The 57671-nt window shown below is 38.8% G+C and carries 45 protein-coding genes, 1 tRNA gene, 1 pseudogene, 1 CRISPR repeat array and 1 riboswitch (2 of these 49 cut by a window edge); of the genes and pseudogenes, 27 read left to right on the top strand and 20 right to left on the bottom strand.

Translation table 11 applies throughout. The annotated features are described in order from the left end of the window. From DYE54_RS07515 to DYE54_RS07530, 4 genes are all read left to right on the top strand, one after another. Positions 1 to 43 carry the 3' portion of a CidA/LrgA family protein gene (locus DYE54_RS07515; protein WP_115310655.1) on the top strand. 335 nt of this gene lie to the left of the window's left edge, so the window shows 43 of its 378 coding nt (coding positions 336-378); the start codon falls outside the window, past its left edge; the stop codon is at positions 41 to 43. After that, positions 37 to 756 (top strand): LrgB family protein, encoded by a 720-nt coding sequence (locus DYE54_RS07520; RefSeq protein WP_115310656.1) that lies wholly within the window; start codon positions 37 to 39, stop codon positions 754 to 756. Before DYE54_RS07515 ends, DYE54_RS07520 begins: the two co-directional genes overlap by 7 nt. Positions 757 to 1201: 445 nt before the next feature. Further along, a complete protein-coding gene (locus DYE54_RS07525; protein WP_115310657.1) occupies positions 1202 to 2017 on the top strand; it encodes a sulfite exporter TauE/SafE family protein in 816 nt (271 codons plus the stop codon). A 235-nt stretch (positions 2018 to 2252) separates the two neighbouring features. Then, on the top strand, positions 2253 to 2615 hold the full coding sequence (locus DYE54_RS07530) for a hypothetical protein (protein ID WP_115310658.1): 363 nt from the start codon (positions 2253 to 2255) through the stop codon (positions 2613 to 2615). A gap of 260 nt (positions 2616 to 2875) precedes the next feature. Further along, a CRISPR array of direct repeats spans positions 2876 to 7150; the repeat unit is 33 nt; unit sequence GTCGCTCCTCATTCGGGGAGCGTGGATTGAAGT. A gap of 780 nt (positions 7151 to 7930) precedes the next feature. Here the strand turns inward: DYE54_RS07530 and DYE54_RS07535 are convergent. The 3 genes from DYE54_RS07535 to DYE54_RS07545 form a co-directional block, all read right to left on the bottom strand. Next, complete coding sequence (locus DYE54_RS07535) at positions 7931 to 9679, bottom strand: ABC transporter ATP-binding protein (protein WP_115310659.1); 1749 nt, start codon at positions 9677 to 9679, stop codon at positions 7931 to 7933. Then, positions 9676 to 11448: an ABC transporter ATP-binding protein gene (locus DYE54_RS07540; protein WP_115310660.1), complete on the bottom strand. Its 1773-nt coding sequence runs from the start codon at positions 11446 to 11448 to the stop codon at positions 9676 to 9678. Before DYE54_RS07540 ends, DYE54_RS07535 begins: the two co-directional genes overlap by 4 nt. 150 nt (positions 11449 to 11598) lie before the next feature. Beyond that, positions 11599 to 12816: a hypothetical protein gene (locus DYE54_RS07545; protein ID WP_147285268.1), complete on the bottom strand. Its 1218-nt coding sequence runs from the start codon at positions 12814 to 12816 to the stop codon at positions 11599 to 11601. 491 nt (positions 12817 to 13307) lie between these two features. On the opposite strand from DYE54_RS07545, the gene DYE54_RS07550 reads away from it, so the two are divergent. After that, positions 13308 to 15959 carry a YadA-like family protein gene (locus DYE54_RS07550; protein WP_115310662.1) on the top strand — a complete coding sequence of 884 codons (2652 nt, stop codon included), beginning with the start codon at positions 13308 to 13310 and terminating at the stop codon, positions 15957 to 15959. 146 nt (positions 15960 to 16105) lie between these two features. On the opposite strand, the gene DYE54_RS07555 is transcribed toward DYE54_RS07550, so the two are convergent. Continuing rightward, positions 16106 to 16387, bottom strand: a complete 282-nt coding sequence (locus tag DYE54_RS07555) for a helix-turn-helix domain-containing protein (RefSeq protein WP_245935705.1) — start codon at positions 16385 to 16387, stop codon at positions 16106 to 16108. Between the two features lie 177 nt (positions 16388 to 16564). Between DYE54_RS07555 and DYE54_RS07560 the strand changes: the two genes are divergently transcribed. After that, positions 16565 to 16653: transfer RNA gene (locus tag DYE54_RS07560), tRNA-Ser, on the top strand. A gap of 385 nt (positions 16654 to 17038) precedes the next feature. Here DYE54_RS07560 and DYE54_RS07565 read toward each other — a convergent pair. Then, positions 17039 to 17893 carry an Abi family protein gene (locus tag DYE54_RS07565; RefSeq protein ID WP_245935706.1) on the bottom strand — a complete coding sequence of 285 codons (855 nt, stop codon included), beginning with the start codon at positions 17891 to 17893 and terminating at the stop codon, positions 17039 to 17041. 316 nt (positions 17894 to 18209) lie between these two features. Between DYE54_RS07565 and DYE54_RS07570 the strand changes: the two genes are divergently transcribed. Together DYE54_RS07570 and DYE54_RS07575 are read left to right on the top strand one after the other, a co-directional pair. After that, the gene (locus DYE54_RS07570; protein ID WP_115310663.1) at positions 18210 to 20057 is read left to right on the top strand and encodes a DUF262 domain-containing protein; all 1848 of its coding nucleotides are present in this window, start codon (positions 18210 to 18212) and stop codon (positions 20055 to 20057) included. A 132-nt stretch (positions 20058 to 20189) separates the two neighbouring features. After that, positions 20190 to 21377, top strand: coding sequence for a PTS transporter subunit EIIC (locus DYE54_RS07575; protein WP_115310664.1), 1188 nt, complete (start codon positions 20190 to 20192; stop codon positions 21375 to 21377). A 91-nt stretch (positions 21378 to 21468) separates the two neighbouring features. Here DYE54_RS07575 and DYE54_RS07580 read toward each other — a convergent pair whose 3' ends face one another. Next, positions 21469 to 22836, bottom strand: a complete 1368-nt coding sequence (locus tag DYE54_RS07580; protein WP_115310665.1) for an NCS2 family permease — start codon at positions 22834 to 22836, stop codon at positions 21469 to 21471. Between the two features lie 188 nt (positions 22837 to 23024). Here DYE54_RS07580 and DYE54_RS07585 point away from each other — a divergent pair. The 5 genes and pseudogenes from DYE54_RS07585 to DYE54_RS07605 all read left to right on the top strand — a co-directional run. Further along, positions 23025 to 23438, top strand: a pseudogene (locus DYE54_RS07585) (RrF2 family transcriptional regulator); the annotation flags it as partial. Between the two features lie 272 nt (positions 23439 to 23710). Beyond that, on the top strand, positions 23711 to 24166 hold the full coding sequence (locus DYE54_RS07590) for a MarR family winged helix-turn-helix transcriptional regulator (protein ID WP_115310667.1): 456 nt from the start codon (positions 23711 to 23713) through the stop codon (positions 24164 to 24166). Between the two features lie 114 nt (positions 24167 to 24280). Beyond that, complete coding sequence (locus DYE54_RS07595; protein WP_172460577.1) at positions 24281 to 25483, top strand: MFS transporter; 1203 nt, start codon at positions 24281 to 24283, stop codon at positions 25481 to 25483. A 258-nt stretch (positions 25484 to 25741) separates the two neighbouring features. Then, positions 25742 to 26725, top strand: coding sequence for a peptide-methionine (S)-S-oxide reductase MsrA (msrA, locus tag DYE54_RS07600; RefSeq protein ID WP_115310668.1), 984 nt, complete (start codon positions 25742 to 25744; stop codon positions 26723 to 26725). Positions 26726 to 26992: 267 nt separating this feature from the next. Further along, a complete protein-coding gene (locus tag DYE54_RS07605) occupies positions 26993 to 28486 on the top strand; it encodes an aldehyde dehydrogenase family protein (protein WP_115310669.1) in 1494 nt (497 codons plus the stop codon). Between the two features lie 141 nt (positions 28487 to 28627). Here the strand turns inward: DYE54_RS07605 and DYE54_RS07610 are convergent, their stop codons facing one another. The 6 genes from DYE54_RS07610 to DYE54_RS07635 form a co-directional block, all read right to left on the bottom strand. Next, the gene (locus DYE54_RS07610; RefSeq protein ID WP_115310670.1) at positions 28628 to 29287 is read right to left on the bottom strand and encodes a radical SAM protein; all 660 of its coding nucleotides are present in this window, start codon (positions 29285 to 29287) and stop codon (positions 28628 to 28630) included. Continuing rightward, complete coding sequence (gene queD, locus DYE54_RS07615) at positions 29274 to 29612, bottom strand: 6-carboxytetrahydropterin synthase QueD (RefSeq protein WP_115310671.1); 339 nt, start codon at positions 29610 to 29612, stop codon at positions 29274 to 29276. The genes DYE54_RS07610 and queD overlap by 14 nt, the downstream gene beginning before the upstream one ends. Before the next feature lie 120 nt (positions 29613 to 29732). Beyond that, complete coding sequence (locus tag DYE54_RS07620) at positions 29733 to 30962, bottom strand: LL-diaminopimelate aminotransferase (protein WP_115310672.1); 1230 nt, start codon at positions 30960 to 30962, stop codon at positions 29733 to 29735. Positions 30963 to 31456: 494 nt separating this feature from the next. After that, a complete protein-coding gene (locus DYE54_RS07625; RefSeq protein ID WP_115310673.1) occupies positions 31457 to 32179 on the bottom strand; it encodes a hypothetical protein in 723 nt (240 codons plus the stop codon). Next, on the bottom strand, positions 32176 to 33636 hold the full coding sequence (locus tag DYE54_RS07630) for a sensor histidine kinase (protein ID WP_115310674.1): 1461 nt from the start codon (positions 33634 to 33636) through the stop codon (positions 32176 to 32178). The genes DYE54_RS07625 and DYE54_RS07630 overlap by 4 nt, the downstream gene beginning before the upstream one ends. Then, positions 33614 to 34288 carry a response regulator transcription factor gene (locus tag DYE54_RS07635; protein WP_115310675.1) on the bottom strand — a complete coding sequence of 225 codons (675 nt, stop codon included), beginning with the start codon at positions 34286 to 34288 and terminating at the stop codon, positions 33614 to 33616. The genes DYE54_RS07630 and DYE54_RS07635 overlap by 23 nt, the downstream gene beginning before the upstream one ends. A gap of 607 nt (positions 34289 to 34895) precedes the next feature. On the opposite strand from DYE54_RS07635, the gene DYE54_RS07640 reads away from it, so the two are divergent. From DYE54_RS07640 to DYE54_RS07650, 3 genes are read left to right on the top strand one after another with little or no spacing between them, the layout of a single operon-like run. After that, positions 34896 to 36614 carry an FAD-binding protein gene (locus tag DYE54_RS07640; protein ID WP_115310676.1) on the top strand — a complete coding sequence of 573 codons (1719 nt, stop codon included), beginning with the start codon at positions 34896 to 34898 and terminating at the stop codon, positions 36612 to 36614. Position 36615: 1 nt separating this feature from the next. Beyond that, complete coding sequence (locus DYE54_RS07645; RefSeq protein WP_115310677.1) at positions 36616 to 37572, top strand: succinate dehydrogenase/fumarate reductase iron-sulfur subunit; 957 nt, start codon at positions 36616 to 36618, stop codon at positions 37570 to 37572. Then, positions 37572 to 38450 (top strand): CoB--CoM heterodisulfide reductase iron-sulfur subunit B family protein, encoded by an 879-nt coding sequence (locus DYE54_RS07650; RefSeq protein ID WP_115310678.1) that lies wholly within the window; start codon positions 37572 to 37574, stop codon positions 38448 to 38450. The genes DYE54_RS07645 and DYE54_RS07650 overlap by 1 nt, the downstream gene beginning before the upstream one ends. A 142-nt stretch (positions 38451 to 38592) precedes the next feature. Here DYE54_RS07650 and DYE54_RS07655 read toward each other — a convergent pair whose 3' ends face one another. Next, positions 38593 to 39270: a lactate utilization protein gene (locus tag DYE54_RS07655; RefSeq protein WP_115310679.1), complete on the bottom strand. Its 678-nt coding sequence runs from the start codon at positions 39268 to 39270 to the stop codon at positions 38593 to 38595. A 194-nt stretch (positions 39271 to 39464) separates the two neighbouring features. Here DYE54_RS07655 and DYE54_RS07660 point away from each other — a divergent pair, with 194 nt between their 5' ends. The 5 genes from DYE54_RS07660 (at position 39465) to hydE (ending at position 44334) form a co-directional block, all read left to right on the top strand. Further along, a complete protein-coding gene (locus DYE54_RS07660) occupies positions 39465 to 40199 on the top strand; it encodes a hypothetical protein (protein WP_115310680.1) in 735 nt (244 codons plus the stop codon). 120 nt (positions 40200 to 40319) lie between these two features. Then, a complete protein-coding gene (locus DYE54_RS07665) occupies positions 40320 to 41579 on the top strand; it encodes an Nramp family divalent metal transporter (RefSeq protein WP_218564764.1) in 1260 nt (419 codons plus the stop codon). Between the two features lie 207 nt (positions 41580 to 41786). Beyond that, positions 41787 to 42389 (top strand): hypothetical protein, encoded by a 603-nt coding sequence (locus DYE54_RS07670; protein ID WP_115310681.1) that lies wholly within the window; start codon positions 41787 to 41789, stop codon positions 42387 to 42389. Beyond that, positions 42367 to 43119 (top strand): YaaA family protein, encoded by a 753-nt coding sequence (locus DYE54_RS07675; protein WP_172460578.1) that lies wholly within the window; start codon positions 42367 to 42369, stop codon positions 43117 to 43119. Before DYE54_RS07670 ends, DYE54_RS07675 begins: the two co-directional genes overlap by 23 nt. 96 nt (positions 43120 to 43215) lie before the next feature. Beyond that, on the top strand, positions 43216 to 44334 hold the full coding sequence (gene hydE / locus DYE54_RS07680) for a [FeFe] hydrogenase H-cluster radical SAM maturase HydE (protein ID WP_115310683.1): 1119 nt from the start codon (positions 43216 to 43218) through the stop codon (positions 44332 to 44334). Between the two features lie 206 nt (positions 44335 to 44540). Here hydE and mscL read toward each other — a convergent pair whose 3' ends face one another. The 3 genes from mscL to thiW form a co-directional block, all read right to left on the bottom strand. Further along, positions 44541 to 44999 (bottom strand): large conductance mechanosensitive channel protein MscL, encoded by a 459-nt coding sequence (mscL, locus tag DYE54_RS07685; protein ID WP_115310684.1) that lies wholly within the window; start codon positions 44997 to 44999, stop codon positions 44541 to 44543. Positions 45000 to 45276: 277 nt separating this feature from the next. Further along, positions 45277 to 46485: a putative hydroxymethylpyrimidine transporter CytX gene (gene cytX, locus DYE54_RS07690; RefSeq protein WP_115310685.1), complete on the bottom strand. Its 1209-nt coding sequence runs from the start codon at positions 46483 to 46485 to the stop codon at positions 45277 to 45279. A 58-nt stretch (positions 46486 to 46543) separates the two neighbouring features. Beyond that, on the bottom strand, positions 46544 to 47065 hold the full coding sequence (gene thiW, locus DYE54_RS07695; RefSeq protein WP_115310686.1) for an energy coupling factor transporter S component ThiW: 522 nt from the start codon (positions 47063 to 47065) through the stop codon (positions 46544 to 46546). Positions 47066 to 47225: 160 nt separating this feature from the next. Then, positions 47226 to 47334, bottom strand: a riboswitch (TPP riboswitch). Positions 47335 to 47553: 219 nt separating this feature from the next. Between thiW and DYE54_RS07700 the strand changes: the two genes are divergently transcribed. Continuing rightward, positions 47554 to 48099 carry a GNAT family N-acetyltransferase gene (locus DYE54_RS07700; protein ID WP_115310687.1) on the top strand — a complete coding sequence of 182 codons (546 nt, stop codon included), beginning with the start codon at positions 47554 to 47556 and terminating at the stop codon, positions 48097 to 48099. Positions 48100 to 48196: 97 nt separating this feature from the next. Here DYE54_RS07700 and DYE54_RS07705 read toward each other — a convergent pair whose 3' ends face one another. Genes DYE54_RS07705 through DYE54_RS07715 form a run of 3 tightly spaced genes read right to left on the bottom strand, consistent with a single transcriptional unit; the run spans position 48197 to position 51808 of the window. Continuing rightward, positions 48197 to 50158, bottom strand: a complete 1962-nt coding sequence (locus DYE54_RS07705; protein ID WP_115310688.1) for a PTS fructose transporter subunit IIABC — start codon at positions 50156 to 50158, stop codon at positions 48197 to 48199. A gap of 10 nt (positions 50159 to 50168) precedes the next feature. After that, positions 50169 to 51065: a 1-phosphofructokinase gene (pfkB, locus tag DYE54_RS07710; RefSeq protein WP_115310689.1), complete on the bottom strand. Its 897-nt coding sequence runs from the start codon at positions 51063 to 51065 to the stop codon at positions 50169 to 50171. Further along, positions 51062 to 51808: a DeoR/GlpR family DNA-binding transcription regulator gene (locus DYE54_RS07715; protein WP_115310690.1), complete on the bottom strand. Its 747-nt coding sequence runs from the start codon at positions 51806 to 51808 to the stop codon at positions 51062 to 51064. Before DYE54_RS07715 ends, pfkB begins: the two co-directional genes overlap by 4 nt. Positions 51809 to 52174: 366 nt before the next feature. Here DYE54_RS07715 and bioD point away from each other — a divergent pair, with 366 nt between their 5' ends. The 5 genes from bioD to DYE54_RS07740 all read left to right on the top strand — a co-directional run bounded on the left by bioD (position 52175) and on the right by DYE54_RS07740 (position 56801). Next, on the top strand, positions 52175 to 52864 hold the full coding sequence (gene bioD / locus DYE54_RS07720) for a dethiobiotin synthase (RefSeq protein WP_115310691.1): 690 nt from the start codon (positions 52175 to 52177) through the stop codon (positions 52862 to 52864). A gap of 93 nt (positions 52865 to 52957) precedes the next feature. Continuing rightward, the gene (bioA, locus tag DYE54_RS07725; protein WP_115310692.1) at positions 52958 to 54307 is read left to right on the top strand and encodes an adenosylmethionine--8-amino-7-oxononanoate transaminase; all 1350 of its coding nucleotides are present in this window, start codon (positions 52958 to 52960) and stop codon (positions 54305 to 54307) included. A gap of 155 nt (positions 54308 to 54462) precedes the next feature. Beyond that, positions 54463 to 55287 carry a class I SAM-dependent methyltransferase gene (locus DYE54_RS07730; protein ID WP_115310693.1) on the top strand — a complete coding sequence of 275 codons (825 nt, stop codon included), beginning with the start codon at positions 54463 to 54465 and terminating at the stop codon, positions 55285 to 55287. Positions 55288 to 55447: 160 nt separating this feature from the next. Beyond that, positions 55448 to 55840 carry a hypothetical protein gene (locus DYE54_RS07735; RefSeq protein WP_115310694.1) on the top strand — a complete coding sequence of 131 codons (393 nt, stop codon included), beginning with the start codon at positions 55448 to 55450 and terminating at the stop codon, positions 55838 to 55840. A gap of 4 nt (positions 55841 to 55844) precedes the next feature. Further along, a complete protein-coding gene (locus DYE54_RS07740; RefSeq protein WP_115310695.1) occupies positions 55845 to 56801 on the top strand; it encodes an AEC family transporter in 957 nt (318 codons plus the stop codon). A 156-nt stretch (positions 56802 to 56957) separates the two neighbouring features. On the opposite strand, the gene DYE54_RS07745 is transcribed toward DYE54_RS07740, so the two are convergent. Next, a protein-coding gene (locus DYE54_RS07745; RefSeq protein ID WP_115310696.1) for a sodium/glutamate symporter crosses the window boundary here: on the bottom strand, positions 56958 to 57671 show its 3' portion. Its footprint extends 540 nt past the window's final position; the window shows 714 of its 1254 coding nt (coding positions 541-1254); its start codon lies off the right edge, out of view; its stop codon occupies positions 56958 to 56960.

Raw genomic sequence — 57671 nt, forward strand, 5'->3', positions numbered from 1 at the left:
AAGTATTATGAAATTACGTAGAAAGGGGTACAGATTATGGTAAACTACACATTGTTTCAGATGATTAGTATTCATATCATCGAATCCTTAGTAGGTACTGTAGTGCTGTACTTCATTTTTAAAAAATTGTATGAACGTTCAGGGAAGAAGTTATTTCTTACCCCGTTATTGGCTGTTCCAGTAGTGATTGGTTTATTCTTAGTGACAATGAATATTCCCTATGATGTATATCAGGAGGGCAGTCAATACATTACAATGATGTTGCAGCCAGCGACGGTAGCCTTTGCCGTACCTTTATATAAATTCCGTAGTGTTGTAAAAGAATATTTTATCCCTTTACTTGTAGTCATTGGGATGGGCTGTTCGATTGCATTCCTTGGTTCTATGGGGTTAGCGGAGTTAATCGGCTTAAGCCCTGAATTAGTTCATAGTGTAGCACCACGATCTGTAACAACACCATTAGCATTAGCTGCATCGGATACGATGGGTGGGGACCCAACAATTACGGCGATTTTAGTTATTGCTACAGGTTTAATTGGTATGATTATGACAACGATGATGATTAAACGAGCTCATATTCATAACCGTTTATTAAAAGGCATGTTGTATGGTATATCAGCTCATGGCACGGGGACGGCTAAAGCGTATGAAGATGGGCCTAAAACGGGCGCTATTGCTTCGTTAGCTATGATTTTCATGGGTATTATGACTACCGTAATTGCACCAATTGTGACGGCTGTATCAGCCGTATTGTAAGGGATATAATAGATTAAGAGACTCATCTCGACTTTAAGTTTACTATGTGATTAGTCAATAGTTAGTCAGTAATTTGGCTAATCACTTATTTGAAAATTCGACGTTAGCTAATTTGCTAATTATATCTATCCTAAAAGAGGTAGTTCTTTGATTGGCGTAGGCCAGTCAGTTAACTATATACGTATTTACACAAACTTACACAAACTTACTTAAACGGGAACGCCATTGTTGCTTAGTAGCAGTTAATTTGATTAACTATGACTAGGAAACGATGGCGTTTCTGTTTATTTTACGATATACTAAGTGCAATAATACGCATTATTATAAATTGGTATGTTGGTTTACTATATAATTACTCAACTGTTTTGCGGTTAAACGTGGTATTAAGAATACGGCATGAATATAAAATAGTTTAGTAAAGTTTATGAATTAGGAGTCTATAAATATGGATGGTGCGAATGGTTTAATTTTAGGAATGTCTGTAGGCATGTTGCTACAATTTATTGTACTCGGTATTGGTGTTGGTGCGTTTGGTACACTCATTGGCGCTGGCGGAGGACTAGTTTTTGTACCTGTTTTTTTGTATACCTTTACAGACTGGTCGCCGGCTATGGTCGTGGGAACTTCGCTCACTATTGTTATGTTTAATGCTATGTCTGCATCGACAGCGTTTATTAAACAAAAGAAAATCCTCTATAGTGCAGCCCTTTGGTTTACCTTGGCTACGATTCCGGGCTCGTATTTAGGAGCGGTAGCTTCTGAAAGTTTTGACATTGCTATGTTGAAATTCTGGTTTGGTTTATTTTTATTATGTATGTCTACTTTTATTGGTTATAAGAATTGGACTAAAGGGCAACGTAAAGAAGAATCGTTACAGCTTCATGAATTAACGTATAGTAAAACAATTGGCTGTTTAATTAGTGTAGTTGTAGGTTTCATTTCAAGTGTATTTGGTATTGGTGGTGGTCTTATTCATGTGGCTGCTTTAGTATATTTACTAGGGTTTCCAACACATATAGCAACAGCTACGAGTCAGTTTATTTTATTTTTATCCACTATTAGTGGTGTGGCTACACATTTCTATTTGGGGCATATTCAATGGAATATTGCGATTGCCTGTGGTATTGGAGCTGTTATAGGGGCTCAATTAGGGGCCGCCATTGCGAAACGATTAAAGGCTACCAGTATATTGATGGTCTTTTCGCTGGGTGTAGGATTATTAGCGCTACAGTTGATTTGGTCTTCTGGTAAGTTATGGTGATAAAAAAGATATCCTCTCGTCAACCGGCGAACTTCGTTCAATGGTTGACGAGAGGATATCTTTTTTATTTGTGAGAAGGAGAAGCAAGAAAACGAAAGAGGTTTTGAGAATATGGTTTCATAAAGTTCATATATTAGCTATTTAAGTGTGCTAGTATAGATAATAGTCATATTGCATGAAAAATAGTGTTGTATGTGGTAATATGAGTATATAGGTACTCGGATTGGAGGTTCCCATGAATAGGATATTGTTAAGTGTTATGCTATTAACATTGGTTTCGGCAACGGCAGCTGCTGAACTACAAACGGCAGTGATTCGTCATCCAGATGGAAGTGCGACCATTACTCAGTGGGATCCAACTGATGGCTATTCGTATTCGGAAGATGTGCCTGCCTCTAAGCCTATTATTATTCCTATGAAAAAGATTATTATGACGCCTGCGGAGGCGAATGAACTACGAGATGCTAGTGTAAATGAAGCGGTACAAGCTTGGCAGGATAAAAATGTTAGTATTGATACTGAAAAGAAAGAAGAGAATTCTGAGTCATCAAAACAAAAAAATTCAGATGATGTGGATGGATTCTTCAGTTGGTTTTAGTTATTAGTATTCAGTTTTAAATACTTGTTGTTTTTAGGGTATTTGTAATAATAGTTTTTAATTATTTTATATAGTGATTTAGTGCTATTTTGTAATTTATTTGTGCGAATATGTAGCATATTGTGAAACTTAGAACCTTTCGCACTAGAATTTGTTTAAATTAATTTGCTAGATTTATATATACTAGTAAATTAATTGTCTGAGCTTATGAAAAAGCTCAGTTTGCTGGATATAGTGGATCCTATCTACTATATGTAGCTGTCGCTCCTCATTCGGGGAGCGTGGATTGAAGTACCTATCTTTTCTTGCAATTGTAATCGTTTACAAGTCGCTCCTCATTCGGGGAGCGTGGATTGAAGTTCTTCGGGGTATAAACTCAATGCCAAAGTTGCTGTCGCTCCTCATTCGGGGAGCGTGGATTGAAGTATCAATATAATAATAAGATTGGAGCATATTAACTGTCGCTCCTCATTCGGGGAGCGTGGATTGAAGTATTATTCCATCCGAGTAGATACGCTAAAATTGGCGTCGCTCCTCATTCGGGGAGCGTGGATTGAAGTATCAATATAATAATAAGATTGGAGCATATTAACTGTCGCTCCTCATTCGGGGAGCGTGGATTGAAGTATTTCTTTCGATACTCCACTTTTTGGCATAGTAAGTCGCTCCTCATTCGGGGAGCGTGGATTGAAGTAATTATATCCATAGTTTTTCCGTTAAATCTATAGGTCGCTCCTCATTCGGGGAGCGTGGATTGAAGTTTTTCGATACAGATACAAATCCATATCTTCTAGGCGTCGCTCCTCATTCGGGGAGCGTGGATTGAAGTAATTACTTCTTTCATTCTTTTTAAATCTACATAAGTCGCTCCTCATTCGGGGAGCGTGGATTGAAGTTTGATAGTTTGCAATAAATCTTTTACATCTCGGAGTCGCTCCTCATTCGGGGAGCGTGGATTGAAGTTTCTTCCATGGTTACATCAACTTCGATGTTATCGGTCGCTCCTCATTCGGGGAGCGTGGATTGAAGTTTTTCAGCCATAAAATTACCTATAAATTATTAAAGTCGCTCCTCATTCGGGGAGCGTGGATTGAAGTTGCTAATCCACCCCATGACCCACTCGACGCTAAATGTCGCTCCTCATTCGGGGAGCGTGGATTGAAGTTTCTTAATGTGCGTGAAATCATATACCATTCCATGTCGCTCCTCATTCGGGGAGCGTGGATTGAAGTCTTTTTAATTTATTAAAAAACTCTACATTCATATGTCGCTCCTCATTCGGGGAGCGTGGATTGAAGTATTCTATATCACATATGTTCTAGCAAATGAGCCAAGTCGCTCCTCATTCGGGGAGCGTGGATTGAAGTATTTCTTTCGATACTCCACTTTTTGGCATAGTAGTCGCTCCTCATTCGGGGAGCGTGGATTGAAGTAATTATATCCATAGTTTTTCCGTTAAATCTATAGGTCGCTCCTCATTCGGGGAGCGTGGATTGAAGTTTTTTCTAAAGTTTGCCCATAGAAAACGCTTACTGGTCGCTCCTCATTCGGGGAGCGTGGATTGAAGTACTTAAACACTTTAACCAAATCAGCTCTATACTTGTCGCTCCTCATTCGGGGAGCGTGGATTGAAGTATTTTTTTGTACCCCCTGAAAGGACTGATTTTATGTCGCTCCTCATTCGGGGAGCGTGGATTGAAGTTCCCTCATGACAAAAAAGCACAAAACTCAATAAGGTCGCTCCTCATTCGGGGAGCGTGGATTGAAGTTCCACGATAATCACTGTCAATAACACCAATACTATGTCGCTCCTCATTCGGGGAGCGTGGATTGAAGTTTTTTGCCCTAAATACACCTTACCCAAAAAGATTGTCGCTCCTCATTCGGGGAGCGTGGATTGAAGTTTTATCAATTCCGCTTCTTCACGAAGCAAATCAAGTCGCTCCTCATTCGGGGAGCGTGGATTGAAGTCGTTACAATAGGGGGTAACGCATGGATAAAGTAAGTCGCTCCTCATTCGGGGAGCGTGGATTGAAGTTATTACATCGTCGATGTCAATTTCTGCTTCAAAAGTCGCTCCTCATTCGGGGAGCGTGGATTGAAGTTGACCTTGCCAGGGGTATTTATTTTTTCGTATATGTCGCTCCTCATTCGGGGAGCGTGGATTGAAGTTATTTTTGATAGGTGGTGCAAAATGAATACAACGGTCGCTCCTCATTCGGGGAGCGTGGATTGAAGTATTTTCAAAACTTTGAACTATCCAAACATATTGCCGTCGCTCCTCATTCGGGGAGCGTGGATTGAAGTAAATTACGCTTTTCCTCTTGTTATGTCAACTCAAGTCGCTCCTCATTCGGGGAGCGTGGATTGAAGTTTTAAACGAACGTTTCAAATATATCTCATCAGTTGTCGCTCCTCATTCGGGGAGCGTGGATTGAAGTTTCCGTTGATGCGGTCAACTGCCGCATCAACGTCGTCGCTCCTCATTCGGGGAGCGTGGATTGAAGTATAACATCAATGTTATACAACTCGCGCCCGTCAACGTCGCTCCTCATTCGGGGAGCGTGGATTGAAGTATTTATGAGTGCAAATACGTATAATTGGTGGATTGTCGCTCCTCATTCGGGGAGCGTGGATTGAAGTTTACGTCACCGGTGTTCATGGGGTAACCGTGGACGTCGCTCCTCATTCGGGGAGCGTGGATTGAAGTATTTATGAGTGCAAATACGTATAATTGGTGGATTGTCGCTCCTCATTCGGGGAGCGTGGATTGAAGTAAAAGTTACTTCACCATCGTTTAAAAATTTTTCAAGTCGCTCCTCATTCGGGGAGCGTGGATTGAAGTTAATAAAGTCTTTCAACAGTTCTTTTTCTTCTTTGTCGCTCCTCATTCGGGGAGCGTGGATTGAAGTATCACCTCTTGGAGCGCGTCGTCGATGATGCCCTTGTCGCTCCTCATTCGGGGAGCGTGGATTGAAGTCACCTTGGCTCGTTAAGCGCCTCGCCCTATTGCAGTCGCTCCTCATTCGGGGAGCGTGGATTGAAGTTTGGCTATCTAAAATTGCCTTGCGATACACGTCCTGTCGCTCCTCATTCGGGGAGCGTGGATTGAAGTCATAATGGTAATATTTTTACTTGGCCAACGCCAGCGTCGCTCCTCATTCGGGGAGCGTGGATTGAAGTATCAAAGATAGTTAATAGCAAACCTTGCTCTGCGAGTCGCTCCTCATTCGGGGAGCGTGGATTGAAGTTTGGCTATCTAAAATTGCCTTGCGATACACGTCCTGTCGCTCCTCATTCGGGGAGCGTGGATTGAAGTCTGTGCCACCTATCGTAATATAATTTGACATACAGTCGCTCCTCATTCGGGGAGCGTGGATTGAAGTCACACGCTTAGCACCCGCTTCCATGATTTTACGAGTCGCTCCTCATTCGGGGAGCGTGGATTGAAGTTCCCTCATCACACTCCTCGTTAAATACCGGCACAGGTCGCTCCTCATTCGGGGAGCGTGGATTGAAGTTGCGCCTTGTACGCCAACAGCGATTTCATAGCTTGTCGCTCCTCATTCGGGGAGCGTGGATTGAAGTTATAAAATTAAAACCGTCAAAAACGCTTCTAGCATGTCGCTCCTCATTCGGGGAGCGTGGATTGAAGTCTCGAGCGGGTGTGCAAGGAGAACGGCCTATGCGTGTCGCTCCTCATTCGGGGAGCGTGGATTGAAGTAATTTTATAATTAGAAAAATATTTAAAAACTAAAGTCGCTCCTCATTCGGGGAGCGTGGATTGAAGTATTGATAATTGCAAATGTATAAAGCTGATGGATTGTCGCTCCTCATTCGGGGAGCGTGGATTGAAGTAATAATGCGCTCGGGCCTACCAATCAAGCCTGTTTGTCGCTCCTCATTCGGGGAGCGTGGATTGAAGTTTTTATTCCTAATTCTTTTGCCGATTTTGTTCTTGTCGCTCCTCATTCGGGGAGCGTGGATTGAAGTAATAATTGAGTTGCTTTTATGTAATTTTTACCTATGTCGCTCCTCATTCGGGGAGCGTGGATTGAAGTTCTCATACATTGATATTGTAGAGTTTTCTAAGTTGTCGCTCCTCATTCGGGGAGCGTGGATTGAAGTCAGTAAATCCAGTAATTTGTCGTCTGATAGGGTGCGTCGCTCCTCATTCGGGGAGCGTGGATTGAAGTTCGTATAAATCAGCTAATAACTCTAATAAAGTAGCGTCGCTCCTCATTCGGGGAGCGTGGATTGAAGTTATTTAATTATACCATACAATAAACTTAGACCTAGTCGTTCCTCATTCGGGGAGCGTGGATTGAAGTATGTGCTAAACATTGAGCGTAGCGGGCAGGTTAGGGTCGCTCCTCATTCGGGGAGCGTGGATTGAAGTTCTCTTTTGACCCTCAATTTTGGGGCAAAAAATAGGTCGCTCCTCATTCGGGGAGCGTGGATTGAAGTCGCGCTTTGGCGTAATCCCTTGTACGATTATCGCAGTCGCTCCTCATTCGGGGAGCGTGGATTGAAGTCCTGATGTACCAGCGATCATTGGGCTAAAGAAGCATCGCTCCTCTACTTGAAAAGTATATAGTTTTAGCCTTATATTTTTATGATATTTTGAAGGTAAAAGTATTGCCTGTTCTCTATCTTTACTTTTTTATCTTGGTTTGTTATATTTAAATTACTAGATGGGTGGAGCTGAGTATCCAGTGTTGAACCCCTATCACTAGAGGGCGGACGGCGATACTGCGACAGGCCGCCTCTTAATTCATTTCTAATACTATACTATTGCTGACGTATATAATTGCGTCAGCTTTTTTGTCGTATAACCCTCTAATCTCAGATTTTGTAATAGCGGTTAATAATAAAAATAGCAGAATATAAAATAGTTTCAGGTTATATAAAGAATATTTTCAAGTATATTGTTTATTAGCACAGTCCTTAAATTTTAAGTATAAAAAGAAACCACTGGAAGGACGCAATCTATGAAAAACATGGCACTCTTCATATTAAGGCAGCCAATGTGATTTTCTGTTGTCAGTGGTTTCTTTTTAAGGATACTACATATTCCTGTACAGAGTTAATGTTATTGTTATTTTCTGTTACATATCGTTTTCAAGCCATATAAAAATATCGGGTTATAGGACAAAATATCCTCAAGCTATCAGTTAGAATCAGTTTACCAATCTGATGAGCAAGAGGATATTTTTTGTTTATTTTTGTCCTATAGCCCTTATATTTGTCCTATAATTTTTATATTTAAAAGACTTCTTTTATACACTCTTGCCTTTATAGTTAAATCACTCCTTTCACACACTCATGCCTTTAGCGTAGTTTTCGTACAAGGTTGTATAGTAACCACCTTTGGCAAGGAGTTCTTGATGTGTGCCTTGTTCTACAATTTGACCTTGATTTATAACAAGGAGTAAATCAGCATCACGGATTGTTGAGAGGCGATGAGCGATGACAATTCCGGTACGGCCATGCAATAATTGTTGCATGGCTTTTTGTACTTCCACTTCTGTTCGTGTATCTACATTAGCGGTAGCTTCATCGAGAACGAGAATTCGTGGATTAGCTAAGAAAGCTCTTGCAATTGTTAATAATTGGCGTTGGCCTTGGGATAAATCGTCAGCCCCATTTTTAAGAATGGTATCATAGCCTTGTGGTAATGTGCGGATAAAATGATCGGCCATAGCGAGTTTAGCAACGGCGATAATGTCTTCTCGTGTCGCATCTGGTTTACCATAGGCAATATTATCAGCAATAGTGCCGGTAAAAATCCAAGTATCTTGAAGTACCATGCCTACTAGTTGGTGAAGGGTTTTACGACTAAGGTCACGAATATCAAGACCGTCAATGGTAATGGAGCCACTATTGATTTCATAGAAGCGCATGAGTAAATTAACAATGGTTGTTTTTCCAGCGCCTGTAGGGCCTACAATAGCCACTACATGACCGCCAGGAATTTTGAAATTTACCGCATCCATTAATAGTTTGTCAGGCGTATAGCCGAAACTTACATTGTTAAACTCAATAGTCCCATTATTTTCAAGATACATTGTGTGTCCCGTATCTTCTTCTGGTGTTTGATCAAGAATTTCGTAAATTCGCCCTAAGGCAGCTTGTGTTTCTTGAAACTTTGTTAATATGTAGGAACTACGGGAGATAGGATCAGATACTTGCGTTACATAGAGGAAAAAGGCTTGAATATCACCAAGTGAAATTTGACCTCGTAATACTAAAAGCCCGCCTTGGATGGCGACTAATACGTAGCCTATTTGATTAATAAAGTTGACCAGAGGCATAATAATTTGCCCCATAAAGCCAGAACGACGTTCGTGGATAAATAAATTGTGATTTAACTGATTTAGATTGTTTGAAGTGACAGTTTCTAAGTTAAAGGCTTGTACAATTTGTTTTCCTGAAATAAGCTCTTCAATGCCACTATTTACAGCACCGAGAGCTTCTTGGTTACGTAAATAGATGGTACGAGCTTTTTTAGAGGTAATGACTAAGCCAATGACACCCAGTATAATGACACCAAGAATGATACTTGCTAATAAAGGACTAATCCAAAGCATCATAGCAATAGCGCCGATAATGCCGATAAAAGATGAAATAAGGCCAGGAATGCCTTCGCGGAGCGTTTCACTAATAGAATCTAGGTCGCTTGTAATACGGCTGAGCAAATCACCACGATTATGTGTATTGAAGTACGACATGGGGAGTCGATATAGATACTGACTTACGCGATTACGTAAATCTAATACCATATTTTCAGCCACACCAGCAATAATGTATTCACTAATATAGGTAAATATGGCATGACCTGTGTATAGGATAATTAGCATGAGTATCGTATCTGTTGTATTATCAATAATGCGTGCAATATCCTGATTATTGCGGAGTCCTTGCACGATAGCATCGACAATTTGGCCCAGTAGGCGAGGGGCCATAATTTCAAAACAAGCGGCTAGAATAAGAGCAAAGAAAATGCCAACTAACCAGCCCCATTGTGATTTTGATTCATAAAGAAAACGTTTGAATACTTTCATTGAGACACCTCCTGAGAGGCTACAATTTGTTGGTAAATGGAACAATGAGTGCTTAATTCATCATGAGTGCCAAACCCAACAGCTTGTCCTTGATTAATAATAAGGATTTTGTCAGCTTTACGTGCAGCGCTTACTTTTTGTTCAATTGAAATGAATGCTCGGTGTGGGGCGTTGGCGATTTCATGAGTAACAGCTTGGCGCACCTGTTGTTCTGTAATACCATCTAGCGCAGAGAAACTATCGTCAAAAATGAGCAGTTTAGGTTCTCTAATTAATGCTCTTGCCATAGCTAGTCGTTGTCGTTGGCCACCAGACAGATTAGTACCACCTTGTGATAATTGATGTTGATAGCCATCTTTGAAACGGCTAATAAATTCATGAGCACCGGCTAATTGAGCGGCTTGTTTCATAGCGTCTAGCGAAGGCGTTGAATCTATGCTAGGCTGAGATGAATAAGAACCTTGTACGCCATAGGCCAAATTCATAGCGATAGATCCGGTAAATAAATAGGCTTTTTGGGGAACATAGCCTATTTGAGCACGTACTTGTTCGATAGGTTGTTGAAAAATGGATTGTCCTTGAAACAGAATATCGCCCGATTCAATAGGATATAAGCCAAGGATGAGTTTGGCAATCGTACTTTTACCAGATCCAATGTCGCCCATAATAGCTAGCGTTTCACCAGCCTGTAAAGTGAAGGAAATATTGTATAAGGCTGGTTCTTCGGCATTATCGTAACGAAATGTAACATTATGGAATTCTAAGATTGGTGTAGTGGTAGTTGTATGAGGGGACGTGGTTTCGTTTGCTCCTTTGGTATAGGCTGTAATAGGATGAGTGAATAATTCTTGTACTCGATGGTAACAAATGATGGCTTCAGGCACATCTAATAATACAAAAACGGCCATGAGTAGGTTGAGCAGAATGAGCGTAGCATATTCAATGATAGCCATAATGTCACCAATTTGAATGTGTCCTGCGCTGATTTGATAGCCCCCGAGCCAAAGAATAACAACAGTGCTCATATTAAAAATAATTAGAATACTGGGCAAGCCGATAGCATATGTGCGTGAAAGGCGAGTCGCAGAGCGCGCAATGTGGCTAAATGCAGACGTTTCACGGGCTTGTTCGTCGTTACTGCGATTAAAGGCTCGAATGACGGCCATGCCAATCATATGATCGCGGATTAAATCGGTAATATAGTCTAATTGTTTCTGTACTGATTGGACAATGGGGAGGGCCTTTTTTTGTAAAATAGCCATAATAGCGACCATGATAATCATGAGCGACAGAATGACGAGCCCCATTTCAAAACTTTTGTAAAAGGTTAGGCCAAGACCTACCAGAATCATGAGTGGCATGGGGAGAATCAAATTAATTCCTTCTGAAAGGACGGATTGAATTTTCTCTACATCGCGGGTAGCGCGCATAAGAAGTGTACCGGTGCCGTATTTTGAAAAGTCAGTGAGCGAGAAGTCTTGCAAGGCTTGCACTAATTGTTGTCGTAGCTGCAAGCTAACACGAGCTGCAATGTGAGAACTCATGTAGACGGCACTTACGGCTGCTATAACCGTTAATAAGGAGGCACTTAGCATAGCTAGGCTCAGTGAACTAATCGCATCTAAATCTCCTTGAAGTACCCCTTGGTTGATAATGTCGGCGGTTAAGGTAGGGACTATGAGGGCGCTCACTACATGTATAAGTGATAACAGACAGGCTGTAAAAAAAGCCCATTTTACTGGGCTTATATATGTATTAATGAATTTCATATGTAAATTGTTCCTTTCCCATGTATTACTATTGGCATTATAGCATATAAATAGAAAAGTTTAAATGAATCGATGAATATAATGGCTCCTATGGTTGAGGTTTAGTGATACCTAGTATGAGGCTCTCTGGTGATATCGAATATAGAGCTCTTACTTTTTTACCATATGGACGGTGTAACCATTGGTGTGGATATTGCTATTTGAACTATCTTCATTGTTCAGTTCTGTTAAATAGGAATCGGCCGTTACATTCCAAATGGAATTTTTGCTGAGGGTGAGGCTTGCCTTTTTCGCTGTATTATTAGGGTTAATTGCTCCCGTCAATGTAGAACCCTGATTTAGCTTAATCGTTACAGAGCTGATACTATCAGCTTTAATATGACCGTTGAGAGTTTGTTTATTAGCTAAAAGTTTAACTTGGCCACCATTTTTTCCATTGCGTCCCCATTCACTAGCTTTGGCCTCTAAAATAGTGGTGCTATGTGGCGCTTGTAACTCTACTTGTTGGAGCTTAATTTCTCCTTTTGTGTTGGCTACGGTGAAAAAGGGTGTTCGTCCAGTGTTTCTAAGCTGGCTATTTTGTATGGTGAGCTGTGTTGTGCCCTCATCGGCGGTATTAAGGTCACTAAAGTATAAGGTGAAACCATCGGTACCTGAGAGATTAGCATTAGTAAGGTGCACATTGGTAGTGCCTTCTAGCTGACCTAGGGCACTGTGACGGGCTTCCCCGGTTACAGTGATTAATTTCATAGTTCCTGTAGCTGACATAAGAGGGCTATTAAAACCGTCTGTAGTAAGTTGGAGATTGGTGGCGGTTAACTCGCTTTTTGTCTGACTGCCTATTACTATGGCAGGACTACGGTCGCCTTGAGTACTAATCGCACTTTGTTTTAACGTCGCTTGTGCGCCATAAGTAAGGGAGAGTCCTGGTGAAACGGCGCCATTTGTTCTTAACGTCACACCATTAGCCTGCACAGCTACACCTTTACCACTACCTACTAACGCAGCGGCACCTCGGCCTTGCGTGCGTATCGTGCTGTTAGTCAATGTGGCTTTGCTATACGGTGCTACTAGAAGGGCCGCATTTTGACCACGCCAGAGGGCGAGGCCTTCACTATCTGCGTTACCCGTTTTAGAAAGGTTGGCATTTTTTAATTTAGCATGGCCTGTTTTTTGTACGAGAATGACATTTTCATTATCTTTCGTATTGGTTAGGCTCTTTTTAAAAGTTTTCGTGTCGTTGACTATTTTAGTTGCTTTAAATTTATAGTTCTTGTCAATTTTTTTGCCTTTTTTAAAATCATCATCGGAATCACTGACGAGGCCTAAGAGCTTGCCTGCTACTTTAATTGGATTAATCGTAGGCATATCGGGCAAGACCTTGGAGGCTACATAGGCTGTGACTGGATCGGCTGCCTGGGCAGGGGCCGTAGTATATATGGTGAACGTAGTGCCAAGAAGGGCACTCGCTAGAAGACGGGTGAGGGCCTTGTGGTTCATAAAAACTCCTTTGTAGGTAAAACGAAAATAAAAATTAAAAAATCTTAGTCAAATTAATTATATCTGTTTACTAACAACTTGAATCTTGAATATATGATTTATGAATCTAAAATTAATGGAGATAGTAAGTTGTAATACTTACTATCTTTATTATAACGTAAAAAGCTATCAGAAAAAACGAAGATTAGATGAAGTTAAAAGTTGCTAGTAATCAGGCGACTATTGCTTATTTGTCTTGCTAGGGGGGACGTTTGTGTTACGATAAAGTTGATTAATGAAACATCAGTGAAGTGTTAGGATTGATGTTTCACTGCTGAGTAGGTTAGTAGAATCAACATGTTTTGGAAGGAGCGTTACATATGGAATGGAAACACAAACGTCAAAGCAAGATTGTGAAAGCTACATTGGGGGCTGCTGTATTCGGGGTTTTGTTAGGTGGCTATAGTAGTGTGTGGGCTGCAGATAATATTATAGTAGATGGTACACAAGACGGTAGTAAAAATACCGTGACAGTAGATAAGACCGCTCGTGTTGTAGGTACAGGAAATACCATAGATGATAAGAGCGAGGAAGTTAAGATTGTTGGGGATAGAAATAAGGTAACGAATAGTGACCGTCAGTTAGTTTTTGGCGATGATAATGAGATTATTAATCGTGAAATGGGGATTGTTGATAATTCAGTAAGAACGACTATATCTGATGTGGTGATAGGTAAGGGCAATAAAATAACCGACAATGAAATATATAGAAAACCTTATAAGGCTGTAACTATTATTGGTAATAATAATGAGTTGAAAAAAGCAGCTAATACAATAGTTATTGGAGATAATCAGACTTTTGGTACAAGTGCTCCAGATAGTTCTATTATTATTGGTTCATTGACTCCAGAAGATGTGGAAAATGGGGTAATAAATTGGGCTGCTGCCAACATAGCGATCGGACATGGAGCTTTAAACCGTGCAGAAGAAAGTATTGCTGTGGGGAATAGAGCAAGAACAGGATATTCAAATCAACTTATTATGGGAAATAGTTCATCATTTGATGAAAAGACAGGAACGTTTGGTTCTATTTATGGACATATGAATAGGGTTGAAAATTCTGAAAAAATAAATACTTTTACATCAGCTAAAGGGGCCTCGATACAAGTTACAGGTTCTTACAACGCAGTAAAAGATTCGACAACCTCTTTAGTTTATGGGAGTGGTAATAAAATTACTAATTCACAAGGTTATTCATATGAGCTAGTAAATGGGAAATCATTCTTGCCTAATAAGAAAGATGTGGCAGCTAATTTACTCATGTCGTTACAATTATATTCTTCTGATGTTGATGGTGGAAGACCTGGTTCTATAGAATTTACAAAAGCAGTTGATTTAATGCATGATTTTACACAGAATATGGGTGGAAATATAACTGTGTTCGGGAATGGTAATATCGCTGATTATACTAATCGTTCTCAAATTTGGGGTAATGGCAACACACTTACAGGGAATACAGATAAATATAGTGTTAATAACACAATAGGTGGGTTTTCAAATATTGGAGAAAGTATTAGTCAGAGTACTATTATAGGGGCAGGTAATATAGTTAAAAATAGTGAAGATAATCTTGTATTAGGGGATTATCATGCAGTAGAAAATGGTAAGCATAATATTATTATTGGTTCTAGAAGCTATATAGAAAAAGAAGTAGAAAAAGATTTTGGTGTTCCTGCAAAGGAAGTTGGATTTGATTCTACTTATAAAATTACTGAACGTACTGCAGAAAAACCGCATACTGCGAATATCTCCAATGCCGTAATGCTTGGCTACAACACAGATGTTTCACAAAATGGTGGGGTAGCATTAGGCAGTGACTCTGTAGGTTCTGTAGGTGCAAATAATCAGGGTGGCTATAATGTAGGAAACAATATAAATACATTTAATTTAGGGACAGACACTACTTGGAATTCTAATTTAGCAGCTATTTCAGTAGGGGATAGTTCTGATGCATCAAATGTTAAAACACGTCAAATTACTAACCTGGCAGCTGGTAAAAATGATACTGATGCGGTTAATGTAGCGCAATTGAAATCAGCTCGTGTAGAGTTGAGTGGTTCTGGTAATATAAAAGTGAATACAGTTGTTGATACAGATGGTCATTTAAAATATACTATTTCTAGTACTGGTGGTAGCTCTGAAGGTGGTTCTAGCATTACATATACTGCTGGCGATAATATTTCTATTACAGATGGTATTATTTCAGCAACTGACACTCGTAATACGCTCGAAGCAGGCAGTCATATAGGACTTGGTGAGACTAAGCTGGCTGATGGTAGCATAAAATACACAGTTAATGTAAAAGCCGATGGTAAAGTGGAATCTGGCAATACCGGACTTGTAACAGGTGGTGCTGTTTATAATGAAACGCACGTTTCAAAAGATGGTAACTATGTAAAACAGAGTTATACAGCTGGTCAAAACTTAGTAGCCTTAGATAGTCAGGTGAAAACGAATACAGACAGTATTAATTCGATTAACAATCAGATTACGGATATGAATAGTAGTGTGACGAACTTAGGTAACCAAGTAAATCGTTTAGATAATCGAATTGAGCGTGTTGGGGCTGGTGCAGCTGCGTTAGCAGCATTACATCCACAGGATTTTGATCCAGAGGCTAAATGGGATATTGCTGCTGGTTATGGCAATTACCGTTCAGCGAATGCTGTGGCAATTGGTGCGTTTTATCGTCCATCTGCTGACAAGATGTTCTCCATTGGCACTAGTCTTGGTGGCGGTGAAAATATGATTAACGTAGGGGTAAGTTTGAAACTTGGCAGTAGCAGTCCATATACTGGTTATTCTAAGGCAGCACTTGCCAATGTAGTTGCTGAACAATCAGAACAATTGCAGGCTCAGAACTCTACTATTTCAGCGTTGCAAGAAAAAGTGGCGTTACAGGCTCAAGAAAATGAAGTATTACGTACGCAGGTACAAGATATTATGCGCCAGTTAGCTGAGATAAAAAAATAAATAAACAATAAGCAATGAGAAATAAGTAATACATGCTCAGTGTTAAGTGCTAAGTATTAAGTATTAAGTGCTAAGAGTTAAGTAGAACGTATTTCAGTGGTTGAGCAAAAGAAAAACGTAGCATTCGTAAATGAGTGCTACGTTTTTTAATCTTGCAAAGACTCTAAACATATTTGTTGATCTTTTCCATCGAGGTTTAACAGCATACCAATTTCAATTTGCAAGCCCGTGGCGATATGAACGAGCATAGCAATAGACACATTACCATTGTATTTGCCCCGCTCGATACGACCTAGGGCGCCAGAGCTAATTGAGGCTCTTTTAGCAAGCTCGTCTTGTGTTAAACCACGCAAGGTTCGATAGTAGGCAATACGGGCGCCAATTTGTTTAATGACGGCCTGCTTTTTTAAATCTATGTCTTTGTCCACCAAGGTCACCTCACAATAATTTTAATTGTATACATAAATTATGTCATAAAATGCTTGTCGGTAAGGCACCTAAATATGGCGTATTTATGACTAAATAGTTTTCTTTTGTATTTTGTGGCTTCGGGGCTTGATTTGTTGGCAAAAACAAGGTAATATAGTAGGGTAATAATTAAATATGGAGAGGTGTCCGAGTGGTTTAAGGAGCTGGTCTTGAAAACCAGTGACTCCGCAAGGGGCCGTGGGTTCGAATCCCACCCTCTCCGCCATTAAAAAGCGACTTTTCGGTATTTTGAAAAGTCGCTTTTGATTAGTAAAAATAATTATAAGTTTGTTATAAAACTAGTAGAAATAGTATTTGTACATACATAGGATGTTATAAAATTATGAATATCTAATTTTATAGAAAAGTATAAAAAATATTAAAAATGCCCCCTTTTTGCCCCTAAGATGCCCCTTTGATAAAAATAAAAAATTGTAACGATAAGTGTTTTTGGTTAAAAAATAGAGCGATATCTTTCGATACCGCTCTCGCAAAACATTTCTGTTTTTCTCTGTAAATGTATCTTATATTAGATTGTACCAATTGTCAATGACTTTTATGAATAAATCAAAAGTAGAACGAATAATATCGTTTCTTTTATAGGCTCTATCTCAATATAATCTGTTTTTGAACTCAGTTAAATCATTACATATTTTATTATGGACTCCTGTACTGGATACAATTAGATTATGTGCATAAAATGTTGTTATGATTTGATAAAAAGGAGCACGATATAAATGCTTTCTTCTGATTCCCTTTGATAATCCGATTTTAGATAATGCGTTTATAATTTCTAAGTTGGGTCGTAAACTTGGAGGCAATTTAGCACGTAAATCATTAATTATACAATTATTATGTGCACAAGCATTGCGTAAATCTTTTACAGTACGCATAAGATACATTCTGAGTTTTAGCTCTTTTGAATTAGTTTGGGAGGCACAAAAATTGTAGAAATGGAGATATTGTCCAAAAGAAATAATTTCGATAAAAACCCAGACTGGACAATGAATAGGATTATTCACCATATATTTATTATATAAGTTTCCACAATAGACGCTCCCTTTATTTTTATTTAAGTCAGATTTTAGTCGTTGTAGGTTGTCTGGTGATAATTGTGCAAAATAGTCAGAAATTATTTCATATGCATCAAATTTATTTTCTTGGAGTATTTTTAATAGATGGACTTTAGAAAAGTGTTCTAAATTTAGCGACATTTCTAATAAAATTTTTCTAAGCCTATTATCTATAATTGCTAAATCTATTAGGTCTGCAAAGTCAAGATTAATATATTTATCTTGATGTAGATCTTTTGTAAAGTTTTTACGAAAGGAACGAAGTTTAAAATAATTATTATTTGATTCTAAATAGTGTATGGCTTTATTTTTGGAAATATCATTAAATTGAATTCCCTTCGCTTCGCAATGTTTTATCTGCTCTTTAGGTGTTAAAAAGTTTCCTCCAGACAAGAAAATCATATCCTTTCTTTATTTAATGTTTAAGTACATAGTTATGGAATTAAAAATGCCTACTCCATTGAGTAGACACTTAGTTGTATTATTATGTAGTACTTTGCATATTGTTTGCTAACTTTCGTTATTTTATAGTTACATTATAGTAAATCAAGTATACAATATCAATGAGAAAAGCATTTTAAAAGTATTTTACATTTATATTGTTAATTTCAATATTTTATAGGTAGAGGTGCATTTAAAATAATCTTGTGCATTTCAAAAATATATGATCTAATAAATATATATTCTTTAAATATTAGGGAGAAATGATATGGCAGAAATAACATCAACTATGAAAACATTGAAAGAGATTTTGTATAATGAAGATATTTTTACTATTCCCGATTTTCAGAGAAGTTTTGTATGGGGAGCTAATGAGGTAAATGTATTATTTAATGATTTTGATGAAGATACAAATGGATTTAAATGTAATAAAAAAGATTTAAATAATTTGCCTGGATATTTACTAGGGAATATAGTACTTGTTCAAGATGAAGAAAATAAAAAACAGTATGAAGTAATAGATGGACAGCAGCGATTAACGACTTTAACATTATTATTTTGTGCTTTATATTATAAATTCTCTGAACTTAGAGAGACAGAAAATGATGTTAAATGGGGGAAACATGCAGCTCAACTTTGTGATTACTATTCTATTCTCGACGGTGAGTTTCAATTTGAAAGTGTAAAAGTTTTACATAATGACAGTTTAGAATTTAAAAATACTTATCAAGATATTATAAAATCAGGAGAATTTAATAATACTGATAATCAAAGTTCTAATAATATAATTGAAGTTTATGAAGCGATAGAAGACAATCTTAATAAAATAGCTAATGAGGATATTGAATTACTAGTGACGTTTAAGTCGTATTTAACTGAAAAAGTGAAATTAATAGTAACAACAGCTCCATCTATTGAAAGAGCATTTCAATTATTTGAAGTTCTTAATGATAGAGGTCAAACCTTAGAGCCTATGGATTTATTAAAAAATCATTTTTTAAAAGAATTATCAAATAATTTAAGTATAAATCAAATTAACGAATTTGTAGTTAATTGGAATACATTTTTAAAAAATTTAAAAGTTGGGAAAAAAGTTATTACTGCATCGACATTTATGAAACATTTTATTTTATCTGATAGAGGGGATAATATTAAAAAAAATAGTCTGCTATCTTATTTTAAAGAAATTTATTTAGATCCGATAAAAGAGGCAGATAGACCTAATTATATACTTAAATTATCTGCAAAATTAAAAGAAATGAGTCGTATATATTCTAGTATTGAAAAGAATTCTTTAGAAAATGATTATTTAAAAAATAATAAATCTTTATTTTGTATATTTAAATTATTATCAGTTACACAAATGCATCCAATATTAATGAATTTTTATCATTCAGATGAAAAAATAAAAAGTGAAGCAGCTAATATATGTGTACAATATGGTGCAGCTGTAATTTTTTCTTTTACTCAAACAAATCATATTGAAAAAGAGCTGCCTTCTATCATAAGAAAGTTAAAAGATTCTTCTAATGATAATGATAAGATTAAAATACTTAAAGAGGAAATTAGAAAAAAAATAAAACCTTATATAGAAGATTTAAATCAATTATTACCTACAAAAGATCTAGCAGGAGCTAATAAACATCAATCTTCAAAAGCATTACAATTATTAAAATTTATTGAGTTATATTTTTGCGAAAATGATAATATTATGTCTGTTGCAGGTTCTAAAATACAGCTTGAACATATTATGCCATATGATTCAGATTATAAGGAATATAATTATGATACGGAAGAAAATCGAATTAATTTTTTAAATCGTATAGGTAATTTAACATTACTTATGAAGAATGCTAATTCTTCTGCTAGCAATAAGAAATTTGAGGAAAAATCTGCTTATTATGAAGCTTCAGAATTTAAAATAACCTCTACATTAGTTAAAGAAGCACAAACACCTGTAGCTAAAGGACAACATAGAACTTTGATTGATAATATAAATAATTATTTGTTTATGAAAGATACAAAGCAAATTAAATTATGGAGTGCAGAGGAGATTAATCAGCGTGGTCTTCAAATTACTAAATTGATGGATAATTTACTTACTGGTCAAATATAAAATAAATTTTATATTTCCTTCCCTGGGATACCCTCATTGTCTGAGGGTATCCCTTTTGTTATACTTATAGAGCAATCATATGCCATGTTATTGTATAACTATAATTATTTTTCACATAGTTAAGGAGTCTTTATGTCGTCCACATATTCTTTTTACAATCGAGTCAAATTAGTAGCTAATGGAACGATTGATTTATTATCGTCGTTATTTCTGCCTATTATAGCTTTATTGGTATCTACCGGGATTTTAAAGGGCTTATTCATTCTGCTTACGGTGAATGAGTTTGTAGTACCTAATACGAGTACCTACGCTATTTTAAATGCTATGAGTGACGCCTTTTTCTATTTTATCCCTGTCTTTTTAGCCTATACGGCAGCGAAACGATTTCAAGTTGATCCGTTCACAGCGATGTTATTGGCTTGTGTTTTGGTATATCCCGAAGTGACACAGCTTATGAAAGCTCCTGCGGCGGGTGGTATGGAGTCGGCAGAAGCGTTAGTAAAGGGAATGACGGGCCAGACAAACTGGGTTGGCCCTGATTTATTTGGTCTACCTGTGGGGCAGGTTATGTATCCTTCGTCAGTGATTCCTATTTTACTGGCCGTATACTGTATGAAATATGTTCAGAATTTTGGTGAAAAAGTATTTCCTGAAGCGGTGCAAGGTTTATTTACGCCACCGCTATGTATTGTTGTAATGACGCCGTTCACGCTTGTAATTTTAGGCCCCATCGGCACTTGGTTAGGGGCTTTATTAGGCAATGGGTATGAGTTAATTTATAGTTTAAGCCCTTTACTAGCTGGATTAGTAGTAGGTACAGTACAACCGTTTCTTGGTATGCTTGGTTTGCAATGGGGCTTTTTCCCAATTGCTATTAATAATGTAGCCGTATATGGTTTCGATACATTAATGCCTTTGTTTGGGTCGGCTATGTTTGCGCAAGCCGGTGCTGCATTAGCGGTAGCGGTACGAACTCGTAATACATTGTTTAAGTCAGAAGCTTTTTCTGCAGGTATTATTGCTTTATTAGGCGTAACCGAGCCCGCTGTATTTGGAGTGACACTTAGGTTGAAACGACCTATGGTTTGCGCTTGTATAGCGGGTGGTCTTGGCGGTGCTGTGGCTGGCTTTTTTAAGGTTAGTGCTGCTTCTTTTGCTATTCCTGCAGTTACCACTTTGCCTGTATTTATGGGACCGTCCTTCATGTGGTACCTATTAGCATTAGGAATTGCTTTTGGTTTAAGCTTTGTATTGACGTTAGTGGTTGGTTTTACAGATGTTGTAGAAATAACGAATAATAAGCTTAATGAAAATAAATAAAAGGTTGTAACAGCTATATTAATTCATAGTTGTTACAACCTTTTTTGTTACTAATTTTTGTTACTAATTTTTGTTTAAATGTCGTTTCAGATTAATACCAAATATAGCGAATCAATACGATGATAGCTAATGGGTACATAATCCAGTGTACTTCTTTAGTACGACCAGCAATAATTTTAAGCAGTGGATACATGATAAGGCCTGCTGCCACACCATTAGCAATGCTGTAAGTGAATGGCATTAAAGCGATAACCATGAAGGATGGGAAGGCTTCGGTCCAATCGGAGAAGTCGATGTCGCGAATTGGCTCCATCATAAGGGCCCCTACAAGAATTAGAATAGGAGCAGTCGCACAGTTTGGTACGAGCGTAATAAGTGGTGCAAACAGTAAAGCTAAGAGGAATAGCACGCCACAAGTGACAGCGGTTAATCCCGTACGGCCACCAGCACCAACGCCTGCAGCACTTTCTACGAAGGCCGTAATGGTACTAGCACCGAGTAAAGCACCAAAGCTAACGCCCACAGCATCCACTGTCATTGCTTTGCCAAGACCTGGGAATTTTCCTTCTTTAGGATTAGCAATGCCTGCTTTAGTAGCAGTACCAATTAAGGTACCCATGGAGTCGAATAACTCTACGAAGGTGAAAGAGAAGATGATAGTAACTAGGCCAAGGTGCATAGCACTGGCAATATCAAGTTCAAAGAAAGCTGCTTTGCTGAAATCTGGTACGGCCATAATGGAGAAGTTTTCAGGAAGCTGTGCATTGCCTGTGGCATAAGCGAGGATACTTGTTACAACGGCACCGATAATGAAAGCGCCTTGTACATTGCGGGCCATTAATAGAGCGGTAAAGATAAGACCAAAAAGGGCTAAGGCCACTTGGGGATCCATAAGATTACCGAGCGTTAGTATCGTTTCAGAAGAACCAGGTGTAGAATGACCTTGGGTAGCTACAACTTGTGCCAAGCTATCAGGGGATAAAGATAAGGTTACTGTCATAAGGCCGGAGAGTTTCAAACCAATGATGGTGATGAAAAGGCCGATACCAACTGTGATGGCAATTTTCATGGCCGCCGGAATCCCTTCAACAATATGTTGACGAACTGTAGTGAGTGTTAAGAATAAGAACACTAGACCGGAAATAAAAACGGCGCCCAAAGCGGTTTGCCAAGCAATGCCCATACCGAGTACAACGGTAAAGGTGTAAAAGGCGAGTAGGCCAACACCAGGGGCTAAACAAATTGGATAATTGACTAGGACACCCATCGCGATAGTTACCAGACCGCCACCAAGGGCTGTGGCAATGAGGACAGCGTCTTTATCCATGCCGGCGATACTTAATAAATTTGGCGCTAGAAATAGAATATACGCCATGGTGATAAAGGTGGTTAACCCGGCGATAATTTCACCTTTCACCGTCGTGTTGCGCTCTTTGAGTGCGAACAGTTTTTCTAACATAATAACCTCCTATAGATGGTATAGAAATAAGTTCATTCCTATTGTATCATGGCCGTTAGGAAATGTGGAGAGTATAGGTAGGAAAAAGTCTGTTAGGGTAGGAAGTTTTTAATTCCCCTCTATGATAGGGGAAAATACTGTGTTATAATGAATTTAGTAATTCCTACTGTGAAAGAGGTATATGAGAGATGAAAATATCAACTAAGGGTCGTTATGCTTTGCGCGTATTAGTTGACCTAGCAGAAAATGGTAAAAAGAAAAACGTTTCCATTCGCGAGATTGCTGAACGTCAACGTATTTCCGATAAATATTTAGAAGGTATTGTAGCACGTCTTAGTGCGGCTGGTTATGTAAAGAGTGTACGTGGTAAATATGGCGGTTATCGGTTATCGAAGGAGCCAAAAGAATATACTGTGTACGATATTTTACGAGCTGCTGAGGATTCGATTGCGCTAGTTGCTTGTTTAGAAGATGAAGTAAATCAATGTCCTCGTAGTAAAACCTGCATGACGTTGCCTTTATGGGAGCATATGCAAGCTCAATTTAAAGAGTATATGGAAAAATTGACGTTACAAGATGTATTGGACAAAAAATTTGATGTGCCGGCAGATGACGGTGATGATGTGACAGAGGAAGTGCTGGCTGATGTGGCTTCGTCTGAAACGAGTGATGACACACCTGTTAAGTCAGATACGGTAGGGCCTGCTTCTGTATAGTCAATGTGATTTAACGCGCCTTTAAGTATAGCTTAAAGGGCGTTTTTCTTTACTTAGTTAATTAACAGGTTAACAATTCAAGTTCAATTGCTTGACAGTGATAGTATAGTTGTATAGAATTATATTGTAAGCTAATTAATTGAGATGAGGAGATAACTTTGATAGAAAAAAATATAGATGAATTGGCCTTAAAAAATCAACTGTGCTTTCCCTTATATGCTTGTGCTAAAGAGATTGTACGTGCCTATCAACCCTTATTAGAACCTATGAATTTAACTTATACACAGTATATTGTTATGATGGTTCTTTGGGAACATAGTCATTTAAATGTAAAATCATTAGGTGAGTATTTATATTTAGACTCTGGTACATTGACACCTTTATTGCGTAAGATGGAAGCCAAGGGATTTTTAACACGGACTCGGTCTAAAGAGGATGAACGAACAGTGATTATTTCGATTACCGAAGAAGGTCGTGCTTTACAGCAACGGGTAGCTCATGTGCCACAGGCGATGGCTAAGGTAGTGAAACTATCGCAGGAAGAATTTGAAACGATGTATCAGTTGCTATATAAAATGATTGCCCAACTTACAGGGCGAGAACAAAAAGAATAATACGAATTAGAATTGTAGCTCTGTAAGCTCCTTGGATATAGTTCAAGGGGCTTTTGCGCACTTTTTAGAAAGGCGCATGGCGTTAAGTGTTAGTAGTAAGAAAGAAGGAATCCTATGGCAGAATCTAATGGTGGTATGCGTAATGTATGGATTTTAACTGTTTGCATGACAGGTTTATCGATATGTTATACGATGTTGGTCCCTTTTTTACCCGTGTATTTATTAGAATTAGGGGTAGAACATAATCGTGTGGCCTTATGGTCAGGCGTTGTGTTTTCAATTACCTTTTTTGTAGCAGGTGTGATGGCGCCTATTTGGGGACGTATGGCCGATACACGCGGTAAAAAAATTATGGCGATTCGTGCTGGTATTTTTATCGGTATTGCATATATATTAACTGGCTTTGTACAAGATGCGTGGCAACTTTTAGCCACACGTGCTTTGATGGGCTTTGCTAATGGCTTTATGCCAGCAGCTATGACGATGGTGTCGCTGAGCGTGGCTAAAGAAAAGACAGGGACGGCACTGGGAATTTTTCAGACTGGTCTGATTGTAGGTAATGTTATTGGACCGTCTTTAGGGGGGCTGATTGAAGCTGCAGTAGGGATGCGACCTGTGTTCTTTATTGCGGGGATTGTCCTATTTATTGCCAGTGCTGTGGTGTTTTTCTTTGTAAAAGAACCAAAGGTAACGGAAGAGGCCACTGTAACGACTAGTTCATTCCGCGAAGATTGGCATTTTGTAAAGCAACGTAAAGTATTGACTGATTTATTATGGTTATTCTTTATTATGCAATCGGCTATTTTAATGTTGCAACCTATCTTAGCTTTATATGTAGGGCAATTGCAGGGCACGATGGAAGGAGCCGCTTTATTGTCCGGTATGATTTTAAGTATTGGTGGTTTAGCTGGCGCTGTCACTACGAATCTATGGGCCGCTTTTGGGCAGCGTAAAGGCTATTTTAAAGCGGTGTGCTATGCTCTTTGTGGGACAGGTTTATTCTTATTCTTACAAAGTATGCCACTGGGGATTACTTGGTTTGGTAGTTTACAGATTTTAGTCGGTTGCTTTATTGTTGGTGTTAACCCTTTGTTGAGTGCAGCAGTAGCTCATTATACAGAGCCTGCTTTTCGTGGTCGTGTATTTGGGATGACAACGACAGCGAATCAATTTGGCTCCATGGTAGGGCCTTTATTTGCTAGTGGCGTGACGACCCTGTTGGGAATACAGTATGTATTTTTAGTAACAGGGGCATTACTCATGTTTGTAGCCTATCAAGTATATCGTCGTCGAGTAAAATCAGCAGATGCTTTTTAAATTAGTGTCAACTTAGTTAGATTTTTAGTTTAAATTTATCTTTTAGTCTAACTGTACCTGTTAGTATTGATTTACTATTTGGTTGGGCGTCATACTAGCTTTTGTCCTAGTAGTATAGTATGATATATTATATTGAGATATATCTATGTAAAAGGTATATGCTTGAGGGGGATTGAGAACTTGTTTTACAAAGTTCTTTGCCATGGCTAGGTAAGGCCATGGGATAAAAAGCGAGTTTTATGAAAGAGAGGGTTTAATATGAACATTCAAACTGTATATGGTGATAAACGAACTATTTATGTGGCCGGTGGCTGTTTCTGGGGCGTTGAAGGTTATTTTAAACGAGTGCAAGGCATTGTAGCGACTGAAGTTGGTTATGCGAATGGTAAAACTGAAGCACCTACGTATGAGCAAGTATGCAAAGATGATACAGGCCATGCAGAGACTGTTAAATTAGATTATGATCGTCATATGATTTCGTTAGAAGAGATTTTGCTTCATTTACTTCGGATTGTAGATCCTTATTCTGTCAATAAACAAGGTGGCGATGTGGGGGTACAATATCGTACGGGTGTATATTATACGAATGAAGCAGATAAAATAAAAATTGAACGTTTATTTAAACATGTGGATCCGGACGGTAAGTTTGCGATTGAAGTGAAACCGTTGGAACATTTTTTTGATGCAGAAACATATCATCAAGATTATTTAGATAAAAATCCTGATGGTTACTGTCATGTATCGTTGCATAAAGCTGACGAGCCTTTGGTAGGGTTGCCAGCCTATGTAAAAGAAGAAGCAGCTGTGTTAAAAGCTCGTATTGGTGCTGATGCGTATGCGATTACACAAGAAAGTGCGACAGAACCTCCTTTTACAGGCGAATATGATGATCATTTTGAACGAGGTATTTATGTAGATATTGTCAGTGGCGAACCACTGTTCTTATCGGCTCATAAATTTAACTCTGGTTGTGGTTGGCCTGCGTTTTCTCGTCCAATTGTAGCGAATGCAGTGGATTATAAAGAAGATGATTCGATTATTGGACGACCTCGTGTAGAGGTGCGTAGTGCTCACGGAGATTCCCATTTAGGGCATGTATTCCCTGATGGTAAAGCGGAATTGGGCGGTTTACGTTACTGTATTAATAGTAAATCGTTGCGTTTCATCAAAGCTGATGATATGGTGGCTGAAGGCTATGGGGCTTGGTTGCCGATTTTGGAGGCAGAAGAAACCGATAAGTAATCAAATTTCTTATCATTATGATGATTTTTGATGAATACTTTTCCAATGTATACAAAATACTTGTACACCCTACATTGAAAAATATCTATTTAAGGAGTATACTGAGTATATAGAAAAAAATAGATATTATAGTTATTGATATTTATTGATTTCTATTGAGTGACATATTGATTAGCATATCGTAAGTATGATAATGGATAACTACAATGTTAAAAGCTGAGTAAATTTATCAGTTTGCTGAGCTCTGGGTTACAAGGAGGAATGAATATGTCTTTACAATTAAAAGAACAATATGGTTTGTTTATTAATAATCAGTGGGTGCCAGCCAGTGATGGTGGCACTTATGAAGTACATAGTCCAGCTAATGGTGCGTTATTGGCTAAAGCAGCAGAAGCAACTAAAGAAGATGTTGATGCAGCCGTTGTAGCAGCGACAAAAGCGTTTGAAACTTGGAAGAAAACAAGTCCTCAGGAACGTTCGGAATATTTACTTAAAATTGCCGATGCGCTAGAAGCACAGGCTGAGCATTTTGCTATGGTAGAATCGTATGATAATGGTAAGCCAATCCGTGAAACACGTGCTGTAGATGTACCTTTTGCGATTGATCATTTCCGCTATTTTGCTGGCGCTATTCGCGCTGAAGAAGGCTCCGCTAATATGCTGGATGAAAATACATTGGCACTGATTTTAAATGAGCCAATCGGTGTTGTGGGGCAGGTTATTCCTTGGAACTTCCCATTCTTGATGGCTGCTTGGAAAATAGCGCCTGCATTGGCTGCTGGTTGTACAATTGTTATTAAGCCATCCAATCATACATCTCTTAGCTTGTTAGAATTTGCTAATATTTTCCAGCAGATTTTACCACCAGGTGTTGTGAATATTATTACTGGTAAAGGCTCTCGTTCTGGTCAATATATTCTTGACCATCCTGGTTTCAATAAATTGGCTTTTACAGGGTCTACAGAAGTGGGCCTTAATGTATATAAAGCAGCATCGGAACGTTTAATTCCAGCAACTCTTGAATTAGGTGGTAAATCCGCTAATATTTTCTTTGAAGATGCTAAATGGGATATGGCGTTAGATGGTGCTATGCTCGGTATCTTGTTCAATCAAGGGCAAGTATGTTGTGCTGGTTCGCGTATCTTCGTTCAAGATACAATTTATGATAAATTTGTAGCAGATTTAGCTAAGTTGTTTGATAAAGTTAAAGTAGGCATGCCTTGGGAGGATTCTACCGAATTAGGGGCTCAGATTTATGAAGCCCAGACAGAAAAAATTCTTGATTATGTAGAAATTGCTAAACAAGAAGGAGCTCGTATTGCGGCTGGTGGCGTTCGTGTAACGGATGGCGAATTTGGTAAAGGGTGTTTTGTTCGTCCAACCTTAATCGTAGATGCGACCAATGATATGCGCGTAGCCCGCGAAGAAATCTTTGGGCCAGTAGCGGTTGTTATTAAATTCCACAGTGAAGACGAAGTAATTAAAATGGCTAACGACAGTATTTATGGGCTCGGTGGTGGCGTATGGACCCGCGATATTAATCGTGCTGTTCGTGTAGCGCGGGCCATTGAAACTGGCCGTATGTGGGTAAACTGCTACAATAGCATTCCTGCAGGGGCTCCATTTGGTGGCTATAAACAGTCTGGTATTGGCCGTGAAACGCATAAAGTAATTTTAGAACACTATAGCCAGAAGAAGAGTATTCTTGTAAATCTTGGTGAAAACCCATCTGGTTTATATAATTTAGATGTAGACAAATAATTACATTATAGCTACATTAGATAAGTATTAGATATTTAAAAGAGTTTATAGCTAGTATTAGGATATATGAATTCTAATATATAGAAAAAGGACCGAACTGAGGTACATAAGGTACTACTCAGTTCGGTCCTTTGTGTTTAGCTAAACGCCTTTAGCATCTGGATCCCATATAAATTTGTGGATTTGTAATTGTAAACGTACTTGCTGTAGGTGATTCGTTAAAAGATATTCAACAATATCTTTTGGATCAATTTTGCCAAATACAGGGGAGACAAAGATATGGCCTTTTGGCTGTTTCGTAGTTACAATTTCTTTCATCTTTTGTAAATCGCTATAAGAGCTGACTACAAATTTTAGTACATCCTTATCTGTTAAGGAGTCACATAGCTTTGGCTGCATATGCTCTTCGGCTGCAGAATCAGGGCATTTATAATCAAAGGTGTAGAAAACATTGGCCCGTTGAAAGGGTGGTAAAATACTGCCATTGGTTTCAATGTTAAATTCGTAAGGTCCATACGGTGTTGTACGAGCGCTTAATACATCAATCAGTGCTTCTACTTCCTTAGCCTGTAACAGAGGTTCGCCACCTGTAATGGTAATATAGCGATTGCCTAAGGCCTCTAGGGCGTCGGCCATTTCATTGATTGTGTACGTTTCAAAAACTGCATCATCGCCATAGCTATAGAGAGTGTCACAATACACACAACGGAGATTACAGTCATGTAATCGTAAAAAGGAACAGGGAAAGCCTTGGCGTGTGCCTTCCCCTTCGATAGAGCTAAAAAGCTCAATCACGTTCATAGATAGCCACGTTCCCTTCTGATTCTTGGACAACAACTTTGAAACATTTTTCGCCGAGTTCGTCAGCAATCCATTTGGCCATATTTTCGGCAGTCGGATTAATATCACCCATAATATCATTTACATGTTTATGATCGAGACGGCCATGGATGGCTTCTTTGATATGACCAAAGTCGATGACCATACCATTTTCGTCGAGTTCAGCACTGCGAGCATAAATGTGGACAATCCAGTTATGACCATGTAAATTTTGGCATTTACTCTTATAGGTTAATTTTAATTGATGAGATGCACTAATTTCTAATTTTTTGACAACAGTAAACATTCTATCCTCTCTTTAATATATTATAGTTCTATTTAATGCCTAGTTAATGTCTAGTTAATGTCTAGTTTTTAATATTTAGTTTTTTATCTTTAGACTTCAATTGTTATTGAAATTTTAATATTATATTTTTAAAGTTTTAATTCGCTCAATGGCACGTAAGGTATTTTCACGACTACCGAAAGCTGTAAGTCGTAGATACCCTTCGCCACAAGGTCCAAAACCGGCGCCTGGTGTACTTACGATATGTACTTTTTCTAATAATAAATCAAAGAATTCCCAGCTGGTCATACCCGTTGGCACTTTAAGCCAAATGTAAGGAGCATCAATGCCACCGAATACAGTTAAGCCAATGGCTTCTAGGCCTTCACGGATAATGCGGGCATTTTCTTTGTAGTAAGCAATAGCTTCACGGGTTTGCTTGTAACCGGCTTCGGAATAGACGGCTTCGGCAGCTCGCTGAACGATATAAGGAACACCATTAAATTTGGTACATTGACGACGATTCCACAATGGATTTAAGGCCTGCTTTTCGCCGTTAGCCGTATTAATTACCAAGTCTTTAGGTACGACTGTGTAGGCGCAGCGTGTACCTGTGAAACCAGCTGTTTTAGAGAAAGAGCGGAATTCGATAGCCACCTCGCGGGCTCCTTCAATTTCATAGATACTGTGGACAGTATCTTCACTACTGATAAAGGCTTCATACGCAGAGTCAAACATGAGCACGGTATCATTGGTTTTACACCAATCTACCCATTCTTTAAGGCGTTGACGGGTTAACACGGTACCTGTTGGATTGTTAGGACAACAAAGATAGACAATATCTACACGCTTTTCAGGGAAGGCTGGGGAGAAACTGTTTTCTGCATTCGTTGGTAAGTACACAATATTTTCAAATTTGCCATCTACGAATTGGCCTGAACGACCACCCATAACATTGCTATCTAAGTAAACGGGGTATACTGGGTCAGTAATAGCTACTGTATTGTGGGCACTGAATAATTCTTGGATATTGCCAACATCAGATTTAGCACCATCAGAAATGAATACTTCGTCAATATCTAGTTGGATACCCCGTGGTTTGTAGTCATGCTCAATGACGGCTTGACGTAAGAATTCATAACCTTGTTCAGGGCCATAACCACGAAAGGTATCGGCTTGACTCATTTCATCAACTGCTTTGTGCATGGATTCAATAACAGCAGGGGCTAGTGGTTGGGTTACATCGCCAATACCTAAGCGAATAATGTCGGCATCAGGGTGTGTTTTTTGAAATTCCGCTACTTTACGAGCTATGTTAGCAAATAAATAGGAACTTTGAAGATTGGAATAATTTTCATTGACTAAAGCCATAGGAGACCTCCTTTTAAAATGCTATGTAACGACTATATTACAGAGGTTCTTTACGCATAGATAATATAGCTAAAGGATTTAAAACTATATAATATAGAAAATATTAAATTTATTGTTTTATTTTACTATATATGTGACCTATATGGCAATAAAGATAGTAAAATAAAGAAAAACAGGAATCCGGGGAGGGATTCCTGTTTTTCTTGTAAGGGGAGTGTTAGTGTTAATCAAATGAAATATCGATTACCTACATCGGCTGAACAGGGAGGGTTCAAATCCGATATAGTTCCCTGTAATCAATGATAGAGGTAACCCGAATGGGGTATCGGAATTACCATTCATTTGATGATATTATAATAAGCTATCAGTATGAAAGCAAAATGAACGTTTTGAGAAATTATCGACTTTTTTTGTTAAATTTTTGCATTTAAGTTAATAGGCGTAAATTCTCGTAAACCCCAGTGTATATAGTAGTTGGCATTTATCCTAGAAATTTAATGTACTATTGATTTAATTATATGTCCATTAACACCATCAATAATTAATTCATAGGTCAAGCCAGAACGTGCCGCTTTGATTTGATAGAATGGATGCTTTTGAAATTCATGAGGTGGCGTACGACTAAAGTCGTTAGCAGGCCTTGTTTTAGGCTCGCTATTTTGATTAACAGGTACATTATTTACTTCTCCATTAGGTATTGGTTCTATTAGGGGTGCTTTAGCGCTAACTGCATTTTTATGAGTTGCATTTGTTTTTTCAGGTACTTTCAATGGTGGTAGTGAGGTCACATTACCATTTTCTTCGGGAATTACCACATTTTCAGAATCACCGGCATCATCTTGGGATGTTACATTACATGTATTGGCATGATTTTTACTTAATTGAGATGGTGCTGGTAAATCATCAAAGGTGATGAGTGATATTTCTTTAAATGTGAGTTCGCTGAGGGGAACGCCTGTATTAATAGACGTTAATTCTTTAATACGATCTTCACTGAGCAATGACATATTATTAGCCGTAGCTTGGGCTTTCACCATTTCAGAACGAGCCGCTGTTACTTTGGCTTGTTCTTCAGCTTCTAAATAATCGTGAATCCCATAGACTACAGCACCAATGATACAGACCGCAATAGATAGGGAGAGCAGACGACGAATCCGTCGCGTTGGAGGTTCTGTATCATTCGTTTCTACAGAAACGGGTTGTAATAAATGTTTCATGGTAAATCCTTTCCAGAGGCCTCAACGGTCGTTGTAGGAAATTCCAAAATAAAGCTAGTTGACACATGAGGTTCACTTACAGCGTAGGCTTTAGCTTGGTGTAGTTTTATAATGTTTTGTACAAAATAAAGTCCTAAGCCAAGTCCTTGGTCTGCCTTTTTAGTACGAGCTTGATCAACTTGATATAATCGGTCCCAGATTTTAGCCAAGTCCTCTTCATTAATGCCTTCACCATTATCACTAACAGTGATGCGAATGGCTTCGTCCGTTTTGTCTAAGGCAATGGTAACCGTGTCTTTGGTAAATTTAATGGCATTATCCACTAAGTTGCCAACGGCCCGTTTTAAAAAGGGGAGATTACCAGTTATGGATAGATTTGGCTCAAGTGTAGCTTGTAAAGTGATAGATTTTTCTTTACAAATACGACGATAACTATCGACAACTTCTTGCATCATATGACTTAAATCAAGGGGATCCTTTTTGATATTATCCATGTTATCAAGACGGGCAATATCTAATAATTGTGTGACCATAGCCGTCATAAAACGGCTTTGCTGGAAAATATGTTCAAAACTTTCTTTGGCTTCGTCTATATTATCAATATAGGCTCTACCAAAATCACTTTCTGCTTGAATGACTGCAATGGGGGTTCGTAATTCGTGAGATACATCAGAACTGAATTGTTTCTCGCGAAGGGATGAGTTTTCTAAGCTATCCAACATGCTATTGAAAGTTTGCGATAGGGCTGCAATTTCATCATGACTGTCGACGAGTTGTTCAATTCGCTGTGATAAGTCACGCTTTTGACCAATAGTAGCAGCTGTTTTTGTCATATTACGAATGGGGCGTAAGCCACGTTTAATAATCCAATAACCGCCACTGGTACCAATGACTAAGAAGATGACACCCCCTAAGAGTAGGGACCAAAGCATGATATTAGCCGCTCGACTGGCGGTCGTAGCTGGTAAAACGCCGCGTACCCAACCATGAAAAGCCGGATCAGCTACTGGTGCATCATAATAGTAGAAAGTCGAATTTTTTACTGTTATTTCTGTAATATGATGTGGTGATAGCATACTTTCTGGCGGAAAACCATCAGGAATTGCGCCCTTAATAGCGACCCCGTTGTCCATGTAGAGTACAGTAAATACCCCTTCTTGGAATGGCCGAAATCGTGTTAAATTATCGGCGGTATTAATGACTCGTGATTGCAGTGTGCTACGCATTTCTGAATCTTCCCACAATTGTGTGAATTGCATAATGAAGACGGAGAGCATGAGTAGCATGAGTAGTAAGAAAATGGAATACCAACCCGTAATTTTTAATGTAATGGGTAATCGGTTGAATGGATTGATACAAGTGCCATTCTCGTTGCGAACAAAGAGGGAACGCAGCCAATGAAACCATTGGCTGATTCCCTGTAAGTTTGAGTTTCTATTCTTCCACTTTGAATACATAGCCAACACCTCGTACGGTATGAATTAATTTTGCTTCGTCGGCTACATCAAGTTTTTTACGTAAATCCTTAATATATACATCAATTAGGTTAGAATAGCTTTCATAATCGTATTCCCATACATGATCAAGAATCTGTTGACGAGATAGTACGATATTTACATTGCTAGCTAAATAATATAATAAATCAAATTCTTTAGCCGTTAATACTAATTCGTGGCCATGCAAAGTAGCAGTACGACTTTGACTATTAATTGTTAAAGGACCTGCTTCTAAATCGTTGTGAGCATGGTTGTAGCTACGACGAGATAATGCATAAATACGAGCGATTAACTCTTCAAATTCAAAAGGTTTGACTAAATAGTCATCGCCACCGTGGTTAAACCCTTTAATTTTATCTTGAAGAGCATCTTTAGCTGTTAAGAATAAAACAGGTGTCTTATTACCTTCTTGACGCAAATGTTGAACTACTGTGAAACCATCCATCTTAGGTATCATTACATCCATGACTACGACATCATAACTAGATGTATTAATATGGTCTAAGGCCGTTTCACCGTCAAAACAGCAATCAACTGTCATAGACTCTACGCGGAGACGTTTAGCTATAATATTATTTAACATTTCTTCGTCTTCAACTAGTAAAACTTTCATATAATCACTCCTGTCTTACAGAAATAAGCCTGTTTCACGCCCAGAGGGAAAGTAACAGACTATAATAAGTAATAAATTGTATGCCGAATCTTATTAAGAGACTCTTCATAATTAATTATAACAATTAATTAATAGCGATTTTATGCGCCCAGTATAGCGTAAGGGAATGAACTCCTTATGAAGAGATATCCTTTATGCATTAAATTTATGATAACTAAATTGTGTACCTTTGTGTTTTATGCATAGATTGGACGTTTTTTGGACGTTTGACAAAAATCATAAAAAAAAACGGTGATAATGATTTTCGATTAATTATTCCGTTTTTCTATTTTGAAATATAAAAGAAAGGAATAGTTGTGAAATAAATATTGATTTAATGGGAAAGGATAGATGTTTAGGGTTTAATTCTACCCTAAAAATAGGGGATTTATATAAATGATAAAAATTATCATTTATATAGGCTGTTTTCAAGTATGAGTAATTGAGTTTGGACAAAAAGCTTTAAAAACCGCTATAATTAAGTAACAAGCTATAGGATTGGTATGCATTAGGTATTGCATACCGTTAATAAGACTGTAGGAAGTAGGTACAAGTTTAGGAGGTTATTATGGAACAGTTTGATGTTCTAGTAGTAGGCAGCGGCGGAGCTGGCCAACGAGCAGCTTTAGAAGCAGCTCATCAAGAAGGTTTGCGCGTTGCTCTTATTACCAAAATTTTCCCTAGTCGTTCTGCAACGGCTATGGCTCAAGGCGGTATTAATGGCGTATTAAACAATGTGGCAAAAGAAGACACTATTGAAGATCATATCTTTGATACTGTAAAAGGTAGTGACTATCTTGCTGACCAGGATGCTGTTGAATTCTTTATCAACCGTTGTCCTGAATTAATCAAAGAACTTGATTATTTTGGTGTACCATTCTCCCGTACTAGTGAAAACAAAATTGCACAACGTAATTTCGGTGGTCAGGCATATCCTCGTACATGCTATAGTGCCGATAAAACGGGTCACGTAATTTTGCATACCTTGTATGAACAATGCTTAAAGGAAAATGTACATTTCCTTCAAGATTGGTACTTATTAGACATCGTAAAAACTGACGACGGCGCTGTAGGTGGGGTTGTTGCTTGGAACATGAAAGAAGGCCGTGTAGAAAAAATCGCGACTACTGCACTCGTAATCGCTACTGGTGGTGCTGGTCGTATGTATTGGACACGTACTTCTAATCCTTACCTCTCCACTGGTGACGGTATGGCAGCATGCTTCCGCGCTGGTGTAGCTTTGAAAGACCCTGAAATGGTTCAGTTCCATCCAACTGGTCTTGGTAAGAGCGGTATCTTAATGTCCGAAGCTGTTCGTGGTGAAGGTGGTTACCTCTTAAACAATAAAGGGGAACGTTTTATGAAGGACTATGCGCCTAGTAAAATGGAATTAGCACCTCGTGATGTAGTAGCAAAAGCTATCGAAACTGAAATTGCAGAAGGTCGTGGCTTTGGTACTGGTCTTGATGCTTATGTAGTAGCTGACGTTCGTCACTTACCAAAAGAAGTCATTCTTGAAAAACTTCATGGTATCCGTGATTTGGCTATCACTTTCGAACATGCTGACCCATTAGTTCAACCAATTCCAATTCGTCCAACTTGTCACTATTCTATGGGCGGTATTGATGTAAACGATTATAAAACTTGCGGTACTTGCGTACCTGGTTTATTCGCTGCTGGCGAAGCTGCTTGTGTATCTATCCACGGTGCTAACCGTCTTGGTGGTAACTCCTTGGCAGACGCTGTTGTATTTGGTAAAGTAGCTGGTGAAGGCGCTGTAGATTATGTTAAAAATAATGCAGCTAAAGATGCTACTAAAGCTCTTAACGATGCAGCTAACAGCTGGGAACAGAAATTCCGTGAAGTAACTGGTCGTACAACTGGTCGTCCTATTTCTGAAATTCGTGATGAAATGGCGCTTTCCATGTGGAATAACGTAGGTATCTTCCGCGAAGAAAAGAAAATGGAATTAGAATTAGAAACTTTGAATCGTTTGATTGAAGAATATAAAACTTGCTACGTTGGCGATACTAACCGTACGTTCAATATGGCTTTCGTAAACTACATCGAAGTAGGTAGCTTATTAACAGTGGCTAAAGCTGTTACTTTGGGCGCTCTTCGTCGTAAAGAAAGTCGTGGTAGTCACCTTCGTGAAGACTTCGCGAAACGTGATGATGCTAACTTCTTAAATCATACTGTAATTAAACTTAAAGAAGATGGCGAATACGAAGTGGGTCAGAGTGAAGTTGTAATCACTCGCTTCGAACCAAAAGAAAGGACGTACTAAGATGAGACAGATTACTTATAATATCCATCGTTATAATGAAGGTCGCTCCTATGTACAGACCTATTCCTTTGACTATGAACCAGATCGTACAATCCTTTGGGGCCTTCAAAAAATTAAAGATACTATCGATCCAACCTTAACATTCATCGCTGCTTGCCGTAGTGCTGTTTGTGGTGCTTGCTCCATCAAAGTTAATGGTCAAGCTATGCTTGGTTGTGAAAGTAAAATTGATGATATTACTGAACGTTTTGGTAGTGATACTATCGAAATCGCACCAATCGGTAACTTCGATGTAATCCGTGACCTTGCTGTTGATTGGGAAGCTAAAGTTAACCGTCTTAAAACAGTGGCTCCATGGATTTTCATGAAACCTGAATTCAATCGTGATATGGGTTCCCGTCAAACTCCAGAAGATTTCAAAAAATTTGTTACTAACACAGAATGTATCCTTTGCGGTTGCTGTGCTTCCGAATGTAACAAATTGTCTGCAAATCGTGAAGACTTCTTGGATCCATATGTTTATACAAAAGCAAATCGTTTTGTTCAAGATTCCCGTGACGTTGCACCAATGGCTCACGTAAATCCTGCTTTTGAAAATGGTCTTTGGAAATGCGTTCATTGCATGAACTGTATTTCCCGTTGTCCAAAACATTTAAAACCAGCTAAAGATATCTCTGAACTTCGTGCAGTAGCTACTAAAGCTGGCTTAACTAATAAAGGTACTCGCCATGCACTTGCATTCCGTGATGACCTTATTAAAACTGGCCGCTTGAACGAAGTAACAATGAGTCTTAAAACAGATGGTCTTGTAGATTCCGCAAAACAAGGTCTCTACGCTATGCGTCTCTGGGCACATGGTAAGATTAATCCTCTTGAACTTGTAGTTCCACACAAACCAGTTCAAGGTATTAAGGATGTGCGCACCATTGTTAAAGCAGCAGAGGAGGCAGAAAGATAATGAAATACGCATTTTTCCCTGGTTGTGTACTTGAAGGTGCCGCCAAAGAAGATTTTATCGCCACTGTTGCGGTTGCTAAAAAATTAGGCATTCAAATTGAAGAATTAGAAGGTTGGACTTGCTGCGGTGCGTCTCATGTTCAAGACGTTGATCCATTAGCAGTTCTTGCTACGAATGCTCGTAATATTGCTTTAGCTGAAGCACAAGGCGTTCAGTTAATGACAGTTTGTAACACTTGTACGTTGATGCTTCGTGAAGCTAAAAACGAACTTGATCGTGACGAAACTCAACGCGCTCGCGTTAACAATATTTTAGGTCAAGCTGGCTTAAAATATAAAGGTACTAGCGATGTAACTCATTTCTTATGGGTATTGATTCGCGACTATGGTTTGAACAACCTTAAAGCTAAAGTTGTAAAACCTTTAAGTGGTCTTCGTGTAGCTGAATACTATGGTTGCCATCTTCTTCGTCCAGCTGAAGAAACTGGTTTTGAAGATTTCCAAATCCCAACTAGCTTAGCGGATGTAATTAAAGCTATTGGTGCTACACCAATTGATTTCTCCCGTAAACTTGATTGCTGTGGTTTCCATGCTGTATATCCAGCTCATGATTCTGTAATGCAGATGACTGGTTCCATCAATGCTGATGCAGCTAAAGAAGGGGCTGACTGTGTAGTAACACCTTGCCCACTTTGTCAAATGCAGCTTGATATGTTCCAAAAAGAAGCAAAACAATACGTTCCAAACGACAAAGATATGCCTATCATTCATATGAGCCAATTAATTGGTTTAGCTTTAGGCATTAGCCCTGCTGAACTTGGTATGACTAAACGTCATATGACTAGCACTGTTGCTTTGAACCGTTTTGTAGGTGCATAATTGCATATGTTTAGGTAATACAGGCCTTCATTAGATAGCTTGTACCTATAGAAAGCCCCTGTTCATCTTTGGTGAACAGGGGCTTTGTCGTGTATATGGGGTATGAAATGGAAACGAATGGCCTTGTTAGTTATATGAGTTGTTAAAATCCTAATTCTTCATTAATAATAATAATTTCCATGGTATCCATATTGCGCATCTTTTTATAATAAATTGTTAAGGCGTTACAAATACGATCTGGGGAGGCACAGTCATAGCATTTATCTTGACGAAGGGCACAAGGATTTTTAGAATATTTTTTGTTTTTCACAACATTTTGTGGAGCTGCTACATTACGCGCACGATAAATAGCAGAACTTAAATCAGGGGTGATTTTATTAATTCCTAAGACAAAGAATACTTCTTCAGAACCAAAGAGCGAGCAGGCTACACGATTGCCGGTACCATCAATATTGACCATTTCGCCAGTCTGTGCTAATGCATTAACAGAGGTCAAAAAAACATCTCGTTGCATGGTACGCAATGCAGTTTGGCGGAAGGTTTCACCTTCTAGTGGGCGATGAATATCTGTAATTTCTTTATTTTGCGGTTCTAGGGCCTCAAAGACTTGTAGTTCCTGTAAGGTTCGAGAATCACCAATGGCAACGCGTTTATTTTGAATACGCGATTTTAAATATTCAACCGCTTCAGCGCCGGTTTCAAAATAGTGAGGTACAAAATTATTGCGTTTTAAGTTTGCTAGTGTTTTATTTATATCAATAGGGGTCTCCGATAAATCGGGATGAACGATTGCGTGAATTGTTGTTTCTGTATTAGCCATAGTAGCCCACTCCTTTATTGAATTGTTCTTTGGTATAGATTCATTGTAACATGTATGAGGACACAGGACTATGGTAAAGGTGTTTTTTCATGTAAAATTTAGGTCGATTCGGTATAGTGCTCATAGGTAGATTACACAGAAACTAAGAAAACATGTTATAATATGGATGAATTAAGTCAATAAGGAGAAGAACCATGAATTGGAAAAAAGTATTACTGGTAGCAACTGTATGTACTGCATGTACGATGGGAGTGAGTCAAGCGGACAGTCGTTTAGCTGATGTGAAGCCCACTGATTGGGCCTATCAGGGGATACAAACTTTGGTGAAACATGGAGCTATTACAGATACTAAAGGGTTAAATTTAAATGGCCAAGTATATACTCGTTATGAATTAACCCCTTTAATTGCTGATATAGTAGAAAAACGCGAACAGATGAATGATAATGATAAAAATATTGCTATTCGTTTGTATAGTGAGTTTCGTGATGACTTAATGCAGTATAATCGAGATCAAGAGATTAAAGAGGAAATAAAAGCAGGTAAGCGAGATGAAAGTGCTGCCGCCAATGGTGAAACACCGGCTTTGACGAAGGAAGAGATTGCGGAACGGATGAACTCGTTTGAAGTGGATCACAGTCGTGTAAAAACCGGTGGTGATGTGCGACTTCGTTTTGGCAAGGGGGGAAAAAATGACTATCGAGCTCGTGTAGGGATAGTCATTGGCGGTGGTAATGTAGCAGCCCCTGATGCTTTATTTGATAAAGCAGGCCGTCGTGCTATTGAAGAAGCTGATAAAGAGGCTGAAAAGTCTAGAGAGCAGTTCGCTAAAAATCGTGCGCGTATAGAAGCTGAAGAAGCAAAGAAAAAAACGGAAGAAGCAAAGGAAAAAGCGGAAGCTGATGCTGTAAACAATGAAACTAAGGCGTAAGTTAAGCTAACATAAGACAGTAACCATTTTAATTGTGTGTTTAGGTTACTTGCGGTTATCTTGCTTATATTAACTAGCCGATTAGTAATCAAATACTATAGATAGGGAATGGTGAAGTGTATGTTTGTGAGTCGTATTAAAGAGAAATTGAACACGGTCCATCAACAGGGCATGCAAGTGTCAGAAGTATTTCGATATATTGGACCTGGGATTATTGTAACGGTAGGATTTATTGATCCAGGTAACTGGGCGGCGAATTTAGCAGCTGGCGCTATGTTTGGCTATAATTTGTTGTGGGTGGTTACATTATCTACAATTATGCTAATTTTATTGCAACATAATGTGGCCCATTTAGGGATTGTAACAGGTCGTTGTTTATCGGAATGTGCGTATGATGCATTGCCACGGTGGCTGTCGAGTATTCTGTTGAGTACCGCTGGGTTAGCAGCGGCTGCTACGGCACTGGCAGAGTTTATTGGTGCTGCCATTGCGCTTAAAATGCTCTTTGGCATCCCTCTTTTTATAGGGTCGATTCTGACAGCGATTATTTGCACGGGTATGCTCTTAACAAATTCGTATAGTAAGCTTGAAAAAGTTATAGCTGGGTTTGTATCACTCATTGCATTGGCCTATTTGGCTGAGTTGTCTATGGTAGATGTTGACTGGGCAGCATCTGGCCTTGGGTGGGTAAATCCAACATTACCTAATGAATCCATGCTTGTTATTTTGAGTATTTTAGGGGCTGTTATTATGCCTCATAATTTATTTCTTCATTCTGAAATTATTCAGAGCCGTGAATTTAATAAAGCAGACCCTGCTGTTATGCAAAAACGTTTGCGGTATGAATTTTTAGATACGATTTTTTCTATGGGCATTGGTTGGGCTATTAATTCGGCGATGATTATTTTAGCAGCGGCTACATTTTTCCAACAGGGAATTGTAGTGGAAGAGCTAGAACAGGCTCAGGAATTATTAGTGCCCTTGATAGGTCCTTCGGCGGGGGTTATTTTTGCACTCGCTTTATTATTTGCTGGTTTTGCATCATCCGCAACCGCTGGTATGGCTGGCGCGAGTATTTTTGCTGGTATGTTTGGTGAATCTTATGATATGAAAGATTTTCACAGTCGTATAGGTTTAGCTTTGACCTATGTGCCGGCATTAGTTCTGATCTTGTTTATTCAAGATTCCTTTAAAGCGTTATTGATTTCACAGATGTTCTTGAGCTTACAGTTGCCATTTACTATTTTCTTGCAACTGTATTTAACTGGCTCTGCTAAAGTGATGGGGGCTTATAAAAATAAACCATCCACCGCGATTATGTTGTGGATTATTGGTATTGTTGTGACAGGTATGAACATTTATTTATTGTTTGAAGCGTAATGAATAGGAACGCCCTTCGTGTATAAAAAGAGGGGTGTTCTTTTTGTATTATAGGAGTAGGCGTTGGCATACTCTGTAGCGTATAGTAATTTATCTGGAAACTATGCTATAATTATGTAATTAATGGGAAAATATGAGCGCTTTTTAGCAATTGTATATTAATTCTTTCCGTGTCATGATTTCATTTGTAAATAGGAGGTAATAACTATGGCAGATGTTCTTCGTTCTGACTATGAGGAAATTGTTGAAGATGTGTCGATTCAGCTACAATCTCAATTGAATGCAGCTGAGTCGGGAACAATTATAGATTTATTTCAAAGTGATACGTTGGATCCAGCGCAGAATTTATTATTCTTTGGGGCAGCGGAACGCGCGTTATTAGACTACCGTAAAGGTCATAATAAAAAGACGGTATTTGTTCGCGTACAGCCTGAAGGCTTGTCGACAGCTGAACCCGTAGCGACACCAGTAAGCGCTTTGTTAGATCGTTTGATTTTGCGTCGTATGGACGAATTCATGCATGATAAAGTGTTTGTAGAAGATATATATTATGATGGTGAACAAATCGTTTATAGTGGTGCTGGTTTAAAAAATCGTCATGTTGTGCTAGTTATAGATAGTATTGATGAAGGGTCGCCTTATTTGTCAGAAGTGATGTCCCTTTGTGAAGAAATGAAGGCAAAATTTATTGTGGCACTGCCATTAGTGATTTGGAGCCAAGCTGTGCAAGAACGCTTAGCGGCTGAGTTAAACGAAGATGGTGACAATCAACAGGGGATTGAAATTAATGAAAATACTCCTGTCTCCTAGTAAAACTAAGACTTTACAGGGCACACCAAAAGCTGCGTTATTTCAGGCAGCTATGACGGATGCTATTATTGATCATTTACAAACATTGACTGTTTCTGAGTTGGGCAAAGCTTTGAAATTAGCTGAACCTAAAACAGAGCCTTTAGTGGCATTTTATCAAAACTATAGAAACGAACCGTCGGGGACTGCGATTGAAAGTTATAATGGGTTAGCATTTAAGAACTTAGCTTGGAATCAATTAAGTGAAACCGCACAGGCTTTTGGTGCTCGTCACATCTACATTTTATCGGCGTTATATGGCTTGGTGAGTCCGTTAAGTCCTATAAAAGAATATCGTCTTGATTTGGTGGACCGCATATTTCAAAAAACTGCGCCTGCAACGGGCTTGCTAGCAGGTTGTAAGTCGTTATATGAGCTCTGGAAAAAGCCTGTTACGGAGGCGTTAGTTAAGGAAGATTGGCTACTTAATTTAGCCTCTAAAGAATATTATAAATTGGTAGACCATCCGCGTATGGTAACGGTGGAGTTTCTAGAATTAAAACAAGGTGTATGGAAACAGCTCAGTACATCGTCGAAACAGATGAGGGGGCAATTGGCCCATTATATGGTGGCGCAGGAAGCAACCTCTTGGCACGAATTACCACAGCAAATTGGTGAATTTACGCGTGTGACTGAATTACCAACGAGTTTGCATGAACCATTGCTTGTTGAATATCGACGCCATAGCTAAAGGGGCTGTTAGGTTTACCTGTAATTAGTTGATTTGACGGATTAAGTAATCATTAAAGTTAGTTTATAAAGATAAGAGAGAACAACAAGAGTGACTATGACAGTACAAGATATTTTAAAGAAAGACTTGGTCGGTTCTGATACGTTAACCGTGGAAGAATTGCGCTTCCTCATGAGTGTTACGGATGAAGCCGATTTGCAAGCTATTTATAAAAAGGCTTACGAGGTAAAAGCTCACTATGTTGATAAAGTGGCGTACTATCGTGGTCTTATTGAATTTTCCAATCGGTGTATTAAAAATTGCGAGTATTGTGGAATTCGGCGTGAAAATGATAAGACGGAACGCTTTGATATGAAGCGGGATGATATTATAAAGATGGCGCAGTGGGCTTATGATCATGAATATGGATCTATTACCTTACAGTCTGGTGAACGTAGTGATGAAGCCTTTGTAGACTATGTGGTAGAACTAATTCGTGATATTAAAGCCATTGGTGATGGTTCACTGGGGATTACTATGTGTGTCGGTGAACAGTCAGAAGAAGCGTATCGTCGTATGGTGGAAGCAGGCGCTAGTCGCTATTTGCTTCGAATCGAAACGAGTAATCCTACACTATATAGTAAGATTCATCCAAATGATGAATTACATTCTTTTGAAACGCGCGTGGCCTGTTTGAAGAGCTTACGTAAAGTAGGTTTTCAAGTGGGCACGGGTGTTATGATTGGCTTACCCTATCAGACGGAAGAGGATTTGGTGAATGATATCTTGTTCTACCGTGATATGGACATTGATATGATTGGCATGGGGCCGTATGTAGTGCATCATGACACGCCACTAGGACAAGAAGCATTAGCCATGGGACTTGATGATCAAGAAGGAAAACTACGTCGTATTCAATTAGGTCTTAAGATGATTGCGTTAACACGTTTATTCTTAAAAGATGTAAATATTGCAGCAACGACAGCTTTGCAGGCTCTTGATCCATTGGGCCGTGAAAAAGGATTAGCTGCAGGGGCTAATATTTTGATGCCAATTATAACCATTCCTGAACATCGTGCTAAATATTTATTGTATGATAATAAGCCTTGTGTAGATGATAATGCCGATAAATGTAAAGATTGCTTGACGCGCCGTGTCATGTCTATTGGTGATATGGTAGGTTGGAAACAAAATGGTGATTCTAAACATTATGGGAAACGAACAGGGTTGTATTAAGTAAACAAAAGGGACTATAACAAATGATAGTAAAATGGCTACTATTATCGTTATAGTCCCTTTTGCGTGTTCACTAGTGAATATTGAAGAATAAAAGAGTATATTTGTTGATATAATCATATGATTAGTAATTTATTTATAATGGCATAAAAAAGAGGCAGAAAACACTAGTACAGTGTTTTCTGCCTCTTTACTATAGGTTTTTATTAAGAATTTTTTACAACAGGGGTGATTTCAGATGTACAATGTGGACAACGAGTTGCATCTTCAGCCACTTCTTGTTTACAGAATGGGCAAAGGGTTGGATCTTCTTTAACTTCTTCTTTCTTAGGGAATAAGCGATTTACTTGTTTGATTACTAAGTAAATAGCAAATGCGACAATTAAGAATTGAATTAGAGAGTTTAAGAAGCTACCGTATGCGATAACTGGAATACCAGCGGCTTTGGCTTCAGCTAGAGTAGCTGCTTGTTCGCCGGTTAAACTGATGAAGAAATCAGAGAAGTCTACACCGCCAAGGATTAAGCCGATAGGTGGCATAATAATATCGCTTACTAATGATGCTACGATTTTACCGAAAGCAGCACCAATAACAACACCGACTGCCAAGTCAATTACATTGCCACGTAAGGCAAACTCTTTGAAACCTTTAATAAATTCTTTCATTTTCATTCCTCCTAATGATACCCTTACATAGTATATAGCACTTGCTATATGTATGATTTGTTAACTGTATGGTATATATGTATAATTTCTGAAAATAGTATAGCACAACTTATGAGGTAATGTATACAGGAAAATTTATAAATTTCGATATAAAGTATTACCACTATTAAGTGCCTATTTTATAAGGTGTTTTATGTTAGGTAATGATGTAATATTTTTGATATATATGGTGAAACCGTCACTGTTTGAGAGAGCTAGTGACGGTTTCGTAGCTTGTTTAATTGTTAACCTTCTTTGAGATAGGCGTCAACCATTTGCCTACTATATAAGTAAGACAAGCAATAGTAATCATTACAGGGAAGGTTGTGCCTAAGGGCGTTTCATAAGTGAGTACATTACGATATAATATAAAACCTAGTAGCCAAAGGACTAAGTTAGGAAGGTAAAATTTACGCCCAGATGCATCCTGCTTAAGGAGAAAGTATTGGGTAAAGAGAATCGCAATCATGGGCGTGAATACAGAACCAATAAGAAATAGGAAGTTTTCATATTCTGTCATTGGTATGAAAATGGCCAAGATAATGCCAATTATTGTAAAGATAATAGCTGTTGTTTTTTCAGATAATTGGGGCCAAATGCTAATGGCACTTACACCCGCTGAAAAGGCATCTAAGTAGGTTGTAGTGACTGTAGCAAAGATAATGATAAGGAGAGGCCAGAGGCCGAGACCTGTTTTTAACATGACGGCGGCAATGTCGGTTTCACCAGCATAAAGGGCGGAACCAAGACCAATTACATACATCCAAATGCTAACAATTGTATAGGTTATGGTACTCAGTATAGTGGCAGCTACAGGCCGTTCAGCATGGCGCGTATAGTCAGAGACTAAGGGCAACCAAGATAAAGGCATCGCCGTAGCTAATTCAACAGCAGCGCCAAAAGATAGCGTTTGCTCATCATTTAATTGTAAGGTAGTAGCTATAACTGATTGGGGATCAAAGATAATAAAACTGAGCCAAACTGTGAGGATAAATAATAATGTAACAGCTACAAGGTTTAGTCGAGTTAAATTGGTGAAACCTAGTAGCAACCAAAGTATAATAAGTCCGCCAATAATGAGAGACCAGATAGTAGTACTCAATGGATAAATGGCATCTGTCGCAGCTGCGCCAGTTATAATCATAACGGTTGTCCAGCCAATGAGTTGTAATACGTTAGCGAGGGCAAAACCTGAAGCGCCTGTATGACCAAAGCCAATACGTACTGTTTCCATAGCACTACGTTCTGTTTGCGCACCAATAAGTCCAGCTAAGAAAAATAGACAGCCCCCAATTAAATGACCTAGAATAATAGCCCATAGACCTTGGCTAAAACCTAATGGTGCAAAGAGGGTACCAGTAAAAATTTCAGCGATAGATAAGGCAGCGCCAAACCATAATAAGCTGTGTGATAAAAGTTTTGTTTTTGGTGTAGTTGTTGTACTCATAGAATACCCTTTCCAACGGCCTTTGTTGGTAGGGGTATGAGAATTTAGGACCTACCAATTATAAGGTATGTTGTTGTAAGTTCTGTAAGGCTCCGGTACGACGTAATGTGAAGAGCAAAATTCCAGCCAATAGGGAGCCACCTATGGTAGAAACCAAAAAAGGAACCACGTAAGTATAAAACGCTATTTGTCCGGCTGTTTTACCAAGCACTAAAATGGCTAATGGATAAGCAGATAAACCACCTAAAATACCAGTACCGAAGACTTCGGCCCCTAAGGTGAGTAATAGACTGCCTGTCCGATGATATACAAGGCCGGCCAAGAGGGCACCAAACATGCTACCAGGATACGCTAAAATACTCCCTAAACCGAGTAATAGACGTAGTGTACTGGCACAAAAAGCAACGCTAACGCCGGCATAACGGCCTAAGAAAACAGCGCAGAGAATGTTGACCATATGTTGTACAGGCGCACATTTACTAATTCCTACAGGAAAGGAAAAGGTACTGCCTACAACAGCTACGGCGATTAATAAACTAGCTATGGTTACTTTTTTTACATTACTTGAAGATGAATTCATTACAAACTCCTGTAGCGGTCGAGACTGATTGGTCTCCTCTCACGCCGGAACACGGCTTCCCATCGCTGTAATGACAACTGTCGGGCGCTCCCCCGCCAGTTGGTCTTTTCAGACTATATAAAAAACAGAGGTACCAAATACGGTACCTCTGTAAGAGTTTTTGTCGTCTATAACATCTTCCTACGACGGCATTATCCGTATCAGGTATAAGGGTCGAAGTTAGATGACTTCCTCTCAGCCTACATTCATAAGCTCCCCTGAAATTTCTATGGTGATTATAGCACAGCTTAGTATGATTGTGCAACTGAAATTGTGTGCTTTACAGGAATTGATGAGTATGCTATTATAAGACAATCATTTAAATATGTATCTGCCACCGGGTAGAGTGCGTAAGCATGTTGTGCATATCAGTAGGTCTTAGAAGATATGTATAATGTGTTTTTTTATTTTATAAGGGCATTGATAATTTGAGATAGAGGAGAGGCAGTATGAATCTTGTATTTAAGAAGATTACCACAGATGATATTGCAAAATTACAACAAATTGCTAAGGATACATTTAGAGAAACCTTTGGTCATCACAATACAGACGCTGAATTAGCGGCGTATTTCAATACAGCCTTTAGTCATGAGACCTTGACTAAAGAGGTACTGAATCCAGAATCTCAGCATTACTTTGCCATTTTAGATGGCACCATAGCAGGGTATTTGAAATTAAATCAGGGGGCGGCCCAAACAGAACAAGAATTAGAGAATGCCTTTGAGGTACAACGCATCTATGTGTTGCAAGCGTTTCAGGGGCAAGGTTTAGGAAAATTCTTGTTTGAAAAAGCACTACAATTGGCCTGTGAAACTGATTGCGAATGGGTTTGGTTAGGCGTTTGGGATCAAAATTATAAAGCACAACGTTTTTATGCGAAATATCAATTTGAACGCTTTGGTGAGCATCAGTTTCCCGTGGCAGATAAAGTAGATACGGATTGGTTATTGCGCCGTTCGGTCGCATCGTTGCAGGCACAATTTGGAAATAAATAAAAGAAACCCTTATTCTAGGGCATATAATCCAGCAGGTCAGCTTGGTTATACGCGCTATGAATAAGGGCTTTTTTATAAGTAGGGAGAAATTTTATAATTAGTCTTTTAGTGGTTTTTTTAGAATAGCTAACAGAAGTGCTGTTACTACAGAACCAATGAGAATAGCACCTAAGTACATTAATGGATTACCGATTGTAGGTACTACGAAGATACCACCATGAGGAGCTCGTAAAGTGCATTCAAAGGCCATAGATAATGCACCAGCTACAGCGGCACCGATAATACAAGATGGGATTACGCGAATAGGATCAGCGGCAGCAAAAGGAATAGCGCCTTCTGTAATAAAGGATAAGCCCATAATGTAGTTTGTAATCCCTGATTTTCGTTCAGCAGGGGTGAAACGATTTGGGAAGAAGGTTGTGCAAAGCGCGATAGCTAATGGAGGAACCATACCACCTGCCATAACAGCGGCCATGACGCCATATTCGCCGGTAGCTAATAAGCCAGTGCCAATTACATAGGCTGCTTTATTAACAGGGCCACCCATGTCAACAGCCATCATACCAGCAAAGATTAAGCCGATAACCACACGACTACTTGTGTTCATACTTTTTAAGGCATTCATTAAACTCTCGTTTAAAGCACCTACTGGTGGGTTAATGATGAAGGTAATAATAATACCCATGAGAAGAACACCAAGTACGGGATAGAGTAATACAGGTTTGATACCTTCTAATGTATGTGGTAAACCAGAGAAGGCTTTTTTCAATAGAAGCATTAAATAACCAGCCACAAAACCAGCTAATAGTGCTCCTAAGAAACCAGATCCCCCAGCATTGGCTAGATAGCCACCGACAAAACCAACAGCCAATCCTGGGCGGTCAGCAATACTCATGCCGATGAAACCAGCTAATACAGGAAGCATGAAACTAAAGGAAGCACCACCAATTTTCATAAAGAAGGCGGCTAGTTCTGTACCAGAACCGAATTTACTTGGGTCAGCTGGATTAAAATCATCAAATAGGAAGGCCAGTGCAATAAGAATACCACCGCCAATAACGAACGGGAGCATGTGAGAAACACCGTTCATTAGATGTTTGTAGATTTGACGTCCAATGCTGTCGTTAGCTGTTACGGTACTACTTGTATTGTCTTCGCCGTTTGCTTTATAAATTGCGGCTTGACCACTTGTGGCCTCTGTAAGGAGTTCTTTGGCTTTATTAATACCATCGGCTACTTTTACTTGGATGAGTGGTTTACCATTGAAACGGGCCATGGGAACACTTTTATCAGCCGCAACAATAATACAGTCTGCTTGCGCAATGTCGTCAGCGGTAAGAGCATCTTTAACACCACTAGCGCCATTTTGTTCTACTTTAATAGAAATACCCATATCAGCGGCTGTGCGGCTTAATGCTTCGGCTGCCATTGCCGTATGGGCAATGCCTGTAGGGCAAGCCGTTACTGCTAGTACTTGATAGTGATTGGCTAAGGTTACATTGGTAGCGGTGTCGGTTGTTTGTGGCGCCGCTGTAGTAGCTGGTGTTACATTTTGTTCAACTATCGCTAAGGCTTCTGTTTCTGTCATTTTGGGTTTGAATTGGTCGGCTTCTTTAACATCGATTAGTGCCAGGAATCCTTCTACCGTTTGTGCTTTAATTAGCGCTTCTTTAAAAGCTGGATCCATGATGAGGGTCGCTAAATTGGCAAGCACCTGCACATGGGTATCCGCTTCACCTTCAGGGGCGGCAATCATGAAAAATAGTCGTGAGGGCTCACCATCAAGGCTTTCAAAGTCCATACCGGCAGGGACGGTCATAGCGGCTAAGCCAGGCGCCTTTACACCAATGCTTTTGGCATGTGGGGTGGCAAGTCCCATACCAAGGCCGGTGGAACCAGATTCTTCACGAATAAGGACATCTTTTATATATTGTTCTTTGTTTCGTAAGTTGCCACTGGCCTCCATTAAATCCGCTAAGTGACAAATGGCTTCATCTTTTGTACTTGGTGAAGCGTTTAATTGAATGGATTGCTTTTTTAATAAGTCCGTAATTTTCATAATTTTCCTCCTACAGTAATGCTTCTATGTCAGCTCGATTAGCTAGCCACTCTTGAAAGGCGGACGCTGAACCAGCGGCGACACCCATGGCAAGGGCTTTATCGTAGTCTCCTTTTGATTCTAGGTAACCGGCTAAGAATCCAGCGACCATAGAGTCACCAGACCCTACGGAATTGACGAGTGTTCCTTGTGGGACTTTTTTGGTACGCACTTGTCCGTGCTCATCTAATAAAATGGCACCATCGCCAGCACGAGATACTAATACATTGCGGGCCCCTTTAGCTTGTAATTGACGAGCGGCCTTAATAATATCTTCTTCCGTTTCAAAGGTAGTATTAAATACACTTTCTAATTCATGATGATTGGGTTTGATTAAGAATGGTTTATAGGCTAATACATTCATGAGTAAGTCTTGTGTGGCATCTACTATAATTTGAATCTTACGAGTTTGTAAGCGCTCCATAATTTGGCGATACATAGTGTTAGGTAATCCTTTAGGGATACTGCCTGATAAGATGAGAATATCACCATCTACTAATGAATCTAATTGCTGATATAGTGTGGCTACGTCCTCTTCAGTAATGGTAGGGCCTTGCGCATTGATTTCTGTTTCACCTTGGCTTTTGAGTTTTACATTTATGCGTGAAGTACCTGTTTTTAAACGGACAAAGGCTTCTTTACAGCCTTCTTGTTTTACTTGACGGATGATTTCGTCACCGGTAAAACCAGCAATAAAGCCTAGGGCTGTATTGTCATGACCAAGATGGCGCAACACGATGGATACATTGATACCTTTGCCCCCCGCTACGATAAAATCATCGTAAGTACGATTGACACCGTTTGGTTGAAAGGTGTGCAGGCGCATGATATAGTCCAAGGACGGGTTAAATGTTACCGTATAAATCATGGTAATACCTCTCTCACTTCTGTATAGGATGAATAGGCGCCTTTTACGTGTGTTGTAATAATAGTCGCACTTTCTAAAGGGGCAAACGTAATGGGGGAAATTTTATCAAACTTAGAAGAATCACATAGAACGTAAGCATGATGACAGTGATGCATAGCTTTTGTTTTAATGGCGGCTTCTGCTGGATCAGGTGTACTATAACCGCCTTTTACACTTACCCCATTCGCCCCAAAGAATCCTTTGGTAAAGTTAAATACGTCTAATTGTTGTAAGGCGGTGTCGCCAATAATCGCACCTGTTACAGCTTTGACTTGGCCACCAAGCAAAATGACCCGGCCGTGTCGCGCAGCTAAGAAGGCGGCATGGGAGGTTCCGTTGGTAACAAAGGTTACATTTTGGGCTTTTACATAAGGTAAAATACGTTCTGTCGTTGTACCGGCATCAATGAATACAAAATCGTGGTCTTCAATGAGACTAGCAGCTTCGCGGGCAATGGCTTCTTTTTCGTCCGTGAATAGATTGGCTTTGGTATTCATGTCAGGTTCTGTAGTGAAATAATCTACATCACAACTGACAGCACCGCCATGAACTTTTTGTAACAAACCTTTGTTATGTAGTTCTGTTAAGTCACGGCGAATAGTGGCCGCCGAAGAATCTAAGTCTTGCACTAATTCTTGGACAGTAACGGCTCGTTTAGTACGAAGTCGATCGAGAATTAAAGATTGGCGTTCTTCAGATAACATGAGTAGCTCCTAACGTTAACATAGATTGTGAAACATTAAATATATTGAAATATAGTAAATAAATATTTATTAATTCTATGAACTTTACATCTTATTTACAATATAATCATAATCAATCATTTAGTCAATAAAAAACAGACAAAATTGAGCAAATGTAATCATTAACAATAAAATTTTTGCAAAAATGCGATAAATGCATAGAGAATATTAAAAAAGTGAATGGAAATTCAAGGCTTGATAATTATTAGTAAACCATACTAAAGTTGTTGGAGTTGACAATAAAAATCTGACATGGTTAAATAACATTGAAATTACTTTATTTAGTATAGTTTATACAGGTAGCGCTAGGTAGGAAGGGATTATATTATGGCACAAGAAGTACAGAGTAAGGGTTTGTTTGTTGTCGGTACAGGTACGGATGTAGGAAAGACATATATAACAGGTCTACTGGTGAAAGCTTTGCGTGAGGGAGGCTATAAAGCTGGTTATTATAAAGCCGCTGTTAGTGGGGCGCCTTCTATTGCCGACAGTGATGCAGGTTATGTCAATAAAGTAGCTAATATGGGGGCTCCTGAGGATACTTTATTATCGTATTTATATGACCATGCTGTATCACCTCATTTAGCGGCTCAGTGGGAAGGCAATCCGGTAGAACAAAGTGTAGTAACGGCTGCTTTTGAAGCGGCTAAAGAGCGTTATGAGTATGTAACGATGGAGGGCAGTGGTGGTATTATGTGTCCTCTTCGCTATGATGAAATTGATCAGATTTTCTTAGAAGATGTGATTCAATGGTTTCATTTGCCGACTGTATTAGTGGCTCATGCAGGGCTTGGTACGATTAATGCGACTGTATTGACGATTGAATATTTACGTGCCCGTCAGATTCCTGTAAAAGGTGTGATTTTAAATTATTACACTAATAGTCCTATGGAACAGGATAATAAGAAAATGATTGAAACATTAACCGGAGTCCCTGTTATCGCTTGTGTACCAGAAGGGGCCAGTGACTTAGGTGTCAGTGCGGATTCATTAGCAACTTTATATGATGAAGTATGATGTGGTACAGAATAACTGAATAATTGGTTAGTTAAGTAGGTAAGTAATTAGGTAGGTAATTGGGTATATTAGGTATTGAAAGAGGCGATTCGTATGAAATCACAAGTGTGGGTAGAAAAAGATTTAGCGCATATCTGGCATCCTTGTTCTCAGATGAAAGATTATGAAACATTGCCACCGATTGTTATTGACCATGGTAAAGGTTCTTATTTGTATGATGTGGATGGTAAAGAATATATAGATATTATCAGCTCATGGTGGTGCAATTTATTAGGCCATTGTAATCCTAAAATTAATCAGGCAATCAAAGAGCAACTAGATACTTTGGAGCATGTTATTTTTGCTAACTTGAGTCATAAACCAGCGATTACTTTGGCTGAAAAGTTAGTTGAAATTTTACCGAAAGGGTTGAATAAATTACATTTTAATGACAATGGTTCGGGGGCTGTAGAATGCGCGCTTAAAGTGGCGTTTCAGTATCAGTACCAGACGGGTCATCCAGAACGACAGAAGTTTATGTGCCTTAGTGAAAGCTATCATGGTGAAACGATGGGGGCTTTAGCTGTGGGGAGTATGGATTTATTTGCTAAAATGTATCAGCCTATGTTGATGGAAACAATTCATACAGAAGCACCTGATTGTTATCGTTGTCCTTATAATAAAACGCGTGAAACTTGTGATTGTGAATGCTTCGTCCATATGGAAGAAAATTTTGCTAAGCATAGTCATGAGTTAGCGGCTGTAATTGTAGAGCCAATTGTGCAAGGTTGCGCAGGGATGCGTATATATCCACCAGCATATCTCAAAAAATTACGCGCTCTTTGTGATGAATATGGTGTATTACTGATTGCCGATGAAATTGCAACGGGGTTTGGTCGTACAGGTAAAATGTTTGCTTGTGATCATGCCGGTATTACGCCTGATATTATGACTATTTCAAAGGCCTTAACAGGTGGTTATATGCCAATGTCCATTATGGCTGTTACAGATGCGATTTATGATGCTTTTTATGCTGATTATTTCGAATATAAAGCGTTTATGCATAGCCATACTTATAGTGGTAATCCATTGGGCTGTGCTGCCGCCTTAGCGACTATTGATATATTGCAACATGATGGTGTTATGGAAGAAGCGAAGGATAAAGCAGTTTTTCTTCATAATGCGTTGCAAGAAGCCTTAGGCAATCATCCTAATGTAGGTGAAATTCGTCACATTGGTCTTATTAATGCCATTGAATTAGTAAAAGATCCTAAGACAAAGGAACCATTACCAAGTAAGGCTCGTACAGGCTATGAAATTTATAAAAAAGCATTGGACAGAGGTTTGTTATTACGGCCATTAGGTGATATTTTATATTTTAATCCAGCTTTGACAACTCGTGAGGACACCTTAGAAGAAGCCATTCGACGGACAGTAGCTTCCTTTGATGATGTGTTGGGTTAATTATTATTAATAATTTGCATTTGCCATAAAAGTAAAATCAGAGTACTCTATATATAGAAAATATTAAATATGATAAAAATTATCAATTTAAAGCTTGTAATTTATTTTTCTATACATAATGTAACGTTAGAAGTGACGTTATATGGAGGACTTTTATGAGCAATACAACAGTAACAAATGTAAATACAAATAATGAAGAATGGCAAGTAGAGCGTGATGCTTGGAATAGTCGGTCCGAATTTTTTGTGGAACTACATGAGAAAATTGAACGAACGGCACAAGTTGACCATTTTATTGATTTTTTAAGGAAACATGATCTACTACCTGCTACTGGTGGGCGAACGTTAGATATTGGTTGCGGTGTAGGTGACTATGCCCTTGGTTTAGCTAAACTTGGCTATAAAGCGACAGGTATTGATTTGTCGAATGGCATGATAGAAGGTGGGCGCCAGTTAGCTGAAAAAGAAAATTTAGATCTTGATTTATATGTAGCTCCTTGGAGTGAGGTAACACGTTTAGCTTTGGGATGGGATAAAGGCTTTGATTTGACCTATAGTTTTTTCTGCCCGGTTATGTTTGATCCACAAAATATTGAGGCGATGACGCGGACGAGTCGTAATAAATGTTTACTCGTTGCTTTTGCGGGTCGTCAAGATACGATAGTTGATGCATTGACGGAACATTTTTATGGTGTTGATGATTTTGACTGGCAAGCTAATATTGACGGTGTTTTACATAGGGTGAAATCTGTTGGTCAAACGGTCAATGTGGAATATATTACGACACCTGAAGAAGAGTTTTTTACAGAAGAAGAAGCCTTACGTTATTTTACAATGCGTCTTCATAGTGAAGAGTGGGGGTCGGTAGAGGCGATGAAAGAAGAAATTTTACCTTTACTTGCGCCATATCGTCAGGCTGATGGACGTATTCGCAATACGTCAGAAGATAAAGTGGCTTGGATTTCGTGGTCTGTGAAATAGGAAATGGCTTGAAATGAGTATTCATTTCAAGCCGTTTTTTAGTATTAATTATATGTTGCTATGCTTATTGTTATATATATTGAGACTTGCAAACTATGACTAAGCGGGTATAATGGTAGTTAGACGAATTTCGATGACTGGAAGAAAGAAGGGTGATTTTATGAAATATATAATGAAAACATTAAGTATATTAGGTTTTGTTGGTATTTTAAGTTTTGGTTTTATGAGTTCTGTTCAGGCTCAAGATTATTGGTACTATGTAGGTGCCGATAGTTATGATAATACATTATCTATTGATAATAGTAGTGTAGATAAAGATGATAAAGTAGCCCAATTATGGATTCGTGTGATGCGACCAGGTGGGGATTATTATTTTGAAAAGATGGAAATAAAGAAAGACACTCATACGATTCAAACGTTAGAAATCCGATATTTTCATAATAATGGGATCCCTTATAATGATGCAGAGTATACGTATGACAAAACGCCTCAAACGGTGACACCAGGTACTATGGGGGAAGATTTATATAAATTAGTGTGGGGTGCCCAATAAACCAATGATATTGCATATCTTTCTGACAACAGTTATGCCAATTCTGCTGCTAGTGTTAATTGGCTATTTTATGGACAAGAAGTTTCATTTAGATTTAGATACGCTAAGTAAAATTAATTTTTATGTAGTAGCACCAGCATTTTTATTTACGAATACGTATAGTTATACGGTAACCGCAGAAAGCGCAGAAGTTGTATGGCTCACGGTGATTGGCTTTATTGCCACTTGGTTAGCAAGTTTAGTTTTTGAAAACGTATTACGTTTAAAAAAAGAAAAGTGTGGTATTTTTCGAAATGCAGTTCTTTTTAATAATTGCGGTAATATAGGCGTACCGTTAATCGTTTTTATTTATTCCAATGATCCGTTTCTACAAAATGGACAACCTATATGGTTACAAGCGGCTATTGCTATTCAAATTGTTGTATTTGTGTGGCAAAATATAGTGACTAATAGTTTTGGTTTTTATTTTGCTGGACAAGGTAAAATGAGTCGGTATGATGCGTTTTTACTTGTTTTTAAAATGCCTATAATCTATGCAGTAGCCGGTGCTTTATTATGTAATTTTGGCGCTGTACCAATTAAAGAAACCTTCTTTTGGCCGGTGCTTATGAATGTAAGTAATGCACTCGTGATGGTAGCGTTATTTACATTAGGCGTTCAACTAGCGCGGACTCCTTTTGACTTCTTTAATCGAGAAGTTATGTGGGGGAGTGCGGTTCGTTTAATAGCGGGCCCTCTCGTCGCTTGGGGGACCATTGTTGCGTATGATATGTGGGTTGAACCTGTATCAACATTAGTTATGCAAGTATTAGTCATTTCAGCCGCCGTGCCTAGTGGTGTAACAACGGCTCTTATTGCAGGCGTTTTAAAAACGGAAACTGAATATGCTACTCAATTAGTAGTGGCTACTACAGTATTATCGGCCGTCACTTTACCAGTAGTGATTATGCTAGTGAAATAAAAAGAATACAGATAAAAAATCCCCTGTGGTGGTGATGCTAGACCATTGTTCGTAAGAACGCCGGTTTTGTCAGCGCCATCGTAGGGGATTTTTATAATTATATTAAATTTTGTACACATAATAGCTAACTAATTTGCTGTATACATCTCGAGGTGCTTACCAATTCCCCATCCATGTAATAATGATTGCATTGATGAAGTCGATTAAGAAGGCACCAACTAAGGATACGATTAACCAAGCTTTAGGGGATGGGCCATATTTTTCAGCTAAAGACTGCATGTTAGCTAAACCATTGGCTGTAGCACCCATAGCAAAACCAATACCACCAACACCAAGCATTACGCCGTCGTAATTTTTACCAAAGAGTAAGAAGTAACCAAGCCATGCAAAAAGAATCATTAAAAGTGTTTGGGCGATTAAGATTACAATCAATGGAAGCGCTAAGTTGACTAATTCGTATAGTTTTAAACTATTAATCGCCATGGTAACATATACAGTAAGCGCTACTTCAGAGACTACGTTTAGACCGCCACCTTGTACACGATAAGCACCAGTGAAGTCGCCAATGTTACGAATAATAGCGGCTACTAACATTGCACCAATATACGCTGGTAAAGTAATGAGTGTATTTAAATAGCCACTTAATACAGCGCCTAAACCAACGCCAACAAATACAAAAGCGGCACCTTTTAATACGCCATTTACATCCGTTGTTTCTTCTTCTTCAAGAATAGACATATCAAATACATGAGGTTCTAATTGGGCCGAGGCCGCTGATTCTTTGTTTTCACTAGCATCGTCTACTTTGTGAGCCCCTGGTGTTTTAATATTATAGCGTTTAATTAAGAATTCACCGAACGGACCACCTAA

It is taken from the genome of Veillonella criceti, assembly GCF_900460315.1.
In the GTDB taxonomy this organism is placed as follows: Bacteria; Bacillota; Negativicutes; order Veillonellales; family Veillonellaceae; genus Veillonella_A; species Veillonella_A criceti.

Bases quoted from the DNA above. Each gene is read 5' to 3' on its own strand.
- DYE54_RS07640 (WP_115310676.1), top strand. From the start codon at position 34,896: ATGGAACAGTTTGATGTTCTAGTAGTAGGCAGCGGCGGAGCTGGCCAA.
- DYE54_RS07700 (WP_115310687.1), top strand. From the start codon at position 47,554: ATGAATCTTGTATTTAAGAAGATTACCACAGATGATATTGCAAAATTA.
- bioD (WP_115310691.1), top strand. From the start codon at position 52,175: ATGGCACAAGAAGTACAGAGTAAGGGTTTGTTTGTTGTCGGTACAGGT.
- DYE54_RS07630 (WP_115310674.1), bottom strand. From the start codon at position 33,636: ATGTATTCAAAGTGGAAGAATAGAAACTCAAACTTACAGGGAATCAGC.
- DYE54_RS07540 (WP_115310660.1), bottom strand. From the start codon at position 11,448: ATGAAATTCATTAATACATATATAAGCCCAGTAAAATGGGCTTTTTTT.
- DYE54_RS07525 (WP_115310657.1), top strand. From the start codon at position 1,202: ATGGATGGTGCGAATGGTTTAATTTTAGGAATGTCTGTAGGCATGTTG.
- DYE54_RS07660 (WP_115310680.1), top strand. From the start codon at position 39,465: ATGAATTGGAAAAAAGTATTACTGGTAGCAACTGTATGTACTGCATGT.
- DYE54_RS07535 (WP_115310659.1), bottom strand. From the start codon at position 9,679: ATGAAAGTATTCAAACGTTTTCTTTATGAATCAAAATCACAATGGGGC.
- DYE54_RS07675 (WP_172460578.1), top strand. From the start codon at position 42,367: ATGAAAATACTCCTGTCTCCTAGTAAAACTAAGACTTTACAGGGCACA.
- DYE54_RS07625 (WP_115310673.1), bottom strand. From the start codon at position 32,179: ATGAAACATTTATTACAACCCGTTTCTGTAGAAACGAATGATACAGAA.
- DYE54_RS07610 (WP_115310670.1), bottom strand. From the start codon at position 29,287: ATGAACGTGATTGAGCTTTTTAGCTCTATCGAAGGGGAAGGCACACGC.
- DYE54_RS07605 (WP_115310669.1), top strand. From the start codon at position 26,993: ATGTCTTTACAATTAAAAGAACAATATGGTTTGTTTATTAATAATCAG.
- mscL (WP_115310684.1), bottom strand. From the start codon at position 44,999: ATGAAAGAATTTATTAAAGGTTTCAAAGAGTTTGCCTTACGTGGCAAT.
- DYE54_RS07665 (WP_218564764.1), top strand. From the start codon at position 40,320: ATGTTTGTGAGTCGTATTAAAGAGAAATTGAACACGGTCCATCAACAG.
- DYE54_RS07520 (WP_115310656.1), top strand. From the start codon at position 37: ATGGTAAACTACACATTGTTTCAGATGATTAGTATTCATATCATCGAA.
- DYE54_RS07635 (WP_115310675.1), bottom strand. From the start codon at position 34,288: ATGAAAGTTTTACTAGTTGAAGACGAAGAAATGTTAAATAATATTATA.
- DYE54_RS07650 (WP_115310678.1), top strand. From the start codon at position 37,572: ATGAAATACGCATTTTTCCCTGGTTGTGTACTTGAAGGTGCCGCCAAA.
- DYE54_RS07570 (WP_115310663.1), top strand. From the start codon at position 18,210: ATGGCAGAAATAACATCAACTATGAAAACATTGAAAGAGATTTTGTAT.
- DYE54_RS07575 (WP_115310664.1), top strand. From the start codon at position 20,190: ATGTCGTCCACATATTCTTTTTACAATCGAGTCAAATTAGTAGCTAAT.
- hydE (WP_115310683.1), top strand. From the start codon at position 43,216: ATGACAGTACAAGATATTTTAAAGAAAGACTTGGTCGGTTCTGATACG.
- msrA (WP_115310668.1), top strand. From the start codon at position 25,742: ATGAACATTCAAACTGTATATGGTGATAAACGAACTATTTATGTGGCC.
- pfkB (WP_115310689.1), bottom strand. From the start codon at position 51,065: ATGATTTATACGGTAACATTTAACCCGTCCTTGGACTATATCATGCGC.
- DYE54_RS07645 (WP_115310677.1), top strand. From the start codon at position 36,616: ATGAGACAGATTACTTATAATATCCATCGTTATAATGAAGGTCGCTCC.
- thiW (WP_115310686.1), bottom strand. From the start codon at position 47,065: ATGAATTCATCTTCAAGTAATGTAAAAAAAGTAACCATAGCTAGTTTA.
- queD (WP_115310671.1), bottom strand. From the start codon at position 29,612: ATGTTTACTGTTGTCAAAAAATTAGAAATTAGTGCATCTCATCAATTA.
- DYE54_RS07580 (WP_115310665.1), bottom strand. From the start codon at position 22,836: ATGTTAGAAAAACTGTTCGCACTCAAAGAGCGCAACACGACGGTGAAA.
- DYE54_RS07655 (WP_115310679.1), bottom strand. From the start codon at position 39,270: ATGGCTAATACAGAAACAACAATTCACGCAATCGTTCATCCCGATTTA.
- DYE54_RS07550 (WP_115310662.1), top strand. From the start codon at position 13,308: ATGGAATGGAAACACAAACGTCAAAGCAAGATTGTGAAAGCTACATTG.
- DYE54_RS07670 (WP_115310681.1), top strand. From the start codon at position 41,787: ATGGCAGATGTTCTTCGTTCTGACTATGAGGAAATTGTTGAAGATGTG.
- DYE54_RS07545 (WP_147285268.1), bottom strand. From the start codon at position 12,816: ATGCCTACGATTAATCCAATTAAAGTAGCAGGCAAGCTCTTAGGCCTC.
- DYE54_RS07730 (WP_115310693.1), top strand. From the start codon at position 54,463: ATGAGCAATACAACAGTAACAAATGTAAATACAAATAATGAAGAATGG.
- bioA (WP_115310692.1), top strand. From the start codon at position 52,958: ATGAAATCACAAGTGTGGGTAGAAAAAGATTTAGCGCATATCTGGCAT.
- cytX (WP_115310685.1), bottom strand. From the start codon at position 46,485: ATGAGTACAACAACTACACCAAAAACAAAACTTTTATCACACAGCTTA.
- DYE54_RS07595 (WP_172460577.1), top strand. From the start codon at position 24,281: ATGGCAGAATCTAATGGTGGTATGCGTAATGTATGGATTTTAACTGTT.
- DYE54_RS07620 (WP_115310672.1), bottom strand. From the start codon at position 30,962: ATGGCTTTAGTCAATGAAAATTATTCCAATCTTCAAAGTTCCTATTTA.
- DYE54_RS07705 (WP_115310688.1), bottom strand. From the start codon at position 50,158: ATGAAAATTACGGACTTATTAAAAAAGCAATCCATTCAATTAAACGCT.
- DYE54_RS07715 (WP_115310690.1), bottom strand. From the start codon at position 51,808: ATGTTATCTGAAGAACGCCAATCTTTAATTCTCGATCGACTTCGTACT.
- DYE54_RS07735 (WP_115310694.1), top strand. From the start codon at position 55,448: ATGAAATATATAATGAAAACATTAAGTATATTAGGTTTTGTTGGTATT.
- DYE54_RS07530 (WP_115310658.1), top strand. From the start codon at position 2,253: ATGAATAGGATATTGTTAAGTGTTATGCTATTAACATTGGTTTCGGCA.
- DYE54_RS07740 (WP_115310695.1), top strand. From the start codon at position 55,845: ATGATATTGCATATCTTTCTGACAACAGTTATGCCAATTCTGCTGCTA.